This window comes from Pustulibacterium marinum (assembly GCF_900116665.1).
GTDB classification, from domain to species: Bacteria; Bacteroidota; Bacteroidia; order Flavobacteriales; family Flavobacteriaceae; genus Pustulibacterium; species Pustulibacterium marinum.
On sequence record NZ_FPBK01000008.1, the window covers coordinates 115343 to 173013 of the forward strand.

Here is a 57671-nt window from a genome sequence, read left to right on the forward strand (position 1 = left end):
CTATTGCTTCATGACAAATATTGTAATCACCACAAATAACCAAGTTAGGAATATCTTGCTTCAATGCATTGATGTAGGTTTGAAAATCAGCCATGTATTTCAACTTGTGTTCTAGACGATCAATATTTGTTCCCGAAGGTAAATACAAACTCATCACAGAAAACTCATCAAAATCTACACGAAGATTTCTTCCTTCAAAATCCATATATTCGATTCCTGTTCCAAAAACTACGTTTTTAGGTTCTATTTTACTTAAAATTGCCACACCGCTATAGCCTTTTTTCTGAGCACTGTACCAATAATGATAAGGGTAGCCAGCTTCTTCAAAAACCGCCAAATCTAATTGATCTTCTTGTGCTTTGATTTCTTGCAAACAAATTACATCTGGGTTTGCCATTTGCAGCCAGTCAAGAAATCCTTTTTTTATAGCGGCTCTAATACCGTTTACATTGTAGGAGATAATCTTCATTAAGTTTACTTTTGCTTGCTAAAATAAATATTCAAAGCGTTTATCCCTTTCAAATCAACCATAAATTTTATTTTCGATACCTTTTGAAAATATTTTGTTAAGATTTCTGTTGTAAGACTGATGAAAAACCTGTTCACCTTTTTCCTTCTATTTACCGGCTGTTGGCTACAGGCGCAGGAAATTTCATCGAATTACCGAATTAAAAAAGTAGTGGTTCAGAAGGAAATTCAAATTGATTCCGTTGCTATAAACAACACCTATTTTGAAATTAGAACACTGAAAGATCAAATCATTCCAGAAAATCTTTACAACATAAATTTTCAGGAAGCGAAGCTAACGTTATCCGATAGTGTTTTGCAAAACAATACGGTAATCACTATTTATTATTTGAAGTATCCTGAATTTATTACCAAAGTATATTCAGCCATTGATCCAAGCGTTATTGTGAACAACAATGATAAACTCAATAAGCTGTATTCACTTCAGCAACAAGAAACGAAAACTACCATAGATCTTTTTGACGGATTAAATACTTCCGGAAGTATTTCTAGAGGAATTACTGTTGGTAACAATCAAAACGCCGTGGTAAATTCTCAGCTCGACTTGCAAATTTCAGGACAGTTGGCCAATGATATTACACTGAGAGCTTCTATCAAAGATGCCAACATCCCAATCCAGGAAAGTGGATATTCCCAACGGCTGGAAGAATTCGATCAAATATTTATTGAACTCGCCAGCAAAAACTGGAATATTCGCGCAGGTGATATCAACCTACAAAACTCCGAAACCTATTTTATGAACTTTACCAAAAAGGTTCAGGGAATTTTAATAGACGCCAATCTCACTCCCAACAGAGAAAGTACAACCGAAGTTTTTGCATCAGGCGCTGTGGTTCGTGGTCGATATACCAACACCAGTTTTACAGGAGAAGAAGGAAACCAAGGACCTTATAAATTAACAGGATCTAATGATGAATTGTATATTTTAATTGTTTCCGGAAGTGAGCGTGTTTATGTAAACGGAACGTTGTTAACACGAGGAGAAAACAATGATTATGTGATGGATTATTCCTCTGGCGAATTAACCTTTACCAGCAAATATCCTGTAACTTCAGATATGCGTATCAAAGTAGAATATCAATATACCGATAACAATTACACCCGCTATGTTACGTACGGCGGAGTGAAACATACTTCAGAAAAATTAAACTTAAACGGTTATGTTTATGCTGAATCTGATGCTAAAAACAGACCTGTCCAAGAAAATCTTTCCGAAGAACAAGTCGCTATTTTGCAGCAGGCAGGAGACGATACTGATTTAATGACCGCTCCTTCTGCAGTAGAAGCTACCTACGATGAAAATAGAATTCAGTATGAAAAAATCACTGAAAGCGGAACGGAATACTACGCATTTTCCACAGATGAAACCGCAAGTTTGTACAATGTAACCTTCACATTGGTTGGAGCCAATCAAGGAAATTATGTTTTGAGTACCACTTTAGCAGCCGGAAAAGTCTTTGAATATGTTGCACCCGTTGCAGGTGTTCCGCAGGGAAATTATGAACCCATAACCACCATTAACGCACCTACAAAAACTCAGGTTGCTGTATTGAATGGAGCCTACAAACCTACCGAAAAAACAAATATTCAGTTTGAAACGGCGATGAGTAACAACGATGAAAACTTGTTTTCAGAAATTGACGATCAAAACAATACGGGAGCGGCTGCCAAAATAAGTGTACAACAGCAAATACTCGCTAAAACAAATAGCCTAACAGCTTTTGCAGATGTAGATTATATCTCTGAAAATTTTCAAAGTATAGAACGTATTTACAATATTGAATTTAATAGAGATTGGAATCTTGAAACTACTCCGGAAAGCAATCAGAGTTTGGTGAAAACCGGATTAACATACCAAAATCCACAAACAGGAACTGCCCAATACCGATTTGAATATTTAGATTTTTCGGGATATTCACATGGTGGAAGACATGTGGTTACCGCAGCCTTACATCCTGATAAATTTAATTTCATAACCTCATCAAGCTATCTAAAAAGTAACGGAATTGAAAACGAATCGACATTTGCCAGAAGCTACAACACCATTTCCTACAGTTTTCCGAAAAATTGGATTGGAGCGCAGCTCAATTTTGAAAACAATCAACAAACCGAGCAGGAAACACAAACATTGACCGATGTTTCCCAGCGTTTTCAGGAATATAAAATCTTTACAGGAATTGGCGATAGCACCAATGTTTTCGCCGAAGTTGGCTATAAATTTCGGGTAAACGATAGTATTCGATCTAATGAGTTAACAAAATTCAACACCAGTAATACATATTACATCAATTCTCAATTAATTCAGAATCAAAATACACAATTGGGTGCTTTCGTAAGTTTTAGAAATTTTGATTATGAAGATGAAGATACCGAGGACGAAAATTCATTAAACTCAAGAATTATCTACAGTCAACGTCTTTGGAAAGGTTTAGCGCAATGGAACACCACGTACGAAACCAATGCCGGAACTATCGCTATGCAAGAATTTGCCTATGTAGAAGTGGATGCCGGGCAAGGAACCTACACTTGGAATGATTATAACGAAAATGGAATTCAGGAATTGGATGAATTTGAAGTTGCGCAATATCAAGATCAGGCAACATACGTTCGGGTATTGTTGGCCAACCAAATTTATCAGAAGACCCATCAAAATAAATTTAGCCAAACCTTATCGTTAAATCCGGGAATTTGGCAACAAGACACATCAAAATTGAAAGATGTTTTGCGCCATTTTTACAATCAAACTTCTTTTTTGATAGATCGAAAAATTACTCGAGAAGGCAGTAATTTCAATTTAAATCCATTTGGAGGAACTCCAGATGATGAAGTATTAGGTTTAAATCAATCTATTCAAAATACATTTTTCTTTAACCGAGGAAAGCAACATTTTACCACATCGTACACGTTTGTAAATACCAAAGCAAAAACACTTTTGGCTATTGGATCGCAAGAAAGTGGTGTGAAAAGTCATCAATTAAAATTTGCGCATCGCTTTAATGACTTTTGGTTAATGAATTTTGACGGAAATACTTCAGAAACCACCAGCGCTTCTGAGAATTATGAAAGCAGAAATTACGATATAGATTCGTATGCTTTTAATCCAAAAATCAGTTATTTATTCAATTTGAACAGTAAGTTTGATCTCTTTTATCAGTTCGAAAACAAGCAAAATCAAATTGGAGAAGGCAGTTTACAGCAACACAATATTGGAGCATCTTTTAGCTATGCGAATATGCAAAAAGTTTCATTGAACGGAGAGTTCAACTATTTTAAAAATAATTTTGAAGGAAATGCATATTCTCCGGTTGGCTATCAAATTTTGGAAGGATTACAAACCGGAAACAACTTTACATGGACACTCATTGCGCAAAAGCAACTCACCAAGTTTCTAGATTTAAATGTGTCTTACTTCGGAAGAAAATCGGAAGACTCAAAAACAATTCACACCGGAACGGTACAATTAAAAGCCTATTTTTAACTCTGTAGAATTTCTACAATTTCATTCAACCCTTGCAATTTTGCTTGCGTCTCTGCGGTATTTCCACGTACATCTTGAATAGTTTTATCAGCATTATTGTTGAGCAAAAGCATGAGAATTTCTTTGTTATTGAAAGTAGCCGCATAAACAAGTGCTGTTGCTCCGTTAGAATTGGTTTCGTTAACGTTAGCTCCCTTATCAATTAAGTAAGCAACCACATCTTTGTAGCCCTTGAAGCAAGCTCCCATCATGGCCGTGTTACCAGAAGCATCTTTTGCATCAACATCTGCTCCATTTTCCACAAGCACTTTTACCACTCCAAGTTGGTCGTAGTACGCTGCTAAAATAAGTGGAGTAGAACCACGCTGATCTCTAACGTTTACCAACTCTGGTTGTACATCAACCAAATTGGCTACTTTTTCAACATCGCCATTTCTTATGGCATTAAAATATTTATCAATTAAGGTATTTTCCATAGCAATTTTTTAAAAAGATAATCCCGGCAATCAATATAATTTCTTAGAGGTATGACACCAGACCATGTTTCAGATTTGAAATTTCACTGGGAGGAGAAAAATCAAATGATCAAATTATTGAAATACCGGGATTGTTCTTAATACAATTTATATTATAGTCCCAAAGCTTTTCTTACTCCAGCGCCATATGCAGGATCTGCAGCATCAAAATGCTTTAATTGACGCTCTACAATTTCTGAAGGTACGCCTTCCATAGCTTCAGCTATATTAGAGAACAAACGTGCCTTTTGCTCGTCATTAAACATTCTAAACAAATCACCTGGTTGTTTAAAATCCCCTACTTCATCTTGATCTTCGTAACGTTGAATATCTCCTGAGATTTTCATTGGCGGCTCTTTAGCTTCCGGCACTTCTACAGGTCCACCAAAAGAGTTTGGCTCGTAATACGCATCAGGATTTCCGGAATTGTTATCAAAGAAACGCATAGAACCATCTTTATGATAATGATTCACTTCCGTTTTTGGCGTGTTTGCAGGTAGCGCTTCATAATGCGTACCTAAACGGTAACGGTGTGCATCTGCGTAAGAGAAAATTCTTGACTGAAGAACCTTATCTGGTGACCAACTAATGCCAGGTACTACATTGGAAGGTGAAAAGGCTGCATTTTCAATATACTGAAAATAATTATCTGGGTTTTTGTTCAATTCCATTTCTCCAACTTCAATAAGCGGATAATCGGCATGCGGCCATACTCTTGTGAGGTCAAAGGGGTTGTAAGGCGTTTTTGTAGCATCTTCTTCCGGCATAATTTGAACCATCAATTTCCATTTTGGAAATTTACCTTCTTCTATAGATCCAAACAATTGCTCTTGATAAGATTCACGAGTTTCTCCAACTACTTTTTTAGCTTCTTCATTGGTTAAAAACTCATGACCTTGTTGTGTTTTGAAATGAAATTTCACCCAGTAGCGCTCGCCTTCATTATTCCAAAAAGAGAACGTATGCGATCCGTAACCATTCATGTGCATTGGTGATTTTGGCAATCCTCTATCAGACATTAAGATGGTAACCTGATGTAAGCTTTCAGGAACTGATGACCAAAAATCCCACATGGCAGTAGCAGATCGCAAATTGGTTCTAGGGTGTCTTTTTTGTGTTCTAATGAAATCTGGAAATTTATATCCGTCTTTAATAAAAAATACTGGAGTGTTATTTCCTACTAAATCCCAATTTCCTTCTTCGGTGTAAAATTTTAATGCAAAACCACGTACATCGCGCTCTGCATCGGCAGCTCCCATTTCACCGGCAACTGTTGAAAAACGCGCTAACATTTCTGTTTTCTTTCCTACTTCAGAAAATATTTTAGCACATGTATATTTTGAAATATCATTGGTAATGGTCAATGTCCCAAAAGCGCCCCAACCTTTAGCGTGAACAACACGCTCTGGGATTCGCTCTCTATTTTGGTGAGCAAGTTTTTCTAATAATTGGTAATCCTGCAAAAGTACAGGACCTCTGTCTCCTGCTGTTAAAGATTTCTGATTACTTGGTACCGGTGCACCGGCGGTGGTAGTCAATTTTTTCGAACTCATGGCGTTTAAATTTTGTTTTTCAAATATACCATAAGATAATGCTATAAAATCTCACACACCAATAATTATATTCTATTTAACAATAACTACACCTTATAAAATTAAAAACCCTTCATAAAAGAAGGGTTTAAATTATACTTTTCACATTATTTTAAGGCTTTACAACCTTTTCCAAAACTTCTGCTTTCTTTTCATCTTTATTCAAAATGATTTTCAAGATGATATAGCCTATAACACAGGCGATAAAAGAACCTCCAAGAATACCAATTTTTGCAGAGCTTAATGCTGCCGGATCTGTAAAAGCCAAATTAGCTATAAACAGTGACATGGTGAAACCTAATCCACCTAAAAAACCTGCGCCAATGATATGCTTGAATTTCACTCCTTTTGGTAATTTGGCAATTCCTGTTTTTACAGAAAGCCATGACGCTAGAGAAATACCAACCGATTTACCAACGATTAACGCAACAGCAATATGTATCATCAATGGAACATCCAATTCAGCATCTGAACTAAAATTAACTCCGGCATTTGCAAATGCAAATACTGGCATAATAAAAAATGTTACCCAAGGATGAAGATCATTTTCAATTTTCTGTAATGGCGAATTGATCATTTCCGAAGCCTTTTTGATGTCTTTCGCCGCATGTACTTGTTCCTTTTTTAAAATATGATGCTTACTAACGTGTTCTTTTTCTTGTACAAAACTCTGAACCGAATTTTTAATATTATCGAAAAAATTGTCTAACGTGGTTCTTCTGGTTGCCGGAATGGTAAATGCTAATAATACACCCGCAATGGTTGGATGAATCCCAGATTTAAGGAAAAATATCCAAACGACCACACTCAGCGGAAAGAAGATATATCTTGAAAAATAATTTTTAACTCCAAGAAAAGCCATAAAACCTAAAATAATTCCTGCATACAAAAGCAAATCCCATTGAATATCTCCACCGTAAAAAATAGCGATGACAATGACTGCAGCAAGATCATCTACAATAGCAAATGCAGTTAAAAACACTTTTAATCCTAATGGCACGCGTTTACCAAAAAGCTGCAAAATACCTAAAGAAAAAGCAATGTCTGTGGCCATGGGAACTCCCCAACCCTTCGCCGTTTCGGCATCAGAATTTAAAACAACATAAATGATAATTGGTATAACAACTCCACCTAAAGCTGCTATTACAGGTAGCGATGCTTTTTGGATGGTGGTAAGTTCACCGTCAAGAATTTCTCGTTTAATTTCTAGCCCAACGTGAAAAAAGAAAATAGCCATTAATCCATCATTAATCCATAGATAAAATGGCTCTGTAAGTTCTATTCCTTTTTCTAGAAATCCAAAAGTGAACTCACTATTTAAAAATTCAGTATAAATTTCACTCCAAGGGGAATTGGCAATTATTAGCGCTAACGCTGTAGCAAATAGCAATAGAAAACTACCCGCATTGGAAGATTTCATGAAGCTATCTACCGGCTTAAGTATTTTACTCATTATAAACTTTTGTTTGCTACTAATTTACAAAAGACAAAAGCTAGGACGACATGATTAACATCATTTTTAGATTAAGTCTTTTTTATATGCTAAAATATCTCCGGGCTCACATTCGAGCACTTCGCAAATAGCTTCTAAAGTAGAAAAACGAATGGCTTTTGCCTTTCCTGTCTTCAAAATAGAAAGGTTGGTAACGGTAATTCCAATAGCTTCTGCCAACTCTATACTCTTCATTTTTCGCTTGGCAAGCATCACATCTAAATTAACTTCTATGGGCATTTCTAAATAGTTAAATCGTTTTCTTCTTTTAGCTGGTTAGCTCTCTTCATAAAATCTGATTGGATCATTAGGAATAAGCCGAAGATAATTAGAATAAATACAAACATTGTATCTTCAGACACTGCTAAGGAAGTGGTTGACTTGAAAATTGTAAAAAACATCCAAGTAAGTGCTGAAGCCACCCACAACAATCCTCCGCATAATAAAATTGCGAAACCAGCTTTCTTTAAGTAAGATTCTAATTCATTTTTAAAAATATTCTTAGAATTCATAAAACGAGAAGCTTTTCTGAGAAATAGAATTCCTCTGAAAAAAAACATATAAGCTATGGTATTCATAATAATTACTCCCCAAGTAAACCAAGGTACACCTTCTAGACCTTTGTAATTATCTCCATTCACTTTGAGCTCTAACGCATTGAAAGGTGATACGATAATCAAAATAAAACAAATCAAAGAAGTAAATATTAAAAATACATCTAGTACATCCTTAAATAATTTGGTTTTCATGGTAGCATTCTTTTTAGTTTAATAATTTGATTTACCACTCTAGACTTATCTCAATAATAAAAATGCTTCTCTTGTAAGCAAAAAAGAAAAATATCTAAAACGGTACATTCAATGTGCTATTCTTTTTTTTTTTATGTTCATTAATTTGAACAGTTCAATATTAAAAAATATTATCGAAAAACAATAATTTTTAATTGATTAAAAATAAATTTTAACTTTTTACGGCAACGTTATTCAATTAATACCGAAATCCATATCCCCAAAAATTTATCATTATGTATTTTAGCCCCCTAAAATTTATAAGAATCCGAAAAGGTTTTCTTTTTTAAGGAAACTCAAAGAATCTAACTAATGAAAAAATATACTTTCTGTTTAGGAATGGCAATCTTCTCAGTATTTCTGGGAACTGCTCAAGACGAAAACAACATCAAGGAAAATCAGGAACAATTGGATGAAGTAGTTGTTTCATCATCACGAATTGATTTACCATTTCCTGAAAATTCAAGAACCATTACGGTTATTACTTCAGAAGACATTAAAAAAAGTGGCGCAACCACTGTAGTAGGCGTTTTGCAACAAATTGCCGGAGTGGATATTCGTAGAAGAGGTTTAAGCGGATCGCAAGCAGATTTGTATATCCGCGGCGGTAGTTTTGATCAAACTCTTTTGTTGATCGATGGTATTAAGGTGGAAGATGTGCAAACGGGACATCATACGTTAAACCTTGCGTTACCTATTGATGTTATAGAACGAATTGAAATTATAAAAGGGCCTGCAGCCCGTGTATTCGGTCAAAATGCTTTTACAGGAGCTGTGAATATTGTTACCAAAAAGAATCCTGAAAATATGGTGAAAGCCAAAGTAGAAACGGGTTCTTTCCATCAAAAAAATGCTGAAGTAACTGTTGGAAGTAATTTGGAAAGTTCTTCGCATATCATCAATTATACGAGACAAACATCTGAAGGTTACAGGCATAACACCGATTATGACAATCAAACGTATTTTCTAAAAAGTACATTCAATAAAAAACACACCCCAATTAATGTGTTAGCCACGTTGGCTGAACGCAAATTTGGAGCGAATGGCTTTTATGCTACTCCAACTGCAACTGAACAATACGAAGAAACACAAGCAAGTTTGGTGGGTATTTCTTCCATTATTGAAAAAGGAAACTTAACCTTTAAACCAAGAGCTTACTGGAGACGTAACCAAGACATGTATTTGTACACCAGAAGTAATCCTGATGGATACAGAAATATGCACATCACCAATAAAGTTGGAGCAGAAGTAAATGCATCGTACAAATCTAAACTTGGGGTAACCGGTTTTGGTGTGGATGTAGCTCAGATATACATTTCCAGTAACAATTTGGGCGAGTACAATAGATTTATGACCAATGTATTTTTGGAACATCAATTTAATCTCCTCAATGAAAAATTAGACATTACACCTGGTGTTGCTGTAAATTATTTTTCTGATTTTAAATTTCATGCATTTCCGGGAATTGATCTTGGTTACCAAGTTTCCGATGCTTTTAAAGCCTATGCAAATGTGGGTTACACGTACCGAGTACCCACGTATACTGATTTGTATTACACCTCTGGAACCACAATGGGAAATGCAAACTTAGATACAGAAGAAGCCTTTTCTCAAGAAGTTGGTTTAAAGTTTTTTGGAGAACATTTGAATGCATCCGTTGCCGTTTTTAATAGAAGTGCACAACATTTGATTGATTACGTAAAGGAGAATGAAGCAGATCTTTGGCAAGCACAAAACATAAGAGATGTAGATACAAAAGGAATAGAAACAGAAGTATCATATGCATTTAAAGTCAATGATTATGCACAACAGATGAAAATTGGGTATATGTATTTGAATGATGATGTAAAAAACCTGTCACTAGATTATTCGCAATATTCCATAAACTCTATGAAACATCACTTTACAGGAACGTACAGTGCACAATTCATCAAAAATTTAACGCACAGTATCATTTATAAATACGTAGAAAGAACCTCTGGTCAATCTTATAATTTGGTAGATGCTTCAGCCACGTATACTTTGAATGCTATTGAGTTCTCTGTAATTGCCAATAATATATTTAATACAGCATATACCGAGACCAATTTGGTGCCAATGCCAAAAGGGAATGTACTATTTGGGTTTACATACAACTTCAAATAATTCGCCTTACATACTAGAAATCTCTCTGATTATTTGATAATCAGGGAGATTTCTATTTTTTATCGTATTTTTAAAAGCAATGCTACCGCTAGTTAAAAATACCATCCAATTATTCTTTCCTGAAATCTGTTCAGGATGTGATGCTCCGTTAGCCACCAACGAACAACTGATCTGTACCAAATGTAGACATCAATTAGCTCCCACAGATTTTCATTTAGACCCTGAAAATATAGCAGTAAAGAACTTCTACGGGATTTGCAATTTAGAACATGCTAGTGCCATGTTACTTTTCAGGAAAGCAGATATTGTGCAACATTTGATTCACAATCTTAAATACAAAGGAAAGGAAGATTTGGGCATTTACTTGGGTAAATGGTATGGTTCCATACTCAAAGAAAGTCCATTTTACCAACAAATAGATTGCGTAATTCCTGTTCCGCTTCACCCAAGAAAACTAAAGAAAAGAGGATACAATCAAGTAAGTGGTTTTGGCAAAGAAATTGCAAAGGCTTTACAGACTAATTTTGAAGAAGATATTTTACTAAGAGTTAAGTATACCCAAACGCAAACTTTTAAAAATAAATGGTTGCGGCAATACCGAAAAGAAATTTTCAAAAAAAATACTGAACATAACATAGAAGGGAAGCACATTCTTTTGGTAGACGATGTGATTACCACCGGAGCAACCATTGAAAATTGTGTAAAAGCCTTGCAGAAAGATATAAATGTAAAGGTTTCGGTAGTATCAATTGCCTTCACAGTTTGATTTCAGAATTCATAAATTAGTTGTTATTTTGCAATCTATTGATATCTTGGAATGAGACACTTTTTAATAAGAACACTACTCGCTGTTTTTTTGATTTTAATATTAGCCGATTGTGCTAAAAGAGGAACTCCATCGGGAGGTCCCGAAGATGAAGACCCACCGGTACTTTTGTCTGCTGAACCAAAGCAGGAAACCACCAATTTCAAATCAAAACATATTCGACTTACTTTTGATGAATACATTAAGCTTAATGATCTTCAAAAGCAATTGATTGTTTCACCTCCAATGGATCCTGCTCCAACCATTACGCCTCAAGGAAGTGCTTCTAAATATCTTGATATAGAAATTACAGATACGCTACAACCCAATACAACCTACGTGATCAACTTTGGGCAAAGTGTTCAAGACAATCATGAAGGAAATCCATATCCTTTTTTCAAATACATTTTTTCAACCGGAGATTATATAGACACGCTGAAAGTTGAAGGTCGTATTCGCGACGCTTATAACAAAGAAGCTGCCCCCTATGTAAATGTAATGCTTTACGACTACAACGAAGAGTTTAATGATTCTACTATTTACAACGTAAAACCTACTTATATTACCAATACATTGGATAGTACTACCGCTTTTGAAATTACCAATGTAAAACCTGGAAAGTATAAGCTCATTGCTTTAAAAGAGGAGAGTCCTAATTATATGTACAACAGACAAACCGATAAGTTGGCTTTTTATGAAGATGTAATTACAGTTCCTACAGATACCACTTATGAATTAAGTCTGTTCAAAGAAGTTTTGAATTACCGTGCAACAAAACCAGCCTTAGTAGCAAAAAATCGTATAGTTTTTGGATATGAAGGCGATAGTACCGGAATGAAAATAAACTTACTTTCGGACAAACCAGACGACTTTACATCTAGAATTATACCTGATAAAGAAATTGACACACTTCACTATTGGTTTACACCTTTTGAGGCAGATTCATTGATTTTCACCGTAGCAAAAAATGAACAGTTTATAGATACATTTACAGTAAGGATTAAAGAACTTTACAACGATTCTCTGAAAGTAACTCCTAACTTTAAAGGAGCTATTCCTCCCAACAAGAGGTTTAAAATTGCAGCCAATACACCTTTATCAACAGTGAATAATGATTCCATTAAATTGATAAATCAAGATTCAGTTGCTGTACCTTTTAGCACATCTTTAGATAAATATTTAAACGAAGTTACGTTTGACTTTGAAACCAAAGAAAACCAGCGTTATATTTTGCAACTACTCCCGGGAACGGTAAAGGATATGTTTGAAAAAACAAATGACACGCTTCAGTATAGTTTCAAACAAAAAAAATATACTGACTACGGAACTATTATAGTGAAATTACAAGGCGTAAAAAGTTTTCCAATCATCGTTCAGTTAACTGACAAAAATGGAAATGTAAAAGAAGAACAATTTGCAGCCACGGAAGAAAACACCTTCTATTTTTCAAGCATAGAACCATCAACCTATTTCCTTAGAGTGATCTATGACACCAACGGAAACAAGAAATGGGATACAGGAGATTACTTTGAAAAGATACAACCGGAACGTATGTTCTACTATCCAGAATCTATAGAATTACGTGCAAACTGGGAGTTTGAACAGCAGTTTATTCTTAACTAAATATGTATGGAAAAATCATCTTGGTCATCAAGAAATTTAAAGTGATTTCGTGAAGCTTCTAAGGTTGATTTTTCTAACGTATACATCAGTATTTCTTCTTTTTCTGAAAAGATAAGCTGTTCACCTAGCTCATTGTAAATAGCCGAATGACCATTGTATGGAATTTGATTTCCATCTTTTCCAACTCTGTTCACTCCTACTACATAGCTCATATTTTCTATGGCTCTTGCCTTGAGTAGAGCGTCCCAAGCTTGGATTCTTTTCTGAGGCCAATTGGCTACGTATAACAAAACATCGTATTCTTTTGTATTCCGAGCCCACACCGGAAAGCGAAGATCGTAACAAATTAACGGACAAATTTTCCAGCCTTTATAGTCTAAAAGAAGAAGCTCTTCTCCTTTCTGATAGACTTTGTGTTCACCAGCCAATGTAAACGTATGTCGCTTGTTATAAGAAGAAACTTCACCACTAGGCAAAACCCACACAAATCTATTATAATAGTTTTCTTCTTCGTTAATAATTAGACTTCCACAAATAACGGATTGCTTTTCTCTAGCCAAGTTCTTCATCCAAGCTACTGAAACCCCTTCCATGCTTTCTGCAAATTGCTTGGCATTCATCGTAAAACCCGTTGTAAACATTTCAGGCAAAACATAAACATCTGCCTTCTCTGCATTGCTGATCTTCGCATACAAATTTTCCAAATTCTTTTGAGGAGCTTCCCAAATCAAATCAGTTTGTACAATCGCTATTTTCAGGGAATTCATCATACAATTTGCATTTTTTTCAATAGGAAAGAAGCATTCATATTCTGACAAATTCCTTTTTTGAAGCGGTAGTCAAAATGTAATTCATCATCAATTATTTCAGCATCAAAATAATAGTTTTTCACTTCCTGAAGATTTTGCTCCATCTCACACAAACTAAGATCGTGCGTAGCAATGATTCCAGTTGCATGAGAAGCTACTAATTTCTCCACAAACTTTTTAGATCCAATTGCCTTATCGGTACTATTGGTTCCTTTCAATATCTCATCTAAAATGATAAAATAAGTATCTGTTTGCAACGCATCAACAATGTATTTAAGGCGAGTAAGCTCTGCAAAGAAATACGAACTATCATCTGTAAGTGAATCGCTTGTTCGCATACTTGTTATAAGCTTAATTGGCTTGTATTTACTGCTTTTTGCACAAACAGGAAGTCCAACGTTCGCCATGACAATATGAAGCGAAACAGTCCGTAAAAAAGTACTTTTCCCAGCCATGTTTGCACCCGTGATAATAAAGAATTGTTGCTCATCCATATCAATGGAATTATCAACACGTTTTTCAGTTTTGAGCAAAGGATGTCCCAATTCTTCTGCTTGAATACAGCCACCGGAACTTACTAACTGCGGATACACATAATCGGCATGATTGAAGCTAAAATTCCCCAATGAATTATATGCATCAAACCATGCAATTACCTCAAACCAATGATGTACTTTTTCTTTGTTTTCAGTAATCCACTCTTCAATACGTCGGCTATTTTTTAAGTCCATTAAAAAGAATCCATTCCCGGCTAATGCTCCAACAAGATTACTACGATTGTCAAGCGAATCCAGTGCTTTTGAAAACTCTTTGAATAACTCAGATGCCTTCTTAGTTTCTGAACCAATTTTCTTTTGCTGTGCTTTAAGCACGCTTGTTTGAAAAGTTTCATTTTCAATATAAGCCAAAAGATGTGCATATTGCCTGAAAACTTCTTTTGCCTTATCTGTTTTTTCTGAAAGTTCATTTACTTTTTTGACAAACCGCCCAACTATTAATAAACCGAAAAACATCCAATAACCAACATAAGAACTAGGAAGAACATCAAGCATAGCTAAGATGGCCAACGTAGAGGAAATGACTCCAAAACCAATAGAAATAGCTTTAAAATATGATTTGGTAAACGGTTGATAGTTTTTGATCCAATCTTCTATTTGCTGAATAGGCGTCTCTATTTCAATCAGCGAAGCCGCGGCTGTATAGCGCTGTCTAAAGTCGGGTTTATCGGCTAATTCCTGAATGGTTTCCTGCTTTTCGGTAATCCCTTCAATATTGTTGGCAGTAAGTAGCGAAACTAGTTTTAAGGTTCCTTCTCTAAGCGATGTTCGGTTCATAAACTGAAAGAACGAACCTAGTCCAAATAAATCGATATCCAGGCTAAAAAAGTGTTTCGGATCTTTAAATTCCTCTCCGGTAGGTTCATTTTGAAATACTCCATTTGCAATGCTTATTTCTTTTTCATTCAATGCTAATACCGCTTCCAAAAATTTCTTTCGTTCTTTAATATCTGCATAACGCGCAACCAGCTTCAACAAAATCCCTAGACCTAGAACCACAGCAAGTATAAGCCACTTCCATTCTCCCCATAAAAAATATACGGCCGCGGCAGTAATTAAAAAAACTACCAACCGAATAATACTGAGACGGGATAGTTTTTTGTTCACGGCTTGAATCTCGTCTGTATATTTTGCTATATTATCTTGATAGTACGTTTCGCTTTGTTTCATAGTGTATAAATAACGCTGAAAAATACTAAAATCCGTCACGTTATAAAATAAAAAAGCCCGCTGAATTCAGCGGGCTTTAAAATATTAAGAGTTAACTCTTCTATTCTTAGAATCTATATTTAACTGAGAAGTTCCAAGTTCTACCTCTACCGTAGAAGTAACCATAAGAATCTGCTTGATTAATATATGTATGATCTAATACATTATAAACGTTTGCATTTAATGATAAGTCGTTTTCACCTAACATAAACTTATAAGAAGCTCCTAAATCAATTAAAGAGTAAGGCTTAAGGTGTTCTGGCTGATAAGTACCTCCTACTAAACCTGAATCAGAAACATCTTCTACATCTACAAAACCATAGAAGTTATTATAATAATTCCAGTCTGCATTTACCTTTAACTTATTCTGAATAATACTATAAGAAGTTCCTAAACCTAAAGAAGCTTGTGGTGCAGTACCAACTCTTGTACCATCTAAGTCTACGTTTAAGTTATCAATATTTTCTGCTGTATCATTATTTCTGATAATCACAGGAGATTCTCCGTTGTATCTCCAATCACCAATAGTAGCGTAACCTCTTAACATCCAAGCTAAAGTTGGAGTATATTTGAAATCAAGCTCTAAACCTTGGTGTAATTGAGAAATATTAGTGAATAAGAAAGTTGCATTAGCGATTTCATCAACACCATCTCCATCTAAATCATATGTTCCTGAGTTAGAAAAGAAACGATTATCCCATTGTGTTAAATAAGCATTGATGTTTAGATTAAAATCTGAAGTAGAGAAGCTATAACCTGCTTCTAACCCAAAGATTTCTTCATTGCTAACCTCAGGATCAGATAATAGAGTATTATCATCATAACTTGGATATACATTATCTAAGAATGGTTGACGAGAATATTTACCAATATTAGCATATACTTTATGATTTTCAGCGATATTATAAGAACCACCACCTTTTACATTGTATCCAGTCTTTAAAATAGTATAAGATTCTCTTGGCACCTCGAAATTACCACGATCTTCTCTTTGATAAGATTGATTAGAAACAGCTGCCTGAGCAAATACAGAAAATGCATCATCATGGTATTCTACTTGGCCAAAAACTCCTTGATAATTAATATTTTCAGAATAGTCATAGTCAATTCTATCACCTTCATCTGCATAGTTGAATAAAGCAGCCCATGGATCAGCATCAAAAGTATTAGTAATGATATTTCCAGATGTTGGGACTAAGTCACTTACTCTACCTGTAGTTCCTAATAAATCTGTAATTTGACGGAAGTGATCTCCTTTGTAGAAACGAATATCTGCTCCAACATTGAAAGTCCAGTTTTCTAGATCATTATTTTCATAATTAGCTACTGTACCATACCAAGCATGATTATTCACAGAGGATCTTAAAATTGTACTATTAAATCCGTCTGAAATACCTGCTGCTTGGTTTTGAGCATAAATTCCATCCCAGTTTATATTACCATTAGCTGTGTAACCACCATACTGGCCACCATAAGTTGTTCCTAAATAGTTTACACCACTACCGTAAGTTCCTGTTCCACCACCTCTACCGAAAGATGCATAACCTACTACAGATAGTAAACTTGTTTCAGAAATATTATAATCCCAGTTTAAGTTCATTACTGGTTTATGGTAATAATTTCTTCTCATTGATAAATACTCTCCATTTAAGAAACCATAGTTAGAGTTCCCCTTAATCCCCATGATATCATACCCTGGGTAATTAATTGTTCCATCATTTCTATAAGATGTAGTAAGAGCCTTAGAATAGTTTTGATCATGATATTGAGGAGCTCCGATCAATAAGAAATTCAGTGTATGCTTGTCTCCAATTTTCTTACCTACTGAAAAGAAATAGTTTTGACCTTGTCCTTTGGTACCATCTGCCCAAGAAGAATGTGCTTGCCAATAATCTAATAAGAAAGAGAATCCCCAACCCTTATCATTTAGTCCTGTGTTGTATGTAGCAGTTCCTTTAAAGAAACTATCATTACCTACCATAGCTCTTACATAACCACCTTCTTTAAGATCTGTTGCTTTGGTTACGATGTTTACAGTACCACCAACAGAAGAAATAGCTAATTTAGAGGAACCTAAACCTCTTTGTACCTGTACTGCATTAGCGATATCTGCCAAACCTGACCAGTTAGACCAATACATGTTACCATCTTCCATACCATTGATTGGCTGTCCGTTCAATAGAAACGCGGTGTTGCTTTGTCCAAATCCACGAACACTCATTTGAGCTTCCCCAAAACCACCAGATTGGTTAGAAACATACACGTTAGGAGTGTTTTTCATAATTTCAGGAAACTCTACGTTACCTACTGCTCTTGCTTGAATTTCAGAAGCACCAATAGTAGAAACTGCGATAGGTGTTTGTCTATCATTTTCTAAATCGATAACCCCACTACCAATTACAACAACACCTTCTAATTCTTCAGCATTTGGCTGAATAGAAATTGTTCCTAAATTAGCTTTTGTACTTGAAAAAGTAACTTCTTTAGTAATAAACCCAACATACGTAATTACTAAAGTTCCTGGATTACTAGCAGAGATAGTAAACTTACCATCAAAATCGGTAGAAGTACCATTATTAGTACCTTTAACCATTACACTAGCACCTGGAAGCGGTGTACCAGACTGTCCATCCACAACAGTACCAGTAACCTGAGAAAAACCAACTGCACAGACTAGCAAGAATGCCGCTGTCAAAATTAAATTTTTAATTGCTTTCATGTGTTTTTAGTTTAATTAAGCGTGACAAAATTGGTGTTAAAAATGTTATCCAATATTAAGGGAATGTTAAATATTTTAACACTACCAAATATAAAAAACTAGACACAAAAAAAGGGTTATAATATAATAACTATAACCCCATCTAATTGACAATATTTTAAAATTAACCCTTGTAAATCTTCAAAAGATTAACAGTAGAACTGTCATGTTCTGAAATCTCACCAGAAGTGATATCTTTTAAGATTCCGCTAGCTAATTGTTTCCCTAATTCTACTCCCCATTGGTCATAACTAAAAATGTTCCAAACCAATCCTTGAACAAAGATTCTGTGCTCATACAAAGCAATCAAATTCCCAAGAGATTTTGGAGATAACTTATCGCCCAAAATAGTAGTAGTTGGACGGTTTCCTGTAAACATTTTGAAGTTTACCAAAGACTCATATTCGTCCTTGCTTACTCCTTTTGCTTCAAACTCCGCTACCACTTGCTCTTTTGTTTTACCATTCAATAGCGCTTCGGTTTGTGCAAAGAAATTGGCCATTAATTTATCGTGATGATCTTTATCTTCATGTAAAGAATTTATGAAGCCAATAAAATCTGTAGGAATCACTTTAGTTCCTTGATGAATCAATTGGAAAAATGCATGCTGCGAGTTGGTCCCTGGTTCACCCCAAATAATGGTTCCGGTTTGGTAATCTACAGGATTTCCTGCTCTATCCACACCTTTTCCGTTACTTTCCATAATACCTTGTTGAAGATACGCTGAAAATCTAGCTAAATATTGAGTATAAGGAATAATAGCTTCACTTTCTGCTCCAAAGAAATTGTTGTACCAAACAGTTAACAATCCTAAAATCAATGGTACATTTTCTTCTGCTTTTGCAGTTCTAAAATGATCATCCATTTCTTTTGCACCGTCTAAAAGTGCTTCATAGTTATTATAACCAACTGCTAAGCTAATAGAAAGTCCTACAGCGCTCCAAAGTGAAAAACGACCACCAACCCAATCCCACATTGGGAAAACGTTATCATCTGCAATACCAAATTCTGCAATTTTCTCTAAATTGGTAGAAACCGCTACAAAATGTTTTGCTACATCTTCTTGTGTTGCATGCTTCAAAAACCAATTTTTAATCGTGGTTGCGTTGCTCAATGTTTCCTGAGTAGTGAATGTTTTAGAAACAATAACAAACAATGTAGTTTCAGGATCTAATGTAGCAATGGTTTCATGTACATGGTCTCCATCTACATTACTTACAAAGTGTACATTTAATTGATTTTTATAATACTGAAGTGCTTGGGTAACCATAGCAGGACCAAGATCTGAACCACCAATACCAATGTTTACTACATCAGTAAAAGCTTTTCCTGTATATCCCTTTAGTTCCCCACTGATTACTTTTTCTGAAAATCCTTTGATTTTCTCTCTAACCTCAAACACTTCTGGAACTACATTAACACCATACACTAAGATTTCAGCATTTTTATCTGCTCTTAGTGCTGTGTGCAATACTGCTCTATCTTCCGTTTGGTTGATATGGTCTCCTGTAAAATATTTTTCTACAGCTTCTTCAAAACCTACTTCTTTAGCTAATGATATTAATAAAGAAATAGTTTCATCTGTAATTCTGTTTTTAGAATAATCATAATAAAATTCACCTTGTTTTAGGGTGAATTTATTAGCTCTTTCGGCATCTGCTTTAAATAGATCTTTTACCTGAAGATCTTTAACAGTTTCAAAATGTGCCTGAAGTTTTTTCCAAGCCTCTGTAGTAGTCGGATTAATTGTTTTTAATGCCATTGCTCGTATTTTCTGTTACAAGTTCGTCTTCACCGTCAATGAAATCATCGTAAGGAATTTTATCCAATCTTGTTTTCAACGGTTTCATTTTGGCAAAGAACTTTTCTTTTAGTTTTTCATCTAACGGGTCAGCTGGCGGCATTACCTCTCTCAACGGATCTACTTGTCTACCATTTTTCCAGAAACGGTAACAAACGTGTGGACCTGTTGCCAAACCTGTACTTCCTACCAATCCTATAATATCGCCTTGCTTCACATACTGCCCTACTTTTGCAATTCGTTTACTCATGTGCAAATATTGGGTTGTGTATGTATTGTTATGTTTTACTTTTACATAGTTACCATTCCCTGCTGTATAACTAGATTTAATTACGGTTCCGCTTGCTGTTACACGAATTGGAGTTCCCTTTGGCGCAGCATAATCGGTTCCTTTATGTGCCTTCCATCTTTTTTGTACAGGGTGAAATCTTCGTGGTGAATATCTTGATGTAATTCTGAAAATATCTAATGGAGCTTTAAGGAAAAAACGCTTCATCTCCTTGGCATTTTCATCATAATAACCTCTTAAACCGTTCTTTGGATTTGTTTCAAAATCAAACGCATAAAACTCTACTCCCTTATGCTCAAACAAAGCTCCTTTGATTCTAGATGCTCCTGCATAGATAGTATCATCTATGAATTTTTCATCGTACACCAATTTAAACTTATCTCCTTTTTGAAGTGCGAAGAAATCAATGGTGTAGTCATAAATACGCGCCATTTGCTCTGCCACATCATAACCAACACCAGCCTCTAACAATGTTTGAGAAAGCGAACTATTTTCGTTGATAACCCCAGAAACTCTTTTTTCTATGGAGGTTACTGGTTTTTTATCTCGATACGTAAGTATTGAATCTTGAAAACTCAGTACTACATAGTCTATACTATTTGGCTGGTAAATAAAACATTGTGCTTGCTGTAAAGAATCTTTAGAACAAAGAATGGTATACGGTTTTCCTATTTGAAGTCTACGAATATCAAAACTATCTCTCGACTTATTTGCTATTTCATACACACGTGGATACCCAATATGATTTTTAGCTAATAATTCACCAAAACTATCACCTTGACGAATCGTATCTTTTACAACTACATAATCGTTTAGGTTAAATCCAAACTCCATCAAGGGTGTTATTTCTTTAGGCTCAACTATCGCAACTTCTTGCTCTTCCTCATTATTTGATTTTTGTTTGTTGTCACATGCAACAAAACTCATTACTAAAAGCCCTAAAAGAAAAATTCTCTTCATTATCAATTTCTATTTTTCCGGATTAAACATATGATCTACCCATTGTTTGCCCCAGTCTTCTTGTTCTTGTTTTGTCCAAAGTTCAGGAAAAAATATAACTTTTTGAAAACTTGGAGGCAAATAATTACGCCAATTTGTACCTCCTGTAGCGTTTACATCTCCTTTTTCTTTCTTTAAATACCTGTAAGCAGAGCCCATGTGCATTAATGGCCAATGAACATTGGCGCTCACATCTAAATCTCTCATAGCCTTTATCAGCTTTTCATTTGCTCTTTCTGCCTCTGGCAATGCTTTGTATTTCAGAAAAATATTGGTAGCTACCACCTCGTTAGCTATTCTTAAAAAACGCGGTGTATAGCGGTACTCAAATTGTTTTAAGGTTAACGTTTTTTCACCTGTTTTGGTATCTACGGCACCTTTTTTCCAATAAATATTTTCGTATTGATCTTCTAAACTTTCAGAACCTTCAAATTCTTGTCTTACCGTATGGTGAACTAAGTTTTTTAAAGATGTGGAATAGATCTCAATCATTCTATATTGTGCAGATTGAAAACCACTTGCAGGCAATAAAGACATACGATATTGCAAAAACTGTTCTTTATCCATTCCATTGATCATGATTTCAAAGGAAGAAATCAATGTTTTGAAATAGGTATTGATTCGGTTTATCTTTTTGATAAAGAAATCTGCATCTTGAAGTTTGTCATCAATAATTTGCTTTTGCTCATGGATAATCAACTTAAAATACAACTCTGTAATTTGATGATACATAATGAAAATCTCTTCATCCGGGAAGTGAGTTCTTGGAATCTGTAGGCTAAGAAGTGTATCTAATTGAATGTAATCCCAATAGGTTAAATATCTTTGGTGAAGTAATCCGTCCAAGTAAGAACCAAGATCTTGACCAGAATTTTTATATTTCTCTTCGAGCTTTTGAACTCTTTCCGCGATTTCCGGAGCTATATTCATATGTAAGTTGGTTGTAAAAACAAAAGTTGCACAAAAGTAATTAAAAACAACAAGTACTAAAAAGAAATAGGAACTCTTAGTCGTTGAGCTCCTATTTCTATTTAATCATATTTTATTACAAACTGATGTTTTAATCCTTTATAAGCATCTAAATCTGCTTTTAACGATCCTACTCGAAGATCTGCCTGAATTCTAATTGGTATTTTATTTTCATCGTTAGAAACCCAAAGTGACAAACTTTCTTTCTCTTTGAAAACGCGACCTGACTGTACATAAGGTCTAAATTTTAAACACTCTACAGTTCCAAATTTGGTATCTAAATCTTCCTTTCCTAAAAACTTCAGTTTGAATTTGAACACTTCGTCATCATCATACAGCATATCAATTTCAATATCATCATTTACACTTAGATTGTCTACATCTACATTGTTACGCAAATAGTAGAAACCAGATATGAGATCTTGAATTCCATATGGCATGTCAATATTGGTAATTTTGTCATGCTTTTTATTATTCACTTCCGCAACGCGATCGTCATAATTGAAATTGATTTCCAAGTTTTTGGTATAGCCACCTTCATCAATATTTCTTATAAAACGATACGGGCGGTTGTTGAATTTATCAAAATAACTCTCATACGTATCATCAACTTTGAAGAAAAACTTGGCTAAACCAGTGGTTTGACCGTTTCCGACAGCATGGTAAACCCATCTATCATTTATATAGGCATCTTTAAGCTCTAGCGTAGCATAACTAGCATTTAATATTCCGTAGTGAATACGAAATTTAAACCACTCTCCTGCTTGATAGGAATTTTTCTGATAGGGAACACTTTGTATGCTTACAACCGCTACCAGTAATAGAAGTAACGTTTTAATAATGATCTTCATAATTAATGATCGATGAAAATTGATGAATTTTAAGTAAATGTACTAATTTGTTATTTATATAACTTTTAACAGGAAGTTATATTACAATTACCGTTCCACAATCTTCAAAAAAAAATGCCCGGTAATGAAACCGGGCATTTTTTAACCAACCAAAACTCTTACTTATGAAAACTTTACTAAAGCTTTGCAATAAAGGGCACCACCCCTTTATCTGAGCGCAAATGTATGTTCAGTAATCAAAATAATTTCACAGAAAATCAACTTTAACTCTTTTAATAATTTCCTTCTAGCTTTTTACTCTACAATACCTAATTATTACTATGAAAATCAATTTTTTATTGAAGTATCATCAGTCTTTAAAACCAATATCCTATGGCAAAAAACCATGCTCCTGAACTATTTTCTGGCGACCAGGAGTATTTTACTTCCATAGGCCCTAAAAAAGAATCTAAACCATACCCAATTGCATACCCAGAAAAATCTGGCGTGGTGAGCCACTCATCTTCAAAAATATAATTTCCAGCATTGGCGAAGTTAGCCGAAAAATTGATGTGATTTCTTCGCCAAAATTTATAATCAATAGTCCCTAAAGCTTTCAAAAAACTATTTCCTCCAAAGCCTCCAAAATCATATCCATAAAACGGGATCAGGTTATTGATGAATTTGTTACCATACCCACCTAGTCTAAAATCAAGGGTATTTAATTGCGTTCTACCTATTTTGAAACCTCCTTCAAAGTTTAAATTCAATGAAAGATTTTCGTAGATAGGAGTAGCAAATCCTATTTTGGCCTTTGCCATGGTAAACTCATCAAAAGTTCCTGTATGGTCTGATGAAAACAAGTAGGTATGTACATCTCCTTCAAAAAGCAATCCGCTTGATGGAAAATACTTGTTATCGTAGGTGTCTAATTTCGCATACCCAAAAGCACTGAAATAGTTACTATCATCTATTACTGTTTCTTGGTTTTCGCCTTCCACAATATTATCGGTCGTAATCTTATATAGAGAATGCTCGGCTCCAATACCTACTGAAAACTCTTCTTTCAAAACCGTTTGAAAATAGATTTGGTTCACCCAGTTTGAAACATCTATGTTGATTTTATTTAATCCCTCTATGGAAGGATTCAAGAAAGAATTGATTAAATCAGTATCAATTCCAACATCAAACGTATTGTATTTTGAACGAAGACCATAACTGATGTAAAAACCTTTATCTACGTAATATTCAAAATTGTAACGCACATTGTCTCCTATTATAAAATCAAACGAAGTTTTATCATCGTCTTGTAATAGATTTTTTCGAGTTACATTGATCAACCCAGATGTTTTGTACAAATCATCATAATGAACACCCAAACGCAGTAAAGTTCTATCGTTATTTTCCTTAACGTATAAACTTAGTTGCTGCCTGTTATCTTCAAAAGGGCGCAATTTATAGCGAACAATATCAAAGTTATTGGTAGCGATTAAGTTTCCTATTCCCGTATTTAAATCCTCAAAACCAATTTTATCTCCATTTCTAAACCTGAGTTTTCCTAAAATATAAGCTCTAGAATAGCGATCGTTCCCATTGATTGAAATTCCTTTTATCTCTACTGAATCATTTACTACACATGGCTTTCTCTCTCTTTTAGAAGTTTGTTGAAGTGCAATTTCTTTAAAAACATCGTACTTATCCATCGCCGCCTGTTCTCCATGATCTATAATTTCCGCTCCTTTATCAAAAGAAACCACCGTAAAATCATCAATGTTTGGATGAATATACACATCTGTTTTTTCCTTTTTCTTGTACATATCATGCACAGTTCGGTAATTGTTGATTTGCAACAACACCTGAATCGCTGAAGTAAGATCATCCCTTTTTGCTAAATCATCCTGAACATCGATCCCAATAATAATGTCGGCTCCCATTTTTCGAACTTCCTCCAAAGGATAATTATTCACCACACCACCATCTATCAACACTTTACCTTCAATGATCACAGGTTGAAAAAGTGACGGAAATGCTCCACTTGCTTGAATAGCCTCGGGTAAATAGCCATGATCTAGTTTTACTGCATTACCGGTTTCAATATCCGTTGCCATACAGAAAAACGGAATAGGAAGCTTATTAAAATCATCAATATTACTAACCGGAGAAAGTAGTCTTGCCAGCAAATTATATATGTTTTGACCTTTGGATATAGAAGATGGGAAACCAACTTTAAAACCATTAAACGGCAATGTTATGGCGTACCTTTCTGCATCTTCTTTTTCGTAAAATGTTTTGGCAGAACGTGGTAATTTATCCTGGATTAAATCTTCAAAATCAACAGAATTAAAAATAGAATCCATTTCCTTTGGCGTATAGCCCGAAGCATACAGCGCGCCAACAATCGCACCCATACTAGTACCTCCAATATAATCTACACGAACACCAGCCTTTTCTAAAACCTTGAGCGCTCCAATATGTGCGAAACCTTTAGCTCCACCACCACTTAAAACCAAACCTACTTTAAGATCTTTCTTTGGCTTGTATTGATTATTTTGAGCAAAACTTAGTGTAGAAATCAACAGAAAACCAAGCCATACTATCTTTTTCATTCGTTGCAATTTGAGACTTTTAAAGGTAGTTAATTAATGAAAATGTTCATAAACTTTTTTTGCTCTTGAGGTGCCAACAGCAGCAATTAACTGTTCTAACGAAGCTTCTTTTACTCGTTTTACCGATTTAAATTTTCGCAATAAATCTTCAATGGTTTTTTCTCCCACTCCGTTGATATTTTCCAACTCAGAAGAGATGGCAGCATTGCTCCTTTTATTTCTATGGAAAGTAATCCCAAATCGGTGAGCTTCGTTACGTAAATACTGAATTACCTTTAAACTTTCTGACTTTTTATCTAAGTAGAGCGGAATTGAATCTCCCGGATAAAATATTTCTTCTAGTCGTTTTGCAATACCTACAATAGCAATTTTGCCTCGCAACCCAAGTAAATCTAAACTTTTTAAAGCAGATGATAATTGTCCCTTTCCACCGTCAATAATTATTAATTGTGGCAACGATTCTCCTTCCTCTAGCAAACGCTTGTATCTACGAAACACCACTTCTTCCATAGAAGCAAAATCATTGGGTCCTTCTACCGTTTTAATATTGAAATGTCTGTAATCTTTTTTACTTGGCTTTCCGTTTTTAAAAACCACACACGCCGCCACCGGATTGGTTCCCTGAATGTTTGAATTATCAAAACACTCTATATGACGTGGTTCTTCATGTAGGCGTAAATCTTTCTTCATTTGCGCCATGATTCTATTTACATGCCTGTCTGGATCGGTTACTTTTACTTGTTTAAAACGCTCCATTCTATAGAATTTTGCATTTCTTTCAGAAAGTTCTACAAGTTTTCTTTTATCACCAAGTTTAGGAATGGTAATTCTGGCAATTTCTCCTATTTCCACCTCAAAAGGCAAAAAGATCTCTTTAGATTGAGAATTGAATCTGTTTCTCATTTCCGCGATTGCCAATGCCAATAGTTCTTCATCAGACTCATCCAATTTCTTTTTCATTTCAATGGTATGCGAACGGATAATGGAACCATACGAAAGCTGCAAGAAATTTACATATCCATAACTTTCATCAGAAACTATGGAAAAAACATCTACATCTGAAATTCTTGGATTTACTATGGTAGATTTTGCCTGATAATTTTCTAAAACATCAATTTTATCTTTAATCTTCTGCGCTTCTTCAAAAGCCATATTTGCAGCTAGCTCTTTCATTTGCTTTTTGAACTGCTGCAAAGAATCTTTAAAATTTCCTTTGATAATCTCCCGAATCGCTTTGATTTGCTCATCATATGCTACGATAGATTGATACCCTTCACACGGACCTTTGCAATTACCCAAATGATATTCTAAGCAAACTTTATACTTTCCGGCGTCAATTTTTTCTTTGGAAAGATCATAATTACACGTTCTTAACGGATACAATCCTTTGATCAACTCTAGCAAAACCCGAACAGTTTTCACACTCGTATATGGACCAAAATATTCCGAACCATCTCGAATCACATTTCTAGTCATGAAAACTCTAGGAAAACGCTCGTTTTTAATACACAACCAAGGATACGATTTATCATCCTTCAACATAACATTGTAACGCGGTTGGTATTTTTTGATGAGATTGTTTTCCAGCAGTAACGCATCGGTTTCCGTTGGAACTACAATGTGTTTAATGTCAACAATTTTCTTAACCAACACACGCGTTTTACCATATTCATGGTTCTTATGAAAGTAAGACGAAACACGTTTTTTTAAGTTCTTGGCTTTTCCTACATATAGAATTTTTCCGTCCTTATCATAATATTGGTACACCCCGGGACTTTCCGGAAGCGTATCTAACTGCAATGCAATGGGAAGTTTTGACATGCTGCAAAATTAATAATTTCTGAAACCTTGGAGTTAATCTTTTTATAAATCAGCAGAACCACTTTTACCAGTTCTAATTTCATATCAAATAAAAAATATGAGAAAATTTGCCACAATAGAATTAAGTGTTTTACTTTTAGCTGCAAGTACAACATATTGTACAGTTTATAAAAACAATGGTAATAACGGAGTTTCTACGAGGAGATAAACAAAAAGCAACAAACACTAAAAATGCTAAAGCTTATACTCCTTAGCAACGCAAAAAATAAGATTTTTGAACAAAAACGAATTAAGAAAAAAGTATAACGACCTAAGACAAAACCTATCTGAAACACAGGTCGAAGATTTAAGTATAGATATTGCCAACCAACTACTTCAACTTCCTATTTGGAACAAAGTTTATTATCATACTTTTCTATCCATATCAGAAAAAAAAGAAATTGACACTTCCTTTTTGTTGAGTATACTTCAAGGAAAAGACAAAGAAGTTGTGATCTCCAAAAGTAATTTTGACGATGGAAGTTTAACCCATTTTCTTCTTACTGAAAACACAAGAATTAAAAAAAATAAGTGGAATATTCCGGAACCTGTAGATGGATTGGAAGTTCCTGAAACAAAAATTGATGTTGTTTTTGTACCACTTTTGGCATTTGATACAAATGGACAACGACTTGGTTACGGAAAAGGTTTTTACGACATCTTTCTATCTAAATGTAAACCAGAAACCATTAAAATCGGATTATCATTTTTTGAAGCTGAGCCCGTTTTTGAAGAAGTTTTTGAAACTGATATTGCACTAAACTATTGCGTTACTCCATCTAAAACTTATCATTTTAAAAATTAAGCTTCAGAGGTTTCATCATTCTGTTTTGGAAATGCTTTTTTATTAAAAACCAATAAAAGAGCAACTCCAATGCTAATAGCAGAATCAGCAATATTAAATACCGGATCAAAAAAACTAAAATGTTTTCCCCCAATTCCCGGTATCCAACTTGGCCAAACACCATCAACTAGCGGAAAATAGAGCATATCTACCACCTTTCCATGAAATAAAGTTCCATAAGGCTCTTCTGCAAACAATGTTGCCAATTGGTTGTGGCTATCATCAAACATAATTCCGTAGAAAACAGAATCTATAATATTACCAAAAGCGCCCGCAAAAATAAGAGCAATAGAAGCTATTAAAATACTAGGCTTTTTGGTTTTTGCACTGTCATACAACCAATAACCAATTCCACAAATTGCAAATAATCTAAAAACGGTAAGCACCAATTTCCCCGATTTATCTGAAACCGGTAAAACATCACTTAATTTTGTTCCCCAAGCAGCACCTTCATTTTCTACAAATAGAATTTTGAACCAACTAAAAACATCTACATATTCGCCTAAAGCGAAATGTGTTTTTACATATATTTTTGAAATCTGATCTATGAGTAACACTCCAATAATAAGGAGCGTAGCTTTCTTTAAATTCATCAATTTTAGTTTATTTCACAATAGTGAATAGCAAATGGCTTCAAAAATAAGAATATTATTTATTTGAATTGACTGTAATAGTACCTTTTACCGATTTAATTTCTAACTGATTTGAAGAATCATCATATTCATTCACTAAAACCTCTCCAAATTTGGAAGTTGCATTCACACTCCCGTTATAATCAGCAACCTCAACATCTCCATTAAAAGTGTTAACAGAAATAATTCCATTTACATTTTGCAAGTGGACAGCTCCATCATGCAACACAATTTGTAAATCTTTAAAATCTCCACTTACATTCGTTTTGGTATGTTTCCCTTGAATGATCAACTGTTTGTTTTCTGGAATGGTAACTGAAAGACTAATGGTTATCACTTTATGCGCTGCCAATTTATCATCAAACAAAACAGTTAAAGGTTGAAATTGAGCCCCTAAAAATAATTTACCGGCAGTAATTTGGGAAGTAAGAACAAGGTCTGGAGCATATTCACCTTCAAGATTTGCTCGAACAGCTACCGTATTCCGGGAAGTTTGCGTATTTATAGTAAGCTGAAAAATATTTTCCGTATCTACAAAAATCGTATTCACAGTGTCAGCTATGAAAACATTTTTCTCTACAATTTTTTGTGAAGAAACCTTCATTACAGAGAAAAACATTATCACACAACAAACAGCTCTCACTAGATAAAAAAAAAGCGCCAAAAGGCGCTTTATTATTTCTGCATATTTTTTGCTTCGATACTAAGAGTTGCATGCGGAACCAACTTCAATCTTTCTTTATTGATCAGTTTTCCGGTTACTCTGCAAATTCCGTATGTTTTATTTTCAATACGGATCAAAGCATTTTTTAAATCTCTTATAAATTTTTCTTGACGAAGCGCTAACTGTGTATTCGCTTCCTTACTCATCGTTTCAGAGCCTTCTTCAAAGGCTTTGAATGTTGGCGATGTATCATCGGTACCATTGTTACCATTATTCATATAAGCACTTTTGATAAGCTCTAGTCCTTCCTGAGCTTTCTCCATTTTTGCTTGAATCAAAACTCTAAACTCTTCTAAATCCTTATCAGAGTATCTTACTTTTACATCTTCTGTTTGCATAAGCGCTATTGTTTTAAAATAGACAATTTGGTTTTCAAATCATCGAATTCAACTTCTATGCCATTTTCCAAAGTATTTACAAATTCTAAATTTGCTGTCAATGTTTCAGACTTTATATACTCTTCATTAGCAGAAACTGCCTTGGCAATTTCTTCATGGTTAAGAAGTTTTATCGAGATTTTATCGGTTACTTCAAATCCTGAATCCTTTCGAATATTTTGGATACGGTTTACCAATTCTCTTGCAATTCCTTCATTCTTCAATTCCTCGGAAATTGTAACGTCTAAAGCAACAGTTAGTGAACCTGAGTTTGCAACAAGCCAACCCTCTATATCCTGCGAAGAAATTTCCACTTCTTCGGTTCCTAAAATAATACTTTTTCCGTTAATATCAACAGTGATGCTGCCTTCGCGCTCAATTTGCTGAATTTCGTCTTGACCAAACCTCGCTATTTCACTAGAAATCAATTTCATATCTTTCCCAAAACGCGGCCCTAAAACTTTGAAATTAGGTTTAATTTGCTTAACCAAAACTCCGGAAGCATCATCTAAAAGCTCTATTTCTTTTACATTCACTTCTGATTTGATAAGCTCTTGCACTGCTAATATTTCTTCTCTCTGAACCTCGTCAAGCACCGGAATCATTACCTTTTGCAACGGTTGACGTACTTTGATCATTTCCTTTTTACGCAGTGAAAGTACTAGCGAAGAAATGGTTTGTGCCTTTGCCATTTTACTTTCTAAAGACTTATCAACAAAGTTTTCGACAAAAACAGGGAAATCTGCTACGTGAACACTAGAAAAACTTTCCTTTCCTGTAGTAGCTATCAAATCTTTATACAAACGATCCATATAAAACGGAGCGATTGGCGCAGAAAGCTTGGCAACCTTTAGCAAACACGTATACAAAGTTTGGTAAGCTGAAATTTTATCTTGACCGTACTCACCCTTCCAGAAACGTCTTCTACTTAAACGCACAAACCAGTTACTCAAGTTTTCCTGAACAAATTCTGAAATAGCTCTCGCCGCTCTTGTAGGTTCGTACTCTGCAAAAGCTTCGTCTACTCTTTGAATCAACGTATGTAATTCTGAAAGAATCCAACGGTCTATTTCTGGTCTGTCTTCTAAAGCAATATCCTCTTCTGCATAAGTAAATCCGTCAATGTTTGCATATAGACTGAAGAACGAATACGTATTGTACAACGTTCCGAAGAACTTACGACGCACCTCAGCAATTCCTTCTACATCAAACTTTAAGTTATCCCATGGATTTGCGTTGCTAATCATGTACCAACGTGTAGCATCTGGACCATAAGCTGCCAAGGTTTCAAACGGATCTACTGCGTTTCCTAAACGTTTCGACATTTTCTGTCCGTTTTTATCTAACACCAATCCGTTAGACACTACGTTCTTATATGCTACAGAATCAAAAACCAACGTACCGATAGCATGTAAGGTATAGAACCAACCACGTGTTTGGTCTACCCCTTCTGCAATATAATCTGCAGGATATGATTCTTTAGCATCGATCAATTCTTTGTTTTCGAACGGATAATGCCATTGTGCATACGGCATAGAACCAGAATCGAACCACACATCAATCAAGTCGCTTTCACGTTTCATTGGTTTTCCTGAAGCTGAAACTAGCGTGATTTTGTCTACTACATTTTTATGAAGATCTACCAAATCGTAGTTTTCTTTACTCATGTTCCCCACTTCAAACTCAGCAAACAAATCAGCACTCATAAATCCGGCTGCAACAGCTTTTGCCATTTCAGCTTTCAATTCTTCTACAGAACCAATGATGATTTCTTCTTTACCGTCTTCGGTTCTCCAGATTGGCAATGGAATTCCCCAATAACGAGAACGAGATAAATTCCAATCGTTTGCATTTTTCAACCAGTTTCCAAAACGACCTTCTCCGGTTGCTTTTGGTTTCCAGTTGATTGTTTGATTTAACTCAAACATTTTGTCTTTTACCTCGGTTACTTTGATAAACCAAGAATCTAACGGATAGTATAATACTGGCTTATCAGTTCTCCAACAATGTGGGTAACTGTGGACATATTTTTCAACCTTAAAGGCTTTATTTTCCTCTTTTAATTTAATAGCGATTTCTACATCTACAGATTTCTCCGGAGCAGTTCCTTCATCATAGTATTCATTCTTAACATACTTACCACCAACTTCTGGCAATTCTGCTCTAAAACGACCTTGTAAATCTACTAACGGAACCAAGTTGTCATTCTCATCCATCACCAACATTGGCGGAACTTCTGGAGTAGCCTCTTTACATACCTTGGCATCATCTGCACCAAAAGTTGGAGCGGTGTGTACAATACCTGTCCCATCTTCGGTAGTTACAAAATCACCAGCGATTACTCTAAACGCATTTTCTGGCTTTTCGTATGGTAATGCATATGGCAATAACTGCTCATATTTTGTCCCAACTAAATCAGCACCTGTAAACTCTTCAACAATTACATAAGGAATTTTTTTATCGCCTTGTTTGTAGCTTTCTAAAGCATCTTCGGTTTCAAATTGCTGAAACTTCCCTGCAAATTGTTTTGCTACCAATGGCTTACCAATGATTACATTGATAGGCTCAAAAGTATATTGGTTAAACGTTCTTACCAATACATACTCTATCTTGTTACCTACTGTTAACGCGGTGTTAGACGGTAACGTCCAAGGTGTAGTGGTCCAAGCTAAGATATGCACATCTCCATAAGCTTGTAGCGCTTCTGGAAGGGTTTCAATTTTCGCTTTGAATTGTGCTACAACCGTAGTATCGGTCACATCACGGTAACAACCTGGTTGATTCAATTCGTGCGAACTTAAGCCTGTACCAGCTTTTGGAGAATACGGCTGAATGGTATACCCTTTGTACAACAAATCTTTGTTATAGATTTGCTTAAGCAACCACCAAACACTCTCCATATATTTTGGTTGATAGGTAATGTACGGATCGTTCATATCTACCCAATACCCCATCTTTTCGGTAAGGCTATTCCAAATATCTGTATAACGCATTACAGCGTTTTTACAAGCTTGGTTGTATTCTTCTACGGTAATTTTTTTACCTATATCTTCTTTGGTAATTCCTAACTCTTTTTCTACTCCAAGTTCTACAGGTAAACCATGTGTATCCCAACCTGCTTTACGTTTTACTTGGTAGCCTTTTTGAGTTTTATATCTACAGAAAATATCTTTGATAGAGCGTGCCATTACGTGGTGAATACCAGGCAAACCATTTGCAGAAGGTGGTCCTTCGAAAAACACGAAAGGCTTACTCCCTTCTCTAGAGGTTATACTCTCTTCAAAAATTTCATTCTCATTCCAATAGTTTAGAATTTCTTCTGCAACTTTTGGCAAATCAAGTCCTTTATATTCTGCAAACTTCATTATGACGTGTAGTTTCTGTAATTAAGTCTGCGAAATTACTAAATTTCAACGAATTGAAGTGAGTAATCCATGTAAAAGTTACATCATGATTTCTGTGAGGATTTGAAGCGATTTTGGTTTACGAAACCCTTCTAGGTGCAATTGATAAAATGTCAACATTTTATGTAGCAAAGCCATGCGATTTGCTTTACTCATTTTTATATTTTGAAGCTCGTCCAAATCGGTTTGTAAAAGTGCCTTGAATATTGCCAACTGCTCGTCTTCTATCAATTCAGTTGATACATTTCTATTTAAAAACTGGCCTTCAACCAAATCGAAAAAAATTGCATCTTCATCTACCTCATCTGGATAGAAACCAAGAAATTTGGAAAGATTCAACATAAAGAAAATGTGAAAATTAGCAATTTCATTATGCGCATCTAACCACTGCAACATGATGGTTACATATTGAAAAAGTAGTAGATTCTCCTCTTCCTCACGCAAAACAGCGTAGAGTACTTCAGCGAGAAAAAACACTAATGAATTCTTTTGAAAATTAGAATGAAGCGTGGCGTATGGAAAATCTACTTTCACATCGGAAATAGAAGAAAGACTCCCTGTATTTTTATGAGTTGCCACAATCTCCAACTGTGTTAAAGGTTGAAAATAGGCAGCTCTTGTCTTTCCTTTTTTAGATGCTAAAACACCCCTTAATAGATATGATTTTAACCCAGATTCTTCAGTATATAATTTTACAATAAGCGAAGTATCTCCATATTTATGCGTGTGCAGCACTAATGCTTTGGTAGTAACCTTCATTACCTTACAACCATAATTTTGAGCACTTCTGTTTCAGCTCCATCGTCATTGGTTATCAAAGCAAGATACACTCCTGAGGCAACCTTACGGTGATCAAACGCCGTTAAATTCCATTGAACAGTTCCTCCAGTTGAAACCACATCATACACCAAATTCCCTGCAGCATCAGTGATTTTCACTCTTGAATTATCCATTAAATTTGTAATGGTTACGCTACCCTGAAACTCTGGACGAACAGGATTTGGATACACATATGCATCTGAATAATCATCTTTTCCTCCGGTAGCCCGCCCCATAAAAGAAACCAAACCTTTGTCTGTAGCAAAATAAACCTCCCCAGAATCTTTATTTACAACTATTTGATTTACGTTATCAGACGGTAAGGGAGAATTATCGGTAGTAAAATGATAGATAGTTTCTTGTCCATCGCTACTCACATAGTATGCACCGGCATCTGAAGTAGCTATCCATTTACTATTAGAGCCATCTACAAAAATATCATTTATCATTTGCTGGTAAAGCAACTCGCTTGCTTCTCCATCTTCGGAAATAATTATCTGACTAGTTTCTACATCAGAATTATCAAAAAAACCGGATATATTATACAAAACCCTGAGTCCACGTGAAGTACCTATCCAAAGTTGATTGTTCTCATCTATCGCCAATGCTCTCACATTGTTATTTGGCAAATTACCATTACCTTCTCCTTCCTGTAACTTTTTGGATTGTGGCGTACCATTACCTTCATAAAAACCAACAACCCCGCTTTTCAATCCTGTGAAAAATTTGAATCCGTTATTTGCTACTACCAACTCTTTATATGCATGCTCCTCTCCAAACAACGGAATAGCCGATGAAGTATCGTACCCTGTCCAAGTTCCATCTGACGAACGCATTTTGATACCTTTAGCAACTTTTGCATTGGTCACCCATAGATTTTCGTCATCATCGAAATCCATTCCTAAAACACGTATTTGCGGATCTGGATTTGTTGAAATGTACTCCAAACTACTATTAATTGTATCATACAGAGTTACAGATTCTCCTTCATTCTTAACCATCAAAACTCCATCCATATAGGAAGCTAAATACACTTCACTAATTTTTTTTGGACTAAATGCTATGTTGGAAATATTACGAACATTACGCAAACTATCAACAGGCAACATATTCCATTCATCTAAAATAGTATTGTAGATACTAATTCCTCTACTTCTTAAATCATAAGGATTATAATCATTGGTGTAATCACCATAAACTAGCCATAATTTATTGAGTACAAACTTCATTGCGGTCACACTATTAAATAAAGGACCATTAGGAAATAATTCTATAACGCTTTCCAATTCCCCCCAAGAAAATATTAGCACCCCTTTTGTTGCTGTTCCTAAATAAACCAAGCCATCTTCTACATACGCACTAGTAAATGACACACTAGAATAATTTTCTAATTCTGAAGGCTGAATAGAAAACTCAAGCTCATAATCAGCGTTATAAGCATAAAACCTAGAGTTTCTTGTTACTAAAGTGTAATTATCTGCTGATTTTAATTCGTTAATACCCCAAACAACTGCCTTTTGCTCAAACGAAGTACCGTTATACTCATATAATCTATTATTATATGTCCCAACTAAGTTAGCATTACTCACTGCTATTCCTGTCCAGCTTCCTGAACTAATCAATTGCCAATTTGCAAAATCTATGATATTATCATCAGACGCCATAGCTCTGTAAACACCACTAGAGGTAGCAGCATACAAATAACCTTGATAAAAAGCTGTTTGACGAACCTCTAACTGCGCACCATTAGGGCCAATATAATAGGTATCATCAAACTCTAGATTAACAGCATCATATACTGAAATACCAAAATCACATGAAATATATAAATACCCATTATATTCCATAATATGATTAACGGTTTTGGTATCTCCGGGAATAGTTGTTTTATTTTCTATTTCAACAACTGAAGTAATTTCTCTATTGGCTTCATTAAAAACTTGCAGTAAACCAGTCTCATAACCAAGAACAAAAACACCAGCCTCCTCGCTGTAATAACCTGTTGAAACATTTTCACCCGCAAGCCCATCAATTGTTGAGAACGTTTCCATTTCAAAAGTTGCTTTTTCAACAGTAAAAAACGCATTTTCAGTAGCTACATAAAGTTTATCGCTAGAAGGCGAAATATTTACAACAGCATTGTATGAAAGATAACTTGTCCATTCCTGTTCAGTATCTTGCGCAGAAAGAGATGAAAAAATTAAAATTAAGAGTAAGGTGAAATACTTCTTCATTACGTTGAATTATGCTTTCAAAGATATTATTATTAACGAAGGTAAAACCAGATTGTTATAAAGAAGTCAAAAGAAGCTATTTTAGTAATTTATCGCCATTCCAAACTTTCCATAATTCTACGCACATCATCTTTCAAATAAACTGCGGCAGGAAGAATGGAATCATAATTTGGTCTTGTATTAAAATAAATAGATCCTGTTATGAAATGTGAAACACTATCAGTTAAATAAAACTGAGATTGAGAAGCTGCATTCCCTGTTACTTCGTAGAACATACCAAACTTACGCGCTTTGGCATTATCATAGGGTTGCTCCAAAATATTATCTGCTTTTACCACATGTTCATACGTCATCTTCTGAACATCAGAAAGCAACTCTTTTAAATCACCATCTACATTCCTATAACTTAAATAGATGGTTCCATCCAATTCAGGATACTTAAGGTTTACACTGCAATACTTTTCATCTATCACTTTTGCATGTATATTTCTATCAAACGCATACGGACAATCGTTTGGCTGAAAAGCTTCATAAACAGGCTTTGAATATTCCAAACGCAGCATAGCTTTCGGCTTTGGCAAAACATCATCACAGCTAATAACTGCCAAAACACCAAAAATTAGAATGATACTATATATAAACGGTCTTTGATTATTCTTCATCAACTTCTGGCCCAATAGCCACTTTAATTTGTTTGATTCGTTTTTTATCTAAGGCTTCTACCGTAAACGTATAATTTCTAAAAATTATTATCTCTCCCTTTTTTGGAAAGTTTCCGGCTATTTCCAACACAAAACCAGCTATCGTTTCTGCTTCGCCTTTCTGTTCTTCAAAAACGGAATCATCCTCTATTTTAATTACCCGATAAAAATCTTTCAGGGCAGTTTTACCTTCAAAAATAAAGGTAGTTTCATCTAGCATTGAATAAATGATATCTTCATCGTCAAACTCATCAGAAATATCACCTACAATTTCTTCAATAATATCTTCCAAAGTCACTAAACCAGATGTTCCACCGTATTCATCTACTACAATAGCAAGGTGATTCTTTTTATCTTGAAATTCCAATAACAAATCGTCTAACTTTTTATTTTCGGGAACAAAATATGGTTTCCTCATAATTGAAACCCAATCAAACGATTTTTTATCTAAATGCGGAAGCAAATCCTTCACAAACAATACTCCCGTAACTTGATCTATATTTTCTTTGTAAACAGGAATTCTTGAGTAGCCATTTTGAATGACTTCTTCCAAAACTTCCGAAAACTTAGTATCTTCTGAAACCGCAAATATATCAATCCGTGGACGCATTACTTGCTTTGTTTCGGTATTACCAAAAGAGACAATTCCCTGTAAAATCTTGTGCTCTTCCTTGGTTGTATCTTCTTCAGAAGTTAGTTCAAGTGCGTGAGAAAGCTGATCGACAGAAAAACTAGTTTTTTGCTTTCCGAATTTTTTATGAAAGAACAATGTTGCGTTTCTCATTGGCACACTAAGTGGTGTACATAAAAAATCGATAACATTTAATGGGCGCGCCATAAAACCAGCGAAGGCTCTCTTGTTTCTATTGGCGTAAACTTTAGGTAAAATTTCACCAAACATCAAAATAAGAAAAGTTACCAACCCTACTTCTAACGTAAAACGAATCCATTCTGTTTCTATAGTTCCAAATAGTAATGGATTGAGCGTATCAAACAAAAGAACTACTGCAATATTTATGGTATTGTTGGCAATAAGTAATGTTGCTAAAAACTTTTTTGGTCTGGTGAGTAATTTAAAAATAATATTTGCTGAAGCTGTTTTCTCTTCTTGAACCTCTTTGAGATCTGTTGGTGTAAAAGAAAAATAAGCCACCTCTGCTCCAGAAATGAGCGCAGAGCCAATTAGCAATAAAAAAAGCAATATGAATTTTAAGATAGTGAAACTATCTAACGAAGCAACTAATGGAATAAATAAACTCGAGGGTTCCGGGTCCAATGCTGTAAAATTAGTTAAACATTAATTTAGAATGGTAAATCGTCATCATCGTCCTGCACAAAACTATTTGACTGCGGAGTCGATTGCGGTTGTGATTGAGACGGCTGCTGAGCTCTCTGCGGAGCATTGTTATTATAAGATGATTGCGAAGGCCCTTGCATAGAAGATCCTTGTCCTTCATTTTTATTAGATAAAAATGTAAAATCGTTTACATGGACTTCCGTTGTATATCTTGTAACGCCGTCTTCGCCCTGCCATTGTCTGTTACGTAAACGACCTTCCACATAAACCTTATCTCCTTTAGAAAGATATTTTTCACAAATTTCAGCTCCTTTATTTCTTACTACAATGTTGTGCCACTCGGTATTGGTAACGCGTTCGCCTGTTTGTCTATTGGTATACGAATCATTCGTAGCCAATGGAAAACGGCCAATTGCTCCTCCTCCTTCAAAATAGGTAACTTTTACATCGTCTCCTAAATGTCCTATCAACATCACTTTATTTAGCGTACCACTCATAGTATAATTGTGTATAAATTCAAATGTAATAAAAATAAGATACTATCAAAAACCAAATTCTTCCATAAAATTGGCGATAAGTACCGGAACTGCAAATTCTTTGCTTTCTGAAAGTGATATTCCTCCTTTCAAAATAGTTTGCAAATGTACAACCCAAAATTTAGTATACAGGTGTTGGTGTGATAATTTATGAATTACTTCTTTCTCATTATATAAGGAAACAGATCCTACATTTTTATTCTGAAACAACTCATTCTGTAATAATTCTTCTTCCTTACTTATAGTCTGATTAGTTTCCACCAACGGAAATTCAAACAAGTTATGCCATATACCTTTATTAATTCTTTTTTGAAGTTTTGTATTCCCTTCAGCATCTATAAAAACAATATAGTTGAAGTAACGTTTTTTTACTTTTAACTTCTTCAACTTCACAGGCAGCACTTTTACTTCGTCATTTTTTAAAGCTACACAACTACTATTTAAAGGACATACATCACAATTTGGACTTTGAGGCTTGCATTGAGTAGCTCCAAACTCCATAATAGCCTGATTATAAACCGCTATATCCTTTTCCGATTTTACTTCGTGAGCTAATTTTTTAAAATACTTGATTCCTTCTGTACTATTAATAGGTGTATGCACTCCAAAATATCTTGAAAGTACCCTGTATACATTTCCATCTACTACCGGTTGTGCTTCATTAAAACTAATAGAAGCAATAGCACTAGCCGTATAATCGCCAACGCCTTTTAATTTTTTCAACCCGACATATGTTGAAGGAAATTTTCCTTCCAAATCATAGGCAACGTGCTTTGCAGTGGCATGCAAATTTCTTGCTCTTGAATAATAACCCAAACCTTGCCACATTTTCAGAACCTCATCTTCGCTTGCATCGGCTAAATCTTTCACTTTTGGGAAAGCACTTGTAAACTTCATATAATAAGGTAAACCTTGCGCAACTCGCGTTTGTTGCAGCATGATTTCTGATAACCAAATTTTGTAGGGATCTGTTGTATTTCGCCATGGTAAATCGCGTTTATTTTGCAAATACCAATGAACTAGAATGTTAGAAAAAACCATTGAACTAAAATAATTGCCAAAAATAAAAGTTTATATAGTTAAATTTTAATTATTTAGGTTGCTATTTATGTTTAATTAATTTCTATATTTGCAACCCCTAAAAATTTATAGACTTAAAAAAGTATAACGAGATGACGAAAGCAGACATTGTAGCGAAAATTTCAGAAAAGCTAGGAATGGAAAAAGGTGACGTACAGGCGACTGTAGAATCTTTTATGGATGAAGTAAAAAATTCATTAGAAAGCGGAGATAATGTTTACCTAAGAGGTTTTGGAAGTTTTATTATTAAAACCAGAGCTGAAAAAACAGGTAGAAACATCTCTAAGAACACTACTATTAAAATACCATCGCACAACATCCCAGCTTTTAAACCTGCAAAAGTTTTTGTTGAAGGCGTTAAAACTAACGTAGCAGTAAAATAATTTATTAATTTTAAAAAGTATATACTATGCCTAGTGGTAAAAAGAGAAAAAGACATAAGGTAGCTACTCACAAGCGTAAGAAAAGAGCGAGAGCTAACCGTCATAAAAAGAAGAAATAGTAGTTTTCCAACTACTATTTCTTTTTAGAACACTACCGTTCATTGAAATAGAAACTTCAAAAGTTTCAACGGGCTTAAAAACCTGTGATTTTTTGTTTAATCCATTTATTTACAATCTTGTAAATAGATACAAATTCATGCAGAGTGAATAAAGAACTGATTATCAGAACCGGTTCCTCTGACGTTGACTTTGCCTTACTTAAGGATGGAAAACTTATAGAATTACACAAAGATGAAGAGAGTAACGACTTTTCTGTTGGCGACATTATGCTTGCCAAAATAAGAAAACCGGTGCAAGGACTTAATGCTGCATTTGTAAATGTAGGTTATGAAAAAGATGCTTTTTTGCATTATCATGATCTAGGTCCTAAACTCACAACTTTGCTAAAATTCGTAAAACGTGTAAGCACAGGTAAACTTAAAGAGTATTCTTTAAAAGATTTCCCATTTGAGCAAGAAATAGATAAAAATGGTATTATCACAGATGTGTTAAAAGCCAATCAATCTATTTTAGTACAAATTGTAAAAGAACCCATTTCCACTAAAGGTCCAAGAATTAGCTCAGAGCTTTCTCTAGCTGGCCGATATTTGGTTTTAGTTCCTTTTTCTGAAAGAATTTCTGTTTCTCAAAAAATTGAAGATCGAGAAGAAAAAGACCGCCTAAAACGTTTAGTACAAAGTATTAAACCAAAGGGGTTCGGAGTTATAGTACGTACAGTTGCAGAAGGCAAAAAAGTCGCTGAACTGGACAAAGATTTGCACAATTTGGTAAACAAATGGAATACCATGTGCAAAAAAATGGTAAAAGCTAATCACCCTTCTAAAGTACTGAGTGAAGTAAATAGAGCTGCCTCTATTCTTAGAGATTTGTTCAACGATGACTTTTCAAGTATTATGGTTGATGATGAATTGCTTTACCAAAAAGTAAAAGATTACGTGCACGAAATTGCACCAGAAAAAGAGTCTATTGTAAAAATGTATCAGTCGAATGTTCCAGTTTTTGAAAAATACGGAATTGAACGACAAATAAAAACCTCTTTCGGCCGCACAGTTTCTATGAGCAAAGGTGCATACCTTGTTATAGAACACACAGAAGCCCTTCACGTCATTGACGTAAATAGCGGTAACAGATCGAACAAAGCCAAAACCCAGGAAGAAACTGCCCTAGAAGTTAACCTTATCGCCGCCTCTGAAATTGCAAGACAATTGCGATTACGAGACATGGGAGGTATTATTGTTGTTGACTTTATAGATATGGGTAAACCTGACAACCGAAAACAACTCTTCGATTTTCTTAGAGAAGAGATGAAAGAAGACAAGGCCAAGCACAAAGTATTACCTCCAAGTAAATTTGGTCTGATACAAATTACAAGACAAAGAGTACGCCCGGAACGTAACATTAAAACAAGAGAAGAAAATCCTAACGGAGCCGGAGAAATTGAAGCTCCTATTCTCATCATCAATAAGATTACGACCGAGTTAGAAAGAATTATTAGTAGTAAGCCTAAAACTAACGGAATTACATTAAATGTTCACCCGTTTGTGGCAGCTTACTTAACAAAAGGATTTCCATCCGTTCGTTCTAAATGGTTTTTAGAACACAAAAAATGGGTAAAAATATTACCTAGAGATGCTTACACATATTTAGAATACCGTTTTAAAGATAAAGACGGAAAAGAATTATCATAATAAAAAACCGCTACGATGTAAATCATAGCGGTTTTTTTGTTTTATACACTTTAGCGATTAAAACCTATAACCAAAACTAACTCCGGCTCTAAACTCTACTGCATCTATATATTCATCATCATAGCCTCCTAATGTTCTAGAAATATTAGCAAAGACATCTAGACTAAAAGTATCTTTCAATACCCATTTATTCCCCACACCAAATCCTAGTGCAAAACCATTAATATCATACTTTTCTTGGTAATTATAATCTTCGTAAACATCATTTTCATAATCATAGACATAGTAATAATCCCAATCGGAAGTGATACTTCCTGTCCTAATTTTTGCCATGGGAAAAAAGTAGAAACCTGCATATTCTCGCTTTTTACTGAAATATAAATTGTATGCTATTCTAGCACTTACTCCAGTAGTCTCATCTATATATCCCACGTCATAATAACCAAAAGTATCAAACAACGAAACATCCAAAGAAACCGACTGATTACTTCCTAAAAACCGTTCGTAACCTACATCTAAAGTACCAGCCACCACAAGATCTAGTAAGTTTATAGAAATTTCATTTTTGGAACCCGAAGGTTCTTCAACTTCTTGTGCATTACCTAGAAAACTAGCAAGCATTAATAATGATAAAACAATTTTTTTCATTTTTTGATTGATTAAGTTTTTATAAAAATAAACCCCGCCAAAAGGCAGGGTTTAAAAATAGATTTTATTTTGATTCAAAAATTATAAATCATTCATTTTCTGAAGCCAATAACGAACGTTTACTTCTTTTTCAATAAGTGATTTCAAATCATCAATAGCAACTCTACTTTGCTCCATAGAATCTCTGTGACGAATGGTAACCGTGCTATCTTCTAAAGATTGATGATCTACCGTGATACAGAAAGGCGTACCGGCAGCATCTTGTCTACGGTAGCGTCTACCTACAGCATCTTTTTCATCATAAGTAACATTGAAATCCCACTTCAATTCTTCTAAAATTTTCTGTGCTAACTCTGGTAAACCATCTTTTTTAACTAACGGAAGAATCGCTGCTTTTGTTGGTGCTAAAACTGCTGGTAATTTCAATACTGTTCTGCTTTTTCCATCTCCTAGATCTTCTTCTTGTAAAGAGTTAGAGAATACTGCCAAGAACATTCTATCCAATCCAATAGAAGTTTCTAACACATACGGAACATAGTTTTTATTTTCTTCCGGATCAAAATACTGTAATTTTTTACCTGAAAATTCTTCGTGTTGTTTTAAATCGAAGTCTGTACGCGAATGGATTCCTTCTAACTCTTTAAATCCGAATGGGAATTTGAATTCAATATCAGCCGCTGCATCTGCATAATGTGCTAATTTCTCATGATCGTGGAAACGGTAATTATCTTTCCCCATTCCCAATGACAAATGCCATTTTAAACGGGTTGCTTTCCAGTAATCATACCACTCAACTTGTGTACCTGGTTTAATAAAGAATTGCATTTCCATTTGTTCAAACTCACGCATACGGAAGATAAACTGACGCGCAATAATCTCGTTACGGAATGCTTTCCCTGTTTGTGCAATACCAAAAGGAATTTTCATTCTTCCAGTTTTTTGAACATTCAAGAAGTTCACAAAAATACCTTGTGCAGTTTCCGGACGTAAATACAAGTCCATTGCAGATTCTGCAGAAGCTCCCAATTTGGTTCCGAACATTAGATTGAATTGCTTTACATCTGTCCAGTTTTTAGAACCGGTTTCAGGATCTGCTATTCCTAATTCTTCGATCAACGCTTTGACATCGGCCAAATCTTCTTTTTCTAAAGACTGCCCTAAACGCTTTAAAATAGCGTTGCACTCTTCTTGATATTTTACAACTCTTGGGTTGGTTTCCAAAAACTGTTCTTTATCAAAAGCATCACCAAAACGCTTGGCAGCCTTTGCTACTTCTTTATCTATTTTTGCTTCAATTTTAGCAACATAATCTTCTACTAAAACATCGGCTCTATATCTTTTCTTGGAATCTTTATTATCAATCAATGGATCGTTAAACGCATCAACGTGCCCAGAAGCTTTCCAGGTTGTTGGATGCATAAAGATAGAAGCATCGATACCTACAATATTATCATGCATTTGCACCATTGCTTTCCACCAATACTCACGAATATTCTTTTTTAGTTCAGCTCCATTTTGACCGTAATCATAAATAGCGCTTAAACCATCGTAAATTTCACTTGATTGAAAAATATATCCATACTCTTTTGCATGGGATATTACCTTCTTAAATTGATCATCTGTATTTGCCATAACGCAAAAATAGTAGTTTTAAATTCCTGATTACAAATGTAGCAGATGCTTTTTATTATTCCATAGGAAAAATTGGATTCTGAAAGTAATTTTCCAAATAACTGATGTATTAGTTAATCAACCACGTCAAAATTCACCTACTCGATATTTTACAACATCAACTCTAGGGCTTAAAAATACGTTAAACACCAAAACCTCGTCATAACAATTACTTAACTTTGAGTTCTATTTTGTAGGAAATATAGCTATGTTAGATTTAGTACAAGTACCCAGAGTTAAAACAATTACCAAACAGGAATTTATAGAGAACTACTTCAAACCTCAAAAACCTGTTGTCATAGAAAAATTTATTGAAAATTGGCCTGCTTATTCCAAATGGTCTTTAGAATACATGAAAGAAGTTGCAGGTGACAAGACCGTTCCATTATACGATGACAGGCCTGTGAAACATGACGAAGGTTTTAACGAACCTCATGCCAAGATGAAGATGAGCGAATATGTAGATCTTCTTAAAAAAGAACCCACACGTTACCGTATTTTTCTTTGGAATATTTTGAAAGAAGTTCCTCAATTACAAAAAGATTTCTCATATCCAGATTTTGGATTGCGACTTATGAAAGGCTTACCAATGCTTTTCTTTGGAGGAATGGATTCCTACACCTTTATGCATTACGATATTGATTTGGCAAACATTTTCCATTTTCATTTTGAAGGAAAAAAACAATGCATTCTGTTTGATCAATCGCAAAGCAAATACTTATACAAAATTCCTCATTCCTTAATTACGCGAGAGGATATTGATTTTGTAAATCCAGATTACAATAAGTGGCCAGCTCTAAAACACGCAAAAGGTTATATTGCCAACTTAAATCATGGAGAAGTTCTCTATATGCCGGAAGGTTACTGGCACTACATGCGCTATATTACTCCGGGTTTTTCTATGAGTTTGAGAGCTATAGCGAGACATCCTAAAAATTTATCTAAGGCACTTTACAATATTTTTGTTATGCGTAATTACGATAATTTCATGCGCAAAAGAAAAGGCCAAGCATGGATAGATTGGAAAAACGAAGAAGCTATTACTAGAACACATAAAAAAGTCGCCCAATAGAAGGCGACTTTTTATTTATATGATTCGAAAAAAAATTGACTTATTCTTCCTCACTCTCTTCTTTCTCTTCTGAAAGCGCATTCCAACCACGAGCTTTCATTTCAATTTTCGTATTGGCTCTTGTTACCAAATGGATTCCTTCACTTTCTTGTGTCATATGACCAATAATTGTAAAATGCGGATTTCCTTTAATTTTAGGATAATCATCTTGACTAACGGTGAACAACAATTCGTAATCTTCACCTCCACTCAACGCTACCATAGTACTGTTCAACTCAAATTCTTCAGAAGTTGAAATTACCTGCGGATCTAACGGAATTTTATCTTCGTATACATTAGCTCCAACTTTAGAAGATTTGCATAAATGAATCACTTCCGAAGAAAGTCCGTCACTTACATCTATCATAGAGGTTGGTTTTACTCCTAATTCTTTCAACAAAACAGGAATATCTTTTCTAGCTTCCGGCTTCAATTGTCGTTCTAACAAATAAGAATACATAGAAATATCTGGTTGCGAATTTGGATTCACTTTCCAAACTTCTTTTTCGCGCTCCAACACTTGTAATCCAAGGTATGCTCCTCCCAAATCTCCGGTAACCACAAGCAAATCATTTTCTTTTGCTCCTTCTCTATACACCACTTCATCTTCAGATACTACACCAATGGCAGTTACAGAAATTATCAAACCTCGGGTAGAAGAAGTTGTATCTCCTCCAACCACATCTACATTATAAATTTTAGAAGCCATACGAATTCCATCATACAATTCCTCTAAAGCTTCTAACGGAAAACGGTTAGAAACTGCAATAGAAACAGTTACCTGAGTTGCTTTAGCATTCATTGCATAAATATCACTCAAATTCACCATTACGGCTTTGTAACCTAAATGTTTCAACGGAACATAAGCCAAATCAAAATGAACTCCTTCTATCAACAGATCTGTAGAAACTACTGTTTTGGCATCTTTAAAATCTAAAACAGCTGCATCATCACCAATTCCTTTAACGGTAGAATCTTGTTTGATTTCCAAGTTCTTGGTTAAATGTTCTATAAGTCCAAACTCACCTAATTCTGACAACGATGTACGTTGCGGATTTTTATCTTCTATCATGCTGCAAAGGTACTATTTTTAATATTTTCTTCATTATAACAGAAAACTATGGTAGAATTTATTATATATATATTTTAAGTATGGAAAATCGTGAAGTTTATAGTACTTTTGCAATTGAGTAAAAGCAGTTTAGCTTTAATAAACTGATTATTAAAAAGGTAAGAGCAATGATTAAAGTATCTGAAAACGCAAGAAAGAAAGTAATAGAGCTCATGACCGATGACGGTTTTGATGCCACTAAAGACTATGTAAGAGTTGGCGTGAAAAGTGGAGGATGCAGCGGCTTATCTTATGATTTAAAGTTTGATCATACCATTGATGAAACCGATAAAGTCTTTGAAGATAACAACGTAAAAATAGCTGTAGACAAAAAAAGCTTTTTGTACCTCATTGGTACTACACTAGAATATTCCGGAGGATTAAACGGTAAAGGATTTGTGTTCAACAATCCAAATGCACAACGTACCTGCGGTTGCGGAGAAAGTTTCTCGCTATAATTTAAAATACCAAAACCAAGAACCCAATTAGCAACAGCTAATACCATTTACAATATGGCATATACTGAAGAAGAATTAAAAAAAGAACTGGAATCCAAAGAGTATGAGTACGGATTTTATACTGATATAGAATCTGATACGCTTCCTCCAGGATTAAATGAAGATATTGTAATAGCAATTTCTAAGAAAAAAGGAGAACCAGAATGGATGACTGAATGGCGTTTGGAAGCTTTCCGTGCTTGGTCTGAAATGACAGAGCCAGATTGGGCAAACGTACATTACGAAAAGCCAAATTTCCAAAACATCTCTTATTATTCTGCTCCCAACAAAAAACCTAAGTACGAAAGTTTAGACGAAGTTGATCCTGAGTTGCTAGACACTTTCAAAAAATTAGGAATTTCTATTGATGAGCAGAAAAAATTAGCTGGAGTTGCTGTAGACATCGTAATGGACTCCGTTTCGGTTGCTACCACATTCAAAAAGACATTAGCAGAAAAAGGTATTATTTTCTGTTCTATTTCTGAAGCTATTAAGGAATATCCAGAATTAGTTAAAAAATATTTAGGTACAGTGGTTCCACAGAAAGACAATTTCTACGCCGCTTTAAACTCAGCTGTATTCTCAGACGGATCTTTCTGTTACATTCCTAAAGGCGTTCGTTGCCCAATGGAACTTTCAACCTATTTCCGTATCAACCAAGCAGGTACTGGTCAGTTCGAAAGAACTTTGGTAGTTGCAGACGAAGGTAGTTACGTAAGCTATCTAGAAGGTTGTACCGCTCCAATGCGTGACGAAAACCAATTACACGCCGCTGTAGTAGAATTGATTGCTTTAGACGATGCTGAAATTAAATATTCTACCGTACAAAACTGGTTCCCTGGTGGGAAAGACGGGAAAGGTGGAGTTTTCAACTTTGTAACTAAAAGAGGTCTTTGCGAGAAAAATGCAAAAATTTCTTGGACACAGGTTGAAACCGGTTCAGCAGTAACCTGGAAATACCCTTCTTGTGTATTAAAAGGTGATAACTCAATCGGTGAGTTCTACTCCATTGCTGTGACGAATAACTATCAGCAAGCAGATACCGGGACCAAAATGATTCACTTAGGTAAAAACACTAGAAGTACTATTATTTCTAAAGGTATTTCTGCCGGAAAATCTCAGAACAGTTACCGCGGTTTGGTTCAGGTAAATTCTAGAGCCGAAAATGCTCGTAACTTCTCGCAATGCGACTCATTATTAATGGGTAACGAATGTGGCGCACACACTTTCCCATATATTGAAGCTAAAAATAAATCGGCTCAGATAGAACACGAAGCTACAACTAGTAAAATTGGTGAAGATCAAATTTTCTACTGTAACCAACGTGGTATCGATACCGAAAAAGCAATTGCATTAATTGTAAACGGTTTCAGCAAAGAAGTATTAAACAAACTTCCTATGGAATTTGCCGTCGAAGCGCAAAAGTTATTAGAAATTAGTTTAGAAGGCTCGGTAGGTTAATGTTAAATGTGATAATTAGCTAATAACACAATGTGAAAATGGAAATCAAGGAAAATGTAATTTTAAAGATGACTTTTGAATTTTCTTTGGAAATAATTTCATATTGTGAAACATTAGAAGCTAACAGAAAGTTTGTCATTGGAAATCAATTATTGAAAGCAGGAACATCAATTGGCGCTAACATAAGAGAAGCCCAAAATGCTGAAAGTAAAAGTGATTTTATTCACAAATTTAAAATAGCTGCTAAAGAAATAGAAGAAACAGATTATTGGTTGGCATTATGCAATTTTTCTGAAAATTACCCCAATACAGATTATCTTTTAGAAAAGCTACATCACATTAAAAACATAACTAACAAAATCATTATAACGTCCAAGAAAAAATAAAAAACTAGAGAATTATCAAATTGGCACATTTGCAAATTTTCAAAAAAATTTTATCTAATGTTAAAAATAGAGAATTTACACGCTTCTATTGAAGAGAAAGAAATATTGAAAGGTTTAAACATCGAAGTGAAACCAGGTGAGGTTCACGCGATTATGGGACCAAACGGAGCAGGAAAAAGTACCTTATCTTCTGTAATTGCAGGTAGAGAAGAATATGAAGTAACCGAAGGAAGCATTGAATTTAACGGAGAAGAAATCGGTGAAATGGAAGCAGACGAAAGAGCACACAAAGGTATCTTTATGTCTTTTCAATATCCAGTAGAAATTCCAGGAATTTCGGTTACCAACTTTATCAAAACTGCCATCAACGAAACTCGCAAAGCGCAAGGTTTAGAAGACATGCCAGCTAGCGATATGTTGAAAAAAATTAAAGAGAAAGCAGAATTATTAGAAATTGATAGAAAATTCTTATCACGTTCACTAAACGAAGGTTTCTCTGGTGGTGAAAAGAAAAGAAACGAAATCTTTCAAATGGCCATGTTAGAACCAAAATTAGCCATCCTTGACGAAACCGATTCTGGTCTAGACATCGATGCACTTAAAATTGTGGCTAACGGGGTAAACAAATTAAAAAGCAAAGACAACGCTGTTATTGTAATTACACACTACCAACGTTTGCTAGATTATATTGTACCAGATTTTGTACACGTTTTATATGACGGAAAAATTGTAAAATCGGGTACTAAAGAATTAGCTTTAGAACTGGAAGCAAAAGGTTACGACTGGATTAAGCAAGAAGTTACTGCCTAATCATGAAGTGGTGGTTGGCTGCCATACTCGTTTATTGCTTTCAACTAGGTTTTTCACAAGAAACCGAGCAAATCAATACTGTTTTTAAACAATACCAACAAGCGGTAATTCACAAAAACGGTAACAAAGCATTTCAACTGGTAAACAAGCAAACCATCAACTTTTATAAAGAAGTCTGGAAGGCCAGCAACAGTGCAGACAGCGCAACAGTATGTTCTTATTCTTTTGAAGAAAAATTATGGATTTTAACCACAAGACATCTCATTTCTAAACAAGAAGCTGCTCAATTAAACGAACAATTTCTGTTTGAATATTTAATGAGAAACGGTTGGATTCACAAAGAAGACATTAGCAAATTAACCATTGGCGAAACGGACATTCAGGAGAATTACGCTATTGCACAAATGCAACTGAACGGCGAAGACATTCCTTATTTTTTTCAGTTTGAAAAAGAAAACGGAAAGTGGAAAGTAAATCTAATAGAGATGCTGGAAGCTGCCGGAAGAAATGTTGAAGCCGTGATACAAGCAGGAAGCCTTTCAGAAAATTCATTCATAATAGAATCAATAGAAAAAATTTCAGGTAAAAAAGCAAATCGCGCCATTTGGTTACCTTTTAAAAGTTAGAAAAAATGGACTTAAAAGATAAATTAGTTTCATCATTCGCAACGCTTCAAGAGCAAAATGATGCTGCGCATCAAATTCGCCAGGAAGCTTTCGAACAGTTCGAAACGCTTGGTTTTCCAACCAAAAAGCTAGAAGCTTGGAAATACACTTCATTGAATTCGGTTTTAAAAACTGATTTCAATTTATTTCCTACTTCAGCAACAACTTTAAGCTTCGAAGACGTAAAACCTTATTTTGTACACGAAATTGATGCGTACAAAGTGGTTTTTGTAGACGGAGTTTTCAATGCTGAATTATCAAATATCGATACCGAAGGTTTTGAAGTTACATTGATGAGCAAAGCATTGAACGATGCTGAGCATAAAGCTGTAATTGAAAAATACTTCAACAGCATTGCTAAAAAAGACGAAAGTTTAACGTCTTTGAATACTGCTTTCACCAAAGAAGGCACGTTTATTCATATTCCAAAAAGCAAAGTTGCAGATAAGCCAATTCAATTATTACATTTTGCTACCGGAACCGAAAATGCATTATTCCTTCAACCTAGAAACCTCGTTGTTGTAGAAGAAAATGCACAAGTTCAAATCATTGAGCGTCATCAAAGTTTAACCGACAATGCTACCTTGACCAATGCGGTTACTGAAATGTTTGTTGCTAAACACGCTAATCTGGATTACTATAAAATTCAGAATGATAAATTGACGGCTTCGTTAATAGACAATACTTATATTTCTCAAGAAGGACAAAGTAACGCTAGCGTGCACACCTTCTCTTTCGGTGGAAAAATCACCAGAAATAATTTGAACTACTACCAAAAAGGAGAATACATTGATTCTACCTTGAAAGGAATTACCATCTTAGAAGGAAAACAACACGTTGACCACTATACGTTGGTAGACCACGTAGAGCCAAATTGTGAGAGTCACCAAAATTACAAAGGTATTTTTGCAGAAAAAAGTACGGGTGTTTTCAACGGAAAAATCTATGTAGATAAGATTGCTCAGAAAACAAATGCTTTCCAACAGAACAACAATATTTTATTAGACGATACTGCGACTATCAACACCAAACCTCAGTTAGAGATTTTTGCTGATGATGTAAAATGTTCGCACGGTTGTACCATTGGTCAGTTAGATGCAGAAGCAATGTTCTACCTAAAAACTCGTGGTATTCCTGAGAAAGAAGCAAAAGGACTATTAACGTATGCATTTGCTAACAATGTATTAGAAAGTGTTCGCATTCCTGAACTTCAGGCACGCGTTAACAAACTTATTGCAGAAAAACTGGGTGTAAATTTAGGTTTCGACCAATAAAACTCACTTTGTGATCAACGTACAAGAAATACGAAAAGACTTCCCGATATTAAGCAGAAGCGTTAACGGAAAACCGTTGGTGTATTTTGATAATGCTGCAACATCGCAGACCCCAAATCAGGTGGTTGATGTGATTGTAGATTATTATCACAATTACAACGCTAACATTCACCGTGGCGTACATAGCTTGAGCCAGGAAGCAACTGATAAATACGAAGCGGCGCGCATTAAAATTCAACAACATTTTAATGCTGCCAAATCGCACGAGATCATTTTCACTAGCGGAACAACGCACGGAATCAACTTAGTTGCAAACGGATTTTCAGCTTTGCTAGAAAAAGGAGATGAAATCATCGTTTCGGCATTAGAACACCACAGCAATATTGTACCATGGCAAATGCTTTGCGAGCGTACAGGAGCTGTCTTAAAAGTGATTCCTATGACTGAAGAAGGTACGCTAGACATGGTTACTTTTGAAGCGGTACTTTCAGAAAAAACCAAATTGGTGTTTTGCAATCATGTATCGAATGCTTTAGGAACCATCAACCCTATTGAGACCATAATTGAAAAAGCGCATGCGGTTGGCGCTGCTGTTTTAATTGATGGTGCACAAGCTTCGCCACACATAAAAGCAGATGTTCAGGCATTAGATGTAGATTTCTATGTGGTTTCGGCTCATAAAATGTGTGGTCCAACCGGAGCAGGAATGTTGTACGGAAAAGAAGCATGGTTACAAAAACTTCCACCTTACCAAGGTGGTGGCGAAATGATTGCCGAAGTAACGTTTGAAAAAACTACCTACGCCGATCTTCCACATAAATTTGAAGCAGGAACTCCTAACATTTGTGGAGGAATTGCTTTTGGAGCTGCGATTGATTATATGAATTCAGTAGGGTTTGACACCATTGCAACTTATGAAGACGAATTACTTCAGTATGCAACAGAGAAACTTTCTACCATTGCAGGTTTGCGTATTTACGGTCCAAACGATCATAAAGCTGCTGTAATCTCTTTTAATATCGAAGGCATTCACCCGTACGATATGGGTGTTATTTTAGATAAACTAGGAATTGCCGTAAGAACAGGACATCACTGCGCACAACCTATTATGGATTTTTATAACATTCCGGGCACTGTTCGTGCTTCGTTCGCATTTTACAATACCAAAGAAGAAATAGACATTTTGTTTGAAGGCGTTGTTAGAGCCAAAAACATGTTGAGCTAAACTTCAAAAACATAAAATTTTTATAAAAAGTACCTTTCTGAGGTACTTTTTTTGTAACCTTATCTTATTAAATTTCAACTATGCGATTCGTTTTTCTTTTTATATTTTCATGTATTGCTGCTTCATGCGGAACTAAAAAACAAGCTTCAATGGAATCAGTAGATTATAATTTTCGCTATGAAAGTTTTACCCGTGGAAGCCGACAGATTATAGAAATCAATTCAGAAAAAACACATATTGAATCAACAGCAAAACAAATAGACACGGTGATTTTCACTCCAAAAGAAGATTGGAAAAACTTGGTTACCGAAGCAAATAAGGTAGACCTTTCAGCATTGAAAACACTAAAAGCGCCTTCAGAAAAGCGTATGTTTGACGGCGCTGCAACAGCAACTTTGCTGGTTACAAAAGCCCATAAAACCTATTCATCTGCTAGTTTTGATCATGGAAATCCGCCCAAAGAAATTGCTGATTTGATAAATACTATCACAGCGCTGGAGGAAGCCGTTGAATAAGCCATAATCTATTTGTACTTTTGCCTTAAATAATTTGAATATGACTATAGAAGAAATTCAAAATGAGATTGTAGACGAGTTTTCTATGTTTGACGACTGGATGCAGCGTTATGAATACATGATTGAACTAGGAAAATCGCTACCACTTATAGACGAACAATACAAAACCGATGATAATTTAATCAAAGGTTGCCAAAGTAAAGTGTGGGTTCACGCTTCTTTAGACGGTGACAAAATTGCCTTTACCGCCGATAGCGACGCTATTATTACCAAAGGAATTATTGCTATTTTAGTTAGAGCATTTTCAGACCAAAAACCAAAAGACATCATAGAAGCCAATACCGATTTTATTGACGAAATAGGATTGAAAGAACACTTGTCTCCTACCCGCGCCAACGGATTGGTTAGCATGATAAAACAACTTAAAATGTATGCCATTGCATACCAAACTCAATTGAAATAAACATGAGTGAAGAAACCCAAAACACAGCCCAATTAGGAGAAAAAATAGTTGAAGTTTTAAAAACCATCTTCGACCCTGAAATTCCTGTAGACATTTACGAATTAGGACTTATTTACGATGTTTTTGTAAACGAAGACAACGACGTAAAAGTTTTAATGACCTTAACAACTCCAAACTGTCCGGTTGCAGAAACGCTTCCGGTAGAGGTTGAAGAAAAAATTAAATCTATTGACGAAGTTAACGAAGCCGAAGTAGAAATTACTTTCGACCCGCCATGGAGTCAAGATTTAATGAGCGAAGAAGCTAAATTAGAATTAGGACTTTTATAGTTTATGGCAGACGAAATAGTAAACAGAGTAGCCAATAGCAAACTTATCACCGTTGACCTAGAAGATTTTTATCCAAAAGGTCAACGTATTGTTTTTGATATTAAAGATTGGCTGTTAGAAGGTTTTCTTTTGAGGGAAAAAGACTTTAGAGAGCAAGCCAAAAACCATGATTGGGAACAATATAAAAGCGCTTACGTAGCACTTACCTGCTCTTCAGACGCTATTATTCCGGCTTGGACATTTATGTTGCTATCTACCTATTTAATGCCATTTGCTAAAAAAGTAGTCATTGGTAATCTTGAAACCTTAGAAATGGTATTATATCAAGAAATTATTACCAATACTGATTTTTCACATTTAGAAAATGCTCCAGTTATTGTAAAAGGTTGCTCTAAAAAACCAGTACCTAACAATGCATACATCTTCTTAATTGAAAAAATTCAACCCATTGCAAAAAGTTTGATGTATGGCGAAGCATGTTCTTCAGTTCCGTTATTTAAGAATAAAAAATAATTTCTCATCATCATACATTAAGAGAAATCCATTTAAAACATCTACTATGAAAAAAATCTACTTGCTTGGTGCATTACTTGTAAGTTCTTTGGCAACGTATGCACAACAACAAAACAATGAAAAAGAGAAAGACACAACCTGGACAACCAAAGGAAATGCTACTTTATTGTTTAACCAGTCTGCTTTTAACGCTGAATGGCTTGGTGGTGGAACCAGCAATGTTGCCGGTAACTTATCAATAAGTTATGATTTTAATTATGCCAAAAAAGACTGGACTTGGGATAATAAAATACTTATAGACTATGGTTTAACCAAAGTAAAAGATGAAAAATTTGCGAAGAAAACCAATGACCGTTTTGAGTTTAATTCTATTTTAGGTAAAAAAGCTACTAGAAATTGGTATTATTCTGCTTTCTTAAATTTCAAGACTCAAATGGCAAAAGGATACAAATTTGGGGAAGATGAAAACGGGGAAGAAACCAGAACAGAATATACACATCTTTTGTCTCCAGGATATTTACAAATAGGTCCTGGTATGTTATGGAAAAAAAGCAATAATCTTAAAGTAAACATAGCTCCGGCAACCGCAAAACTTGTTTTTGTGGATAAAGATTTTACGACTACAGAAGGTTATGAAGACGGAGATTATTTTGGCGTAGATCAAGGAAAATCAACTCGTTTTGAATTTGGTGCTTCTATCTCTGGTTACTACAAAGTAAATATTATGGAAAACGTATCTGCAGAGAATATCTTAAATTTATATTCAAATTATATTGAAGATCCTCAAAATGTAGATATAGATTATACTTTAAATGTAGTAATGAAGATAAACAAATACCTATCTACCAACTTTACGTTTCAAGCAATTTATGATGACAATGCAATTACTGCATTTCAAATTAGAGAAGTATTTGGTTTAGGTGTTAATTACGGTTTTTAATACTGAATAAAATAGAACTCAACCTTAAAAATAAAAGGGCTGCTAATTAGCAGCCCTTTTTGTTTAGATTATGAATATAAATAATGTTATTCCTTAATAATCTTAATAGTTCGAGTCTTATCTGCAATGGTCACTTTAACAAAGTAAGCACCTGCAGAAAGTTGAGACATATTTATAATATAGTTAGTAGCGCTTGGTGCTAATCTCAATACTTCTTGCCCTAATAAATCAAATACAACCACATCACTGATTTCTTCTTGAGAAGTCAATGTAAGTTTGTTCTGATCTACAGGGTTTGGATAGTATTTGAAAACTACAGCATTGATGTCACCAACTGCAGATGGTGTTAGTTCAATCACTTCAATACCAAATGTACCAGCATCTCCAAGATAATCTACTTGAATGTAGTACGTAGCCCCAGGAATTAAAGCATTTTCATCCGTAAGCTGTAGTGTCGAATTGCTAGGAACATTTACTCCATTATCTTGATTACAAGAAAGATAATCAGTTAACGAATAAAGGTCTGTACATGTAACTTCAGTACTACTATAAACTGCAATTTGTGTATCTGTAAGCGAACCTCCTGGAATGTCGGTAGATATTTGAACTTCTCCACTTTCCGGAGCAGTAAAGCTAAACCAAACAGAACCATTTGCGGCGGTGAAACAATCTGGCATAGGCTCATCATTTTGAACAGTAGCATTTACCGTAGTAAAGGCATCTCCACTAGTAGAACCTTGTTGGGCTTGGGTAAGCACATCTAATTCGAAGGCGTTACAAAGATCATCATTAGAAGGCGGCGTTTCGCAAGCATATGTAAAAGTTCCTAAATTGATGCCTTCGCAATAAGTATCTTCATCATAAGCTATACTAAGTGTTATCACCGATTCGTTAAGGAATGGCCCTACTTGAACAGCTCCAATACCATTGATTTCCCAAGTTTCCGTTCCATCGGTAATGTAAGGTAAACCATTACCAGTTGCTGTAATATCTACATCCACAAAGAATTGGTCATTATCACAATCATCGTTTATATAAGTAAAACCTACTGTAGCTGGTTCACAAGGAATTGGACACGTATAGGTAAAAACTCCTAAGTCCGTACTGCACGTGCTATCATCACCTTGATTAAGAACCAATTCAGCATACGAATCGCTAACGAACGGTCCTACTTGTATGGTTCCTGTAGTAGAAATTACCCATGAAGTAGATCCATCTGAAATACTTGGAGTTCCATTACCAAGATCTGTTATGTTTACTTCTACATAGAATTGATTATTATCACAATCTTCAATAACAGTAGGAGTTTCAAAAGTAGCTAATACACAAGAAATAGGACATGTGTAAGTAAAAGTTCCTAGGACCACATCACAAGATTCATCAGATCCTGTTATGGTTAAATCTACAGAGTCGCCATCTTGGAAAGGACCAACTTGCAATGTACTTGTTTCTGCAATATCCCAAGAATTGGTTCCGTCTGTTATGGTAGAGGTCCCGTTTCCTATATCTGAAATCACAACATCAACGTAGAATTGCTCATTGTCACAATCAGCATTTATT

Annotated in this window: 49 protein-coding genes (2 of these 49 running past the window's edge); 20 read left to right on the forward strand and 29 right to left on the reverse strand. The window is 35.0% G+C overall.

Translation table 11 applies throughout. The features are described from left to right. A protein-coding gene (locus tag BM383_RS11690; RefSeq protein WP_093025321.1) for an exodeoxyribonuclease III crosses the window boundary here: on the reverse strand, window positions 1-469 show its 5' portion. 299 nt of this gene lie to the left of the window's left edge; 469 of the gene's 768 nt are visible here — the first part of the coding sequence; it begins with the start codon at window positions 467-469; its stop codon lies beyond the left edge, outside the window. A 120-nt stretch (window positions 470-589) separates the two neighbouring features. Here BM383_RS11690 and BM383_RS11695 point away from each other — a divergent pair, with 120 nt between their 5' ends. Next, complete coding sequence (locus BM383_RS11695) at window positions 590-4006, forward strand: hypothetical protein (protein WP_093025322.1); 3417 nt, start codon at window positions 590-592, stop codon at window positions 4004-4006. Here BM383_RS11695 and BM383_RS11700 read toward each other — a convergent pair. The 5 genes from BM383_RS11700 to BM383_RS11720 form a co-directional block, all read right to left on the reverse strand. Beyond that, complete coding sequence (locus BM383_RS11700; RefSeq protein ID WP_093025323.1) at window positions 4003-4482, reverse strand: ankyrin repeat domain-containing protein; 480 nt, start codon at window positions 4480-4482, stop codon at window positions 4003-4005. The genes BM383_RS11695 and BM383_RS11700 overlap by 4 nt on opposite strands. A gap of 152 nt (window positions 4483-4634) precedes the next feature. Beyond that, on the reverse strand, window positions 4635-6074 hold the full coding sequence (locus BM383_RS11705) for a catalase (RefSeq protein ID WP_093025324.1): 1440 nt from the start codon (window positions 6072-6074) through the stop codon (window positions 4635-4637). Between the two features lie 151 nt (window positions 6075-6225). After that, window positions 6226-7566: a Na+/H+ antiporter NhaA gene (nhaA, locus tag BM383_RS11710; RefSeq protein WP_093025325.1), complete on the reverse strand. Its 1341-nt coding sequence runs from the start codon at window positions 7564-7566 to the stop codon at window positions 6226-6228. A 66-nt stretch (window positions 7567-7632) separates the two neighbouring features. Then, entirely contained in the window at window positions 7633-7845 is a 213-nt protein-coding gene (locus BM383_RS11715) for a helix-turn-helix domain-containing protein (RefSeq protein ID WP_093025326.1), read from the reverse strand. 2 nt (window positions 7846-7847) lie between these two features. Next, window positions 7848-8354, reverse strand: a complete 507-nt coding sequence (locus BM383_RS11720) for a DUF2975 domain-containing protein (RefSeq protein ID WP_093025327.1) — start codon at window positions 8352-8354, stop codon at window positions 7848-7850. A gap of 351 nt (window positions 8355-8705) precedes the next feature. On the opposite strand from BM383_RS11720, the gene BM383_RS11725 reads away from it, so the two are divergent. The 3 genes from BM383_RS11725 to BM383_RS11735 all read left to right on the forward strand — a co-directional run bounded on the left by BM383_RS11725 (window position 8706) and on the right by BM383_RS11735 (window position 12966). After that, the gene (locus tag BM383_RS11725; RefSeq protein WP_093025328.1) at window positions 8706-10538 is read left to right on the forward strand and encodes a TonB-dependent receptor plug domain-containing protein; all 1833 of its coding nucleotides are present in this window, start codon (window positions 8706-8708) and stop codon (window positions 10536-10538) included. A gap of 79 nt (window positions 10539-10617) precedes the next feature. Further along, a complete protein-coding gene (locus BM383_RS11730; RefSeq protein WP_093025329.1) occupies window positions 10618-11304 on the forward strand; it encodes a ComF family protein in 687 nt (228 codons plus the stop codon). Window positions 11305-11394: 90 nt separating this feature from the next. Next, window positions 11395-12966, forward strand: a complete 1572-nt coding sequence (locus BM383_RS11735) for an Ig-like domain-containing domain (RefSeq protein ID WP_245766577.1) — start codon at window positions 11395-11397, stop codon at window positions 12964-12966. Here BM383_RS11735 and BM383_RS11740 read toward each other — a convergent pair. The 9 genes from BM383_RS11740 to uvrC all read right to left on the reverse strand — a co-directional run bounded on the left by BM383_RS11740 (window position 12963) and on the right by uvrC (window position 27614). After that, the gene (locus tag BM383_RS11740; protein WP_093025375.1) at window positions 12963-13736 is read right to left on the reverse strand and encodes an amidohydrolase; all 774 of its coding nucleotides are present in this window, start codon (window positions 13734-13736) and stop codon (window positions 12963-12965) included. The two genes, BM383_RS11735 and BM383_RS11740, sit on opposite strands and share 4 nt — an antisense overlap. Then, a complete protein-coding gene (locus tag BM383_RS11745) occupies window positions 13733-15502 on the reverse strand; it encodes a MutS-related protein (protein WP_093025331.1) in 1770 nt (589 codons plus the stop codon). Before BM383_RS11745 ends, BM383_RS11740 begins: the two co-directional genes overlap by 4 nt. Before the next feature lie 106 nt (window positions 15503-15608). Beyond that, window positions 15609-18260, reverse strand: a complete 2652-nt coding sequence (locus tag BM383_RS11750) for a TonB-dependent receptor (RefSeq protein WP_093025332.1) — start codon at window positions 18258-18260, stop codon at window positions 15609-15611. 163 nt (window positions 18261-18423) lie between these two features. Beyond that, window positions 18424-20061, reverse strand: a complete 1638-nt coding sequence (gene pgi, locus BM383_RS11755; protein ID WP_093025333.1) for a glucose-6-phosphate isomerase — start codon at window positions 20059-20061, stop codon at window positions 18424-18426. Next, a complete protein-coding gene (locus BM383_RS11760) occupies window positions 20042-21349 on the reverse strand; it encodes a peptidoglycan DD-metalloendopeptidase family protein (RefSeq protein ID WP_093025334.1) in 1308 nt (435 codons plus the stop codon). Before BM383_RS11760 ends, pgi begins: the two co-directional genes overlap by 20 nt. A 9-nt stretch (window positions 21350-21358) precedes the next feature. Next, window positions 21359-22318, reverse strand: coding sequence for a tryptophan 2,3-dioxygenase family protein (locus BM383_RS11765; RefSeq protein WP_093025335.1), 960 nt, complete (start codon window positions 22316-22318; stop codon window positions 21359-21361). Window positions 22319-22419: 101 nt separating this feature from the next. Continuing rightward, complete coding sequence (locus BM383_RS11770) at window positions 22420-23208, reverse strand: DUF3108 domain-containing protein (RefSeq protein WP_093025336.1); 789 nt, start codon at window positions 23206-23208, stop codon at window positions 22420-22422. A 356-nt stretch (window positions 23209-23564) separates the two neighbouring features. Continuing rightward, the gene (locus BM383_RS11775; RefSeq protein ID WP_093025337.1) at window positions 23565-25793 is read right to left on the reverse strand and encodes a patatin-like phospholipase family protein; all 2229 of its coding nucleotides are present in this window, start codon (window positions 25791-25793) and stop codon (window positions 23565-23567) included. Between the two features lie 33 nt (window positions 25794-25826). Beyond that, the gene (uvrC, locus tag BM383_RS11780) at window positions 25827-27614 is read right to left on the reverse strand and encodes an excinuclease ABC subunit UvrC (protein ID WP_093025338.1); all 1788 of its coding nucleotides are present in this window, start codon (window positions 27612-27614) and stop codon (window positions 25827-25829) included. Window positions 27615-27888: 274 nt separating this feature from the next. Between uvrC and BM383_RS11785 the strand changes: the two genes are divergently transcribed. After that, entirely contained in the window at window positions 27889-28458 is a 570-nt protein-coding gene (locus BM383_RS11785) for a 5-formyltetrahydrofolate cyclo-ligase (protein WP_093025339.1), read from the forward strand. Here the strand turns inward: BM383_RS11785 and BM383_RS11790 are convergent. From BM383_RS11790 to mutY, 10 genes are all read right to left on the reverse strand, one after another. Beyond that, window positions 28455-29090 (reverse strand): lipoprotein signal peptidase, encoded by a 636-nt coding sequence (locus BM383_RS11790; protein ID WP_093025340.1) that lies wholly within the window; start codon window positions 29088-29090, stop codon window positions 28455-28457. The two genes, BM383_RS11785 and BM383_RS11790, sit on opposite strands and share 4 nt — an antisense overlap. 55 nt (window positions 29091-29145) lie before the next feature. After that, window positions 29146-29733, reverse strand: coding sequence for a DUF4097 family beta strand repeat-containing protein (locus tag BM383_RS11795; protein ID WP_143106414.1), 588 nt, complete (start codon window positions 29731-29733; stop codon window positions 29146-29148). 71 nt (window positions 29734-29804) lie between these two features. Next, the gene (locus tag BM383_RS11800; RefSeq protein ID WP_093025342.1) at window positions 29805-30191 is read right to left on the reverse strand and encodes a TraR/DksA family transcriptional regulator; all 387 of its coding nucleotides are present in this window, start codon (window positions 30189-30191) and stop codon (window positions 29805-29807) included. 5 nt (window positions 30192-30196) lie between these two features. Further along, window positions 30197-33595, reverse strand: a complete 3399-nt coding sequence (ileS, locus tag BM383_RS11805; RefSeq protein WP_093025343.1) for an isoleucine--tRNA ligase — start codon at window positions 33593-33595, stop codon at window positions 30197-30199. 78 nt (window positions 33596-33673) lie between these two features. Beyond that, window positions 33674-34393: a DNA repair protein RecO gene (recO, locus tag BM383_RS11810; protein WP_093025344.1), complete on the reverse strand. Its 720-nt coding sequence runs from the start codon at window positions 34391-34393 to the stop codon at window positions 33674-33676. Then, window positions 34393-36687: a type IX secretion system anionic LPS delivery protein PorZ gene (porZ, locus tag BM383_RS11815; RefSeq protein WP_093025345.1), complete on the reverse strand. Its 2295-nt coding sequence runs from the start codon at window positions 36685-36687 to the stop codon at window positions 34393-34395. The genes recO and porZ overlap by 1 nt, the downstream gene beginning before the upstream one ends. Window positions 36688-36776: 89 nt before the next feature. Beyond that, the gene (gldD, locus tag BM383_RS11820) at window positions 36777-37349 is read right to left on the reverse strand and encodes a gliding motility lipoprotein GldD (protein ID WP_093025346.1); all 573 of its coding nucleotides are present in this window, start codon (window positions 37347-37349) and stop codon (window positions 36777-36779) included. Beyond that, a complete protein-coding gene (locus BM383_RS11825; protein ID WP_093025347.1) occupies window positions 37339-38664 on the reverse strand; it encodes a gliding motility-associated protein GldE in 1326 nt (441 codons plus the stop codon). The genes gldD and BM383_RS11825 overlap by 11 nt, the downstream gene beginning before the upstream one ends. A 26-nt stretch (window positions 38665-38690) precedes the next feature. Further along, entirely contained in the window at window positions 38691-39182 is a 492-nt protein-coding gene (locus BM383_RS11830; protein WP_093025348.1) for a single-stranded DNA-binding protein, read from the reverse strand. A gap of 45 nt (window positions 39183-39227) precedes the next feature. After that, the gene (gene mutY / locus BM383_RS11835) at window positions 39228-40262 is read right to left on the reverse strand and encodes an A/G-specific adenine glycosylase (RefSeq protein WP_093025349.1); all 1035 of its coding nucleotides are present in this window, start codon (window positions 40260-40262) and stop codon (window positions 39228-39230) included. A 107-nt stretch (window positions 40263-40369) separates the two neighbouring features. Here mutY and BM383_RS11840 point away from each other — a divergent pair, with 107 nt between their 5' ends. Continuing rightward, complete coding sequence (locus tag BM383_RS11840; protein ID WP_262501717.1) at window positions 40370-40684, forward strand: HU family DNA-binding protein; 315 nt, start codon at window positions 40370-40372, stop codon at window positions 40682-40684. Window positions 40685-40947: 263 nt separating this feature from the next. Further along, window positions 40948-42492 carry an Rne/Rng family ribonuclease gene (locus tag BM383_RS11845; RefSeq protein ID WP_093025351.1) on the forward strand — a complete coding sequence of 515 codons (1545 nt, stop codon included), beginning with the start codon at window positions 40948-40950 and terminating at the stop codon, window positions 42490-42492. A 57-nt stretch (window positions 42493-42549) separates the two neighbouring features. Here the strand turns inward: BM383_RS11845 and BM383_RS11850 are convergent, their stop codons facing one another. Both BM383_RS11850 and BM383_RS11855 read right to left on the reverse strand, forming a co-directional pair. Beyond that, complete coding sequence (locus tag BM383_RS11850; RefSeq protein ID WP_093025352.1) at window positions 42550-43140, reverse strand: DUF3575 domain-containing protein; 591 nt, start codon at window positions 43138-43140, stop codon at window positions 42550-42552. An 81-nt stretch (window positions 43141-43221) separates the two neighbouring features. Next, on the reverse strand, window positions 43222-44772 hold the full coding sequence (locus BM383_RS11855) for a glycine--tRNA ligase (protein ID WP_093025353.1): 1551 nt from the start codon (window positions 44770-44772) through the stop codon (window positions 43222-43224). Between the two features lie 247 nt (window positions 44773-45019). Here BM383_RS11855 and BM383_RS11860 point away from each other — a divergent pair, with 247 nt between their 5' ends. Then, window positions 45020-45883, forward strand: coding sequence for a cupin-like domain-containing protein (locus BM383_RS11860; protein WP_093025354.1), 864 nt, complete (start codon window positions 45020-45022; stop codon window positions 45881-45883). 40 nt (window positions 45884-45923) lie between these two features. On the opposite strand, the gene thiL is transcribed toward BM383_RS11860, so the two are convergent. Beyond that, window positions 45924-46994: a thiamine-phosphate kinase gene (gene thiL / locus BM383_RS11865; protein WP_093025355.1), complete on the reverse strand. Its 1071-nt coding sequence runs from the start codon at window positions 46992-46994 to the stop codon at window positions 45924-45926. 167 nt (window positions 46995-47161) lie between these two features. Between thiL and BM383_RS11870 the strand changes: the two genes are divergently transcribed. The 12 genes from BM383_RS11870 (at window position 47162) to BM383_RS11925 (ending at window position 56111) form a co-directional block, all read left to right on the forward strand. Then, entirely contained in the window at window positions 47162-47491 is a 330-nt protein-coding gene (locus tag BM383_RS11870) for a HesB/IscA family protein (RefSeq protein ID WP_093025356.1), read from the forward strand. A gap of 54 nt (window positions 47492-47545) precedes the next feature. After that, window positions 47546-48991 carry a Fe-S cluster assembly protein SufB gene (sufB, locus tag BM383_RS11875; protein WP_093025357.1) on the forward strand — a complete coding sequence of 482 codons (1446 nt, stop codon included), beginning with the start codon at window positions 47546-47548 and terminating at the stop codon, window positions 48989-48991. A 38-nt stretch (window positions 48992-49029) separates the two neighbouring features. Continuing rightward, window positions 49030-49377 (forward strand): four helix bundle protein, encoded by a 348-nt coding sequence (locus BM383_RS11880; protein WP_093025358.1) that lies wholly within the window; start codon window positions 49030-49032, stop codon window positions 49375-49377. A gap of 57 nt (window positions 49378-49434) precedes the next feature. Next, on the forward strand, window positions 49435-50187 hold the full coding sequence (sufC, locus tag BM383_RS11885) for a Fe-S cluster assembly ATPase SufC (protein WP_093025359.1): 753 nt from the start codon (window positions 49435-49437) through the stop codon (window positions 50185-50187). 2 nt (window positions 50188-50189) lie between these two features. Then, the gene (locus BM383_RS11890) at window positions 50190-50813 is read left to right on the forward strand and encodes a hypothetical protein (RefSeq protein WP_093025360.1); all 624 of its coding nucleotides are present in this window, start codon (window positions 50190-50192) and stop codon (window positions 50811-50813) included. Window positions 50814-50818: 5 nt separating this feature from the next. Beyond that, the gene (sufD, locus tag BM383_RS11895) at window positions 50819-52126 is read left to right on the forward strand and encodes a Fe-S cluster assembly protein SufD (protein ID WP_093025361.1); all 1308 of its coding nucleotides are present in this window, start codon (window positions 50819-50821) and stop codon (window positions 52124-52126) included. Window positions 52127-52136: 10 nt separating this feature from the next. Further along, window positions 52137-53351: an aminotransferase class V-fold PLP-dependent enzyme gene (locus tag BM383_RS11900; protein WP_093025362.1), complete on the forward strand. Its 1215-nt coding sequence runs from the start codon at window positions 52137-52139 to the stop codon at window positions 53349-53351. A 149-nt stretch (window positions 53352-53500) separates the two neighbouring features. Beyond that, window positions 53501-53866, forward strand: a complete 366-nt coding sequence (locus BM383_RS11905; RefSeq protein WP_143106415.1) for a hypothetical protein — start codon at window positions 53501-53503, stop codon at window positions 53864-53866. A gap of 40 nt (window positions 53867-53906) precedes the next feature. Then, window positions 53907-54329: a SufE family protein gene (locus BM383_RS11910; protein WP_093025364.1), complete on the forward strand. Its 423-nt coding sequence runs from the start codon at window positions 53907-53909 to the stop codon at window positions 54327-54329. A 2-nt stretch (window positions 54330-54331) separates the two neighbouring features. Further along, window positions 54332-54658 (forward strand): SUF system Fe-S cluster assembly protein, encoded by a 327-nt coding sequence (locus BM383_RS11915; protein WP_093025365.1) that lies wholly within the window; start codon window positions 54332-54334, stop codon window positions 54656-54658. Window positions 54659-54661: 3 nt separating this feature from the next. Beyond that, window positions 54662-55171 (forward strand): DUF2480 family protein, encoded by a 510-nt coding sequence (locus tag BM383_RS11920; RefSeq protein WP_093025366.1) that lies wholly within the window; start codon window positions 54662-54664, stop codon window positions 55169-55171. 46 nt (window positions 55172-55217) lie between these two features. Beyond that, on the forward strand, window positions 55218-56111 hold the full coding sequence (locus tag BM383_RS11925; protein ID WP_093025367.1) for a DUF3078 domain-containing protein: 894 nt from the start codon (window positions 55218-55220) through the stop codon (window positions 56109-56111). A gap of 86 nt (window positions 56112-56197) precedes the next feature. On the opposite strand, the gene BM383_RS11930 is transcribed toward BM383_RS11925, so the two are convergent. Next, on the reverse strand, window positions 56198-57671 hold the final stretch of the coding sequence (locus BM383_RS11930) for a choice-of-anchor L domain-containing protein (protein ID WP_093025368.1). The gene runs 6602 nt beyond the window's last position; only the last 1474 of its 8076 coding nucleotides appear in the window; the start codon falls outside the window, past its right edge — the gene reads right to left on this strand; the stop codon is at window positions 56198-56200.

Bases quoted from the DNA above. Each gene is read 5' to 3' on its own strand.
- BM383_RS11915 (WP_093025365.1), top strand. From the start codon at position 54,332: ATGAGTGAAGAAACCCAAAACACAGCCCAATTAGGAGAAAAAATAGTT.
- BM383_RS11870 (WP_093025356.1), top strand. From the start codon at position 47,162: ATGATTAAAGTATCTGAAAACGCAAGAAAGAAAGTAATAGAGCTCATG.
- BM383_RS11855 (WP_093025353.1), bottom strand. From the start codon at position 44,772: ATGGCAAATACAGATGATCAATTTAAGAAGGTAATATCCCATGCAAAA.
- pgi (WP_093025333.1), bottom strand. From the start codon at position 20,061: ATGGCATTAAAAACAATTAATCCGACTACTACAGAGGCTTGGAAAAAA.
- BM383_RS11730 (WP_093025329.1), top strand. From the start codon at position 10,618: ATGCTACCGCTAGTTAAAAATACCATCCAATTATTCTTTCCTGAAATC.
- BM383_RS11775 (WP_093025337.1), bottom strand. From the start codon at position 25,793: ATGAAAAAGATAGTATGGCTTGGTTTTCTGTTGATTTCTACACTAAGT.
- BM383_RS11700 (WP_093025323.1), bottom strand. From the start codon at position 4,482: ATGGAAAATACCTTAATTGATAAATATTTTAATGCCATAAGAAATGGC.
- BM383_RS11850 (WP_093025352.1), bottom strand. From the start codon at position 43,140: ATGAAAAAAATTGTTTTATCATTATTAATGCTTGCTAGTTTTCTAGGT.
- BM383_RS11795 (WP_143106414.1), bottom strand. From the start codon at position 29,733: ATGAAGGTTTCTTCACAAAAAATTGTAGAGAAAAATGTTTTCATAGCT.
- BM383_RS11790 (WP_093025340.1), bottom strand. From the start codon at position 29,090: ATGAATTTAAAGAAAGCTACGCTCCTTATTATTGGAGTGTTACTCATA.
- thiL (WP_093025355.1), bottom strand. From the start codon at position 46,994: ATGATAGAAGATAAAAATCCGCAACGTACATCGTTGTCAGAATTAGGT.
- sufC (WP_093025359.1), top strand. From the start codon at position 49,435: ATGTTAAAAATAGAGAATTTACACGCTTCTATTGAAGAGAAAGAAATA.
- ileS (WP_093025343.1), bottom strand. From the start codon at position 33,595: ATGAAGTTTGCAGAATATAAAGGACTTGATTTGCCAAAAGTTGCAGAA.
- BM383_RS11925 (WP_093025367.1), top strand. From the start codon at position 55,218: ATGAAAAAAATCTACTTGCTTGGTGCATTACTTGTAAGTTCTTTGGCA.
- BM383_RS11765 (WP_093025335.1), bottom strand. From the start codon at position 22,318: ATGAATATAGCTCCGGAAATCGCGGAAAGAGTTCAAAAGCTCGAAGAG.
- BM383_RS11800 (WP_093025342.1), bottom strand. From the start codon at position 30,191: ATGCAAACAGAAGATGTAAAAGTAAGATACTCTGATAAGGATTTAGAA.
- BM383_RS11750 (WP_093025332.1), bottom strand. From the start codon at position 18,260: ATGAAAGCAATTAAAAATTTAATTTTGACAGCGGCATTCTTGCTAGTC.
- nhaA (WP_093025325.1), bottom strand. From the start codon at position 7,566: ATGAGTAAAATACTTAAGCCGGTAGATAGCTTCATGAAATCTTCCAAT.
- BM383_RS11880 (WP_093025358.1), top strand. From the start codon at position 49,030: ATGGAAATCAAGGAAAATGTAATTTTAAAGATGACTTTTGAATTTTCT.
- BM383_RS11715 (WP_093025326.1), bottom strand. From the start codon at position 7,845: ATGCCCATAGAAGTTAATTTAGATGTGATGCTTGCCAAGCGAAAAATG.
- BM383_RS11860 (WP_093025354.1), top strand. From the start codon at position 45,020: ATGTTAGATTTAGTACAAGTACCCAGAGTTAAAACAATTACCAAACAG.
- BM383_RS11745 (WP_093025331.1), bottom strand. From the start codon at position 15,502: ATGAAACAAAGCGAAACGTACTATCAAGATAATATAGCAAAATATACA.
- sufB (WP_093025357.1), top strand. From the start codon at position 47,546: ATGGCATATACTGAAGAAGAATTAAAAAAAGAACTGGAATCCAAAGAG.
- uvrC (WP_093025338.1), bottom strand. From the start codon at position 27,614: ATGTCAAAACTTCCCATTGCATTGCAGTTAGATACGCTTCCGGAAAGT.
- porZ (WP_093025345.1), bottom strand. From the start codon at position 36,687: ATGAAGAAGTATTTCACCTTACTCTTAATTTTAATTTTTTCATCTCTT.
- mutY (WP_093025349.1), bottom strand. From the start codon at position 40,262: ATGGTTTTTTCTAACATTCTAGTTCATTGGTATTTGCAAAATAAACGC.
- BM383_RS11705 (WP_093025324.1), bottom strand. From the start codon at position 6,074: ATGAGTTCGAAAAAATTGACTACCACCGCCGGTGCACCGGTACCAAGT.
- BM383_RS11725 (WP_093025328.1), top strand. From the start codon at position 8,706: ATGAAAAAATATACTTTCTGTTTAGGAATGGCAATCTTCTCAGTATTT.
- BM383_RS11720 (WP_093025327.1), bottom strand. From the start codon at position 8,354: ATGAAAACCAAATTATTTAAGGATGTACTAGATGTATTTTTAATATTT.
- recO (WP_093025344.1), bottom strand. From the start codon at position 34,393: ATGAAGGTTACTACCAAAGCATTAGTGCTGCACACGCATAAATATGGA.
- BM383_RS11905 (WP_143106415.1), top strand. From the start codon at position 53,501: ATGGAATCAGTAGATTATAATTTTCGCTATGAAAGTTTTACCCGTGGA.
- BM383_RS11920 (WP_093025366.1), top strand. From the start codon at position 54,662: ATGGCAGACGAAATAGTAAACAGAGTAGCCAATAGCAAACTTATCACC.
- BM383_RS11830 (WP_093025348.1), bottom strand. From the start codon at position 39,182: ATGAGTGGTACGCTAAATAAAGTGATGTTGATAGGACATTTAGGAGAC.
- BM383_RS11910 (WP_093025364.1), top strand. From the start codon at position 53,907: ATGACTATAGAAGAAATTCAAAATGAGATTGTAGACGAGTTTTCTATG.
- BM383_RS11740 (WP_093025375.1), bottom strand. From the start codon at position 13,736: ATGATGAATTCCCTGAAAATAGCGATTGTACAAACTGATTTGATTTGG.
- BM383_RS11770 (WP_093025336.1), bottom strand. From the start codon at position 23,208: ATGAAGATCATTATTAAAACGTTACTTCTATTACTGGTAGCGGTTGTA.
- sufD (WP_093025361.1), top strand. From the start codon at position 50,819: ATGGACTTAAAAGATAAATTAGTTTCATCATTCGCAACGCTTCAAGAG.
- BM383_RS11695 (WP_093025322.1), top strand. From the start codon at position 590: ATGAAAAACCTGTTCACCTTTTTCCTTCTATTTACCGGCTGTTGGCTA.
- BM383_RS11890 (WP_093025360.1), top strand. From the start codon at position 50,190: ATGAAGTGGTGGTTGGCTGCCATACTCGTTTATTGCTTTCAACTAGGT.
- gldD (WP_093025346.1), bottom strand. From the start codon at position 37,349: ATGAAGAATAATCAAAGACCGTTTATATATAGTATCATTCTAATTTTT.
- BM383_RS11760 (WP_093025334.1), bottom strand. From the start codon at position 21,349: ATGAAGAGAATTTTTCTTTTAGGGCTTTTAGTAATGAGTTTTGTTGCA.